Here is a 57,671-nt window from a genome sequence, read left to right on the forward strand (position 1 = left end):
ATGTCGCTCAGATATCTCATTGCAGTTCTATTAAAATTTTTGTCCCTTTAGGCATATAACTTCCACCAATGGCCGACTGTTTTGCTACTACTCCACTACCACGTACACTCACTTTATAACCCGCATTACCCAAAACATACAAGGCATCGCTCAGGCCCATCCCGGTTACTTCGGGCACGTATCCTTTTTTGTATTTTACATCGTCCATAGCTATACCATTACTGGTATCAACCCCTGCTGTTGCAGCGTTGGCCGATGCATAAAGCGGCTTAATGCCCAACTTGCTATACACTTCGGCAGCAGCCTTGCGATCGCCGATTTTTGGCTTAGGCATTTGCGTATTACCTACCAGGCGGAGCACAGCGTTCTGGTTAACGTCCAGATCGCGGGCAAAAACCCTGTCGGCCAGCTCCCTGAAAACCGGGCCGGCAACCTCGGCACCATAATAAGCCCCTAACGGTTTGTTAACCACCACAATAAGGCTGTATTTAGGATGTTCTGCCGGGAAATACCCGCAGAATGACGACTGATAAACCTTGTTTTTATAACCCAGTTTACCGTCGGCAACCTGCGCAGTACCGGTTTTACCGGCCACTTTGTACATGGTGCTGCGCACGGTTGTTTTACCGCTACCCAGTTCAACCACGTTCTCCAGCATAATCTTTACCTTGCTCAGCGTTACATCCGAGCATATTTTAGGATTGATCACCCGTGCCTGAAAATGTTCGACCGTGTTACCCAGGTGCCTTATTTCTTTTACAAACAGCGGTGCTATCATTTTACCGTTATTGGCAACCCCGTTATAAAATGTGAGGGTTTGCAATGGCGTCAGTTTCGATTCGTAACCATAGGCTATCTGCGGAAGCGAAAGCGGCGACCAGCTTTTACTTTTTGGCGTTTTGATGAGCGGCTGACCTTCGCCCGGTATTTGCAGGCCAAGTTTTTCATTTAAATGATACGAGTACAGCTTATCGGTAAACTGCGACGGGGTATCTTTATAAGCCTGATAGATCAGTTTTGCCGCGGCAACGTTTGATGATTTTTCAAAAGCCGTCATCACTGTGATCACGTTATTACCCAGGTGCGAGTCGCGGATAATTTTGTTATACAGTTTAGTTTGCCCGCCTTCGCAATCAACCCGCGTATTGGTGTCAATTTTATGCTGATCGATAGCAGCCATGTACGATGCCAGCTTGAAAGTAGAGCCGGGTTCGGCAGCTTCGCTGATGGCGTAATTCAATTTTTCGGCATATTCACCATCGGCAACCTTGGTATAGTTGGCAATAGCACGGATCTCGCCGGTGGCAACTTCCATCAGTATCACACAACCGTGGTCGGCCTGGCTTTTGATCAATTGTTTTTTTAATGCGCGCTCGGCAACATCCTGGAAATTCACATCGATGGTTGAGATGATATCCGAACCATCTTTGGCAGTGATCTCTTCCTCATCATCATTATTAACCGGGATCCACACATTACCTGCAATACGCTGCATTAAACGCTTGCCGTTTTCGCCGTTGATATAGTTAGAGTAAGCCCCCTCTAAACCAACCGGGTTTTTAATATTTTCGTTTTTATAACCGATGGTACGCGCAGCCAGGGCACGAAAAGGCAGGATACGCTTGTTTTTTTGTACTACAATAAGGCCGCCTTTGTATTTACCCATATTGAAAATAGGGAACTTGCGGATCTCTTTTAACTCCTCGTAAGTTACCTTGCGATGGATCAGCTCATAGCGCGAGCTATCATTACGGGCATCGCGCAGCAACCGTGAATAGTCCGTTGCCGATTTATCGCCATAAAACCTCGACAACTTTAAAGCCAGCGAATCAACCTTTTGATAAAACACTTTATCATCGGCAATGCCACCGGCCAGCATATCCATATGCAACTCATACTCGGGCACCGATGTTGCCAGCAAGCTGCCGTCAACCGAGAAGATATTACCACGCACAGCCTCTACGTTTACATACCTTGTTGACATGCTATCGGCCATAGCCTTCCATTTTTTACCCTGCACAAACTGCACACGGCACAGCTGCACAATAACCGCCAACGCAAAAAGCAGGATCAACCCAAATGCCAGGTATACCCGCAGCAATATGTTAGTTCTGATACTCATTTGTCGTCATCCTCCTCAACCGTTAGTTTTTGTGGTGGTTCAAGCGATTCTTTTATACCCAAAGTATCCACCCGCTTAGCTACTTCGGTTAATGTTGTTTTATAAGCCAGGTCGGCTTTTGTTGATTTAAAATCGAAATTCAGTTCTTTTACTTCCTTACCCAGCTTGTCTATCAGGCGTATGTTTTTTTCGGCCAGGTGCTTGTTAGCGATGTAAACCATGGCCAGAAACGCCAGGTACAATACAAAAGGCAAAGCGCGGGTAGCCGAGTCGGTTGAAACAAAACCGTTTTTAAAAAACTGCGTAAAAAAGTTGTCAGGTATCTCGCGCGGAGTTCTTTCCTCCACAACCAGATCCTTCTCCAGTTCTTCCTCTTCCCTGATCTCTTCGCGTAAACGGTTTGTCATCTCTTTACTGCTATGCGTAATTTTGCACTGCGTGCCCTGTTATTTGTTTTTATCTCTTCATCCGTGGCAGTTATTGCTTTACGCGATACCGCATCATACGGACGATCATCATTACCATAAATATCTTTTTCCAGTTCGCCGCTAAATTTGCCTTTGGCGATGAAATTTTTTACCAGGCGATCCTCAAGCGAGTGATACGACATCACTACTAACCGGCCGCCCTGCCTTAACACATCTACCGATTGTATCAAAAACTCCTGCAAGGCTTCCAGTTCCTGGTTTACCTCAATGCGCAAGGCCTGGAAAACCTGCGCCAGGTATTTATTTTCTTTACCGCGAGGTATTAAACCAGCGATCGCGTTTTTCAGATCAGCAATCGTCTCGATTTGCTTATTTAAGCGAGCCGTAGCAATTACGCGCGCCAGCGATTTAGCGTTCTGTATTTCGCCATACATCCCGAAAATGCGATGCAGATCAGCCTCAGCGTAAGTGTTTACCACTTCTTTGGCAGTGAGATTTGCCGATTGATCCATGCGCATATCCAGTTCGGCATCAAAGCGGGTTGAAAAACCACGTTCCGGAACATCAAACTGATGCGATGAAACACCCAGATCAGCCAGGATCCCGTCGGCAGGCACAGCACCATGCAAGCGGCAAAAATTCTTCAGATATCTGAAGTTTTGATCAACCAGCTCAAAACGATCATCAGCAATTACATTGGCCTGCGCATCAACGTCCTGATCAAAGGCAACCAACTTACCATCAGTGCCCAGGTGCTTTAATATCTCGCGCGAGTGGCCGCCGCCACCAAACGTTACATCAACATAAGTACCCGACGGCTTGATAGCCAAACCCTCAATACACTCAGCCAGCATAACGGGGTTATGATACTCAGTCATCGCTCCTCCTTCCTGCGCCACCCATTACCTCTTCGGCCAGGTTTGCAAAGTTTTCAGGCTCGTTATCCATTTGCGCTTCGTAAGCATCGGTAGCCCAAACTTCAATTTTGTTAAACTGGCAAGCCAGGGTTACATCGGCACCAATGCCAGCATATTCAGTCAGCGCCTTTGGCAATAACACCCGACCGGCACTATCCAACGATAATTCAGAAGCGCCACGGGTAAAATACCTGATAAATTCGCGTGTCTTTTTTTCGTACTGGTTAAGCTTGCTCAAATCGTCGACTATCTTATCCCACTCTTTCCGGGTGTAGATCACCAGGTGCTTTTCAAAGCCACGATTGATCACAAGGCCCTCGTTTTCAGCTCCGGGGAGCTGTTTTTTGAGGCCCACAGGGATCATCATCCGCCCTTTGGCATCCAGTTTACAATCAAATTCACCTAAAAAATGGGACATGGGTACAAGTCGGCATTATTTGTTATGTAAAAGTAAATACATTCTCCACTTATTACCACATTTTCCCACTAAAAGTTTTCAACATCTTGAAAATTAATTTTTTGTCCCACTTTGAAACATTTTTGGCGGTTTTGGGTAATAAAAAACCCCGGCTCAAAAATGAGCCAAGGTTAAGTTTTAACAGATTTTGTATAAAACTCCCAATTTGGTGGGAAGAAGTGGAAGTATTGAACTTCTAAATAGTATAAATCATCGTCAATGTAAGGTTATCAGCGCAGGTGCAGAGTGTTGGCTTTCGTTCTTTAGCCTGTCGATAGCTGTAACTACATAAATATAGGTATTGCCTTTCTGCGCGGTTTTATCCACGTAAGCAACTTCGGTGTTGTATTGGATGTGCAGGATATATTTAGGGTTATCAGTATTCAATGTATCCTTAGCTCCGTAGCGATAAATCACATAACCATAAACAGGCTCGCCATCCCTGGCCGGCAGCGGTGTTTTCCAGGTTAGTTTAACTCCATTGGTATCTGCTTTAGCGACAAGTTCACGTGGAGTTTTGGGAGCGATGGAATCGCGCCAGAGCATAACCGGCGGCAGAGCCGGGTAACGATAGTAATTGGTTTTGAGTGAATCGGTAAAACCAAGCGGGTTAGCCAGTAACGATTTTGAACTAAAATACACACTGCCCTGCACGCGTGGGTTGGCACGCAGGTACCTGATCTGGTACGGGAACTGGGTAGGCTCGCGGAAACCGGCCAGCTTGTTTTCGATAATGCGGTACGGCCCCATACCGATGTACAGGTGGCGATTGTAGGTGTGATCCGTCCACCAATCCATTACCTTATCAAAAGCAACATCGTCGGCGCCCAGCACACGGTAGATCTGTGGGTTGATATAATCCACCCAATCCTCCTGCACCCACTTTTTCGAATCGGCGTAAAGCGAATAATAGGAATCGCCGCCACGGGTATCAGACCCTTCGGGGTTCTGGCTTTTGTTTGCCCACACACCCGACGGGCTCAAACCAAATTTAATCCGCGGTTTATGCGCGTGGATGCTGTCGTTGAGCATTTTGATGAGTTTGTTGACGTTATCACGACGCCAGTCGCCGATATCGGTAAAGCCCGCGCCATATTTAGCAAAGGTGGCCGAATCTTTAAGCGTTTGGCCGGATACGTGGTAGGGGTAAAAATAATCGTCCATGTGGATGCCGTCTACATCATAATTGTCAACCACATCTAAGATCACTTTTACGATGTATTCGCGTACTTCGGGTATACCCGGATCAAACAGTTTTTGATTACCGTAGATAAAAAACCACTCTGGATGCAGCCGGGTAATATGGTTAGCAGCCAGGCTATTGGTATCCAGATTTTTAGTTGCCCGATACGGGTTAAACCAGGCATGCAGCTCCATCCCTCGTTTATGGGCCTCGTTGATAGCAAACTCAAGCGGATCGTAAAACGGATCGGGGGCCTTACCCTGTACTCCGTTCAAGTATTTAGACCATGGCTCGCGCCCTTTGGCGTAAAAGGCATCGGCTGTAGGGCGAACCTGGAACATAATCGCATTGATGCCCTCCTTTTGATGTTCATCCAGAATCGAAACCAGTTCCTGCCGTTGCTGCTGCGATGTTTCATTTTGCTTTTTGGGCCAGTCGATATTTTCAACCGTAGCTATCCATACACCGCGAAACTCTCGCTTGGGTTGTATGGGGTTTTCGGGTGGGATAACTACCTGGGCAGTAGTGTTGCAAGAGCTTAGTACACTTAATAAGAATATGACAATGAGCAGTTTGTGCATGGATTTAGATTAGACAGCCTTCACAGGCAAATTTATTATTAAAATGCTGCGTGGTTCAATTACCTGTAAAGGGCTGTTTGCTTCTCAAATACTTTTCAGAAAAATCTCCAATTCTCACATTGCGTTTCAAATCGTAAATCGACCAATCTTCAATTGCACTTTCGGGTATTACTACAGCATCTCCAGGTTTGATATTTTTAATTTGATAAGCTGAATCGATAAATACTCCTTCAAATTTACCATTATGATATTGATTCACTTGCGACCACATGTGTTCGTGCGTATTGTTTTCTACAAAATCAGATTTAACAGCAAAACGAAACTTTTTGTTTGTCCCATGTATCCTGATACTATCAATAAATACATTAAGATAACTTTGAGCAGTATCTTTCAAAGCCAAAAACGTCGAATCATTTTTTTCAAGGCCGACAACAAATTTATTTTTATCATCTGTTTTTTTACTTTGACATGAAAGCAAGATACAGAGGCCTAAAAACATAATAGAAGAGGTTATTGTCCGAATCATATTACAACACCCTCACCTTAATAAAGCTCGGATTTACACCCGATGTGTATACTCGTTGCGTAGCTTTAATAAAGTCCGAATCCTTAGCTTTCATGATATTCAAAAACTGCTGCGGGTTACGGTCGATGAGCGGGAACCAGGTGCTTTGTACTTGCACCATAATGCGGTGGCCTTTTTTAAAGGTGTGCAGCACATCCTGCAGTTCCCAATTTACCGGAGTTACCTTGCCGGGAACAAACGGTTCGGGTTTGCTAATGTTGTTACGATACTTGCCCCGGATAGGCTCGCTGCGCACCATTTGCTGATAACCGGCCATTTTTATATCCTTACCGGTAAATTTATTGTTCGAAGCGGTATCGGGATATACATCCAAAACCTTCACTACAAAATCGGCATCGGTACCGGTGGTTGATACCTTAAGGTTTGCCCAGATGTTGCCGGCAATGGTTACATCTTCGGTCAGCACATCGGTTTGATAGCTCAACACATCTTTACGGCCGACTAAAAAACGCTGATCAGCGGTCATGTATTCGCGCTGCATATCCATGGTTTCTTTCCTGTCGGCTATAAAAGGCACCGGGTTGGCCGGATCGGATATGTACTCATCGTAGCTGTCTTTCCCTTTTTTATCCGGGGCTGTAAAAGATAGCTTACCACCAGGCAGCAGGTATAAATTCTTTTCGGCAAAACCCGCCGGCGGCCAGGTGTTATAGGTTTTCCAGGCGTTGGTGCCCGTTACAAAAGTATTTACCGGGGCCAGATCGAGCGGGGTTTCTTTTAAATAATGACTGAAGAATTTAAACTCGATATCATCGCGGTAATGCGGGCCGGTTGGGCCGCCAAAATCAACATCACCTAAATGGTCGCCTGCACCACGCGACCAGCCGCCATGCACCCAGGGGCCCATAGTGAAATAGATCGGCGTATGCGGATTGTTCTTAACCAGTGTTTTATATGTATTGATGGCGCCATACAAGTCTTCAGCATCGTACCAGCCGCCGGTAACCAGTACCGCGGTTTTAATATCGTGCAGATGGTAAAGTACGTTGCGGGCTTTCCAATGTTCATCGTAATCGGGATGATCCATCATTTCATTCCACAAACGGATGGTATCTTTATAATACTTGTCATTGGTGTTTTTCATCGGGCCCATCTTCATAAAAAAATCGTAACCATCATCGGTGCCGGGATTAAACCTGCCACCGGGGCGTTGCGTAGGCTTATCATCCTGGCGATTGGTAAAGCCCGGGTAAAAGCCAAAATTAGCCACTAAAAAGAAAGCGCCGTTGTGCCAGCCGTCATCGCGCCATAAATCGGCAATGGGCGCCTGCGGTGATGCTGCCACCAAAGCGGGGTGGCGGCTCAATAAAGCGGTTGTAGTGTAAAAACCGGGGTACGATATTCCCCATACGCCTACCTTACCATTGTTATTAGGAATATTTTTAAGCAGCCAGTCGATCGTATCATAGGTATCGGTGCCTTCGTCAACATCTTTATTGGTTTTATGATCCTCTAGTTCGGGCGTCATTTCCTCATAAATACCCTCGCTCATCCAGCGGCCGCGCACATCCTGGTATACAAAAATATAGCCATCGTGCACAAAAGCTGATGACGGGCCAAGCGCACCTTTATAACCCGCACCATAAGGCGCAACGCTGTAACACGTGCGATCCATCATAAAAGGGTATTTCTTCGACTGATCTTTTGGTACATATACCGACGTGAACAGCTTTTTACCATCGCGCATGGGTATTTGGTATTCGGTTTTGGTGTAGTTGTCTTTAATGTACTGTGCATCGGGGCCGAGGGGGCGTTGTGCATAAACGCCGGTGCTTATCATGACCAGGATAAAAACGAAGAGTTTTTTCATAAATGTTTTAAAATGGAAGTCAGTATAAAGCATAAAAATAAGAAAACAATGGACAATAAAAAGATGCTAATACCTATATAAAGCATGTGACCTTAACGGATGCCCTTCAGTTAGTTGCGGGTGATCGAAAACGCCCTCGTACTGCATCCCTATCTTTTGCATTACCCGCTGAGAGCGCTGGTTTAGTACGGCGGTGAACGAGTAAATTGTGCCCAACTTTAAAACATCGCTATTGTATTTAAGGCACGCGGTTGCGGCTTCGGTTGCAAAACCCTGCCCCCAATCGGCAAAGCTGTACCGCCAGCCAATTTCGATACAGGGCGTAAAATGACTATCGAAACGGGTGGGATTAAAACCGGTGAAACCAATAAAACGGCCATCATCTTTACGCTGCACCGCATACAGGCCGTAACCATGTTCATTTATTTGTGTGGTTATCCTGCCTACGCTGGCCATGGTTTCTGCTTCGGTTAAAACCGATGGAAAAAACTCCATCACACGTACATCTTTATTCATATTGATGAAAGACTGGTAATCGCTTTCTATCCAATCGCGCAATATCAACCTTGATGTTTCAATAAATATTCGCGGCATCATAACAGGATCTATCTATACACAAAAGAGGCAAACTATTGCAGCCTGCCTCTTTAAACCTTTGATGATATATTAGTTATTATTCGTTTATCGCTTTAACGCCCGGCAATTCTTTACCTTCCATGTATTCGAGCAGCGCACCGCCGCCGGTAGATACATAGCTCACCTCATCGGTTAAACCAAACTTAGAAACCGCTGCTGCAGAGTCGCCGCCGCCTATTAGCGAGAATGCACCTGCTTCGGTAGCTTTTACTACGGCATCGGCAATGGCTTTGGTACCCACTAAAAAGCTTTCCATTTCAAAAACACCCATCGGGCCGTTCCACAAAATAGTTTTCGAGCTTTCAACAACCTTGCTGAATGCTTTTACAGTTTCGGGGCCGATATCCAGACCCATCCAATCGTCTTTAATAGCTTTGGTTGGCGATACCTCTTTATTGGCATCGTTGGCAAAGGCATCGGCAATAACGGTATCGGTCGGCAGGTATAATTTAACACCTTTATCTTTTGCCTTTTGTACGATAGAGGTAGCCAGATCAAGCTTATCGGCCTCAACCAGCGATTTGCCGATGGTACCGCCATCCGCTTTAGCGAAAGTGTAAGCCATACCGCCGCCAATGATGAGGTTATCTACCTTATCAAGCAGCTTTTCGATCAGTAATATTTTATCCGAAACCTTTGAACCGCCCATAATGGCGGTAAACGGCCTGGCTGCGCCGTTCAATATCTTTTCGGCATTGGCCAGCTCGCCGGCCATTAAATAGCCAAAGTATTTGGCGTTAGGAAAAAACTGCGCAATAACCGCTGTTGAAGCATGCGCACGGTGCGCGGTACCAAAGGCATCGTTCACATACACATCGCCAAGTTTCGACAGTTTTTCGGCGAAAGCTACGTCGCCTTTTTCTTCTTCTTTATAAAAGCGCAGGTTCTCGAGCAATAAAACCTCGCCCGGCTGCAGTGCTTTTGCTTTTTGTACGGCTTCTTCCCCAATACAATCGTTGGCAAACTCAACCTGCTGGCCTAACAGATCGGACAGATGAGCCACCACGTGTTTTAACGAATATTTATCGGTAGGGCCATCTTTTGGCCTGCCCAGGTGCGACATCAGGATAACCGAGCCGCCATCCTTTAATATTTTATTGATCGTTGGCAAAGCAGCCGTGATACGGTTATCGTCGGTTATTTTAAAATCGTCGTCGAGCGGCACGTTAAAGTCGACCCTGATCAATGCTTTTTTACCTGAAAATTTTATCTGATCTATTGTTTTCATAAATATGGATTGCAATTAAAGTTGAATGAGCGCCAAATTCCGAAATTATTACCAAAACGGATAATAAAACGCTAAAAAAATCGCCGTGAATGCCTATTTATTGATGAAGAGGTAACCTCCAGTTAACTTATGGTATCAGGATCACGGATTTTAAGATACATCACATAATGCGGACCAATGCCCGCTACTTCGAATTCGGGCGAAATGATCTCGAAGCCAATATTTTGATAGAACTTCGCTGCTTTTTTACGGGCATTGCACCATATATAGTTAGCCTTTTGGCCGCGCAGGTAAACTATGGCAAAGTTGAGTAACTGGTTGCCGATATTTTTTCCGCGATGCTCTTCTAACGTAGCCATTCCGCGTAATTGATAACCAACACCGGCAAACGGCTCACGCGGTTCGGGATGAAAGGAGGCTACACAAACCAGCGTATTATCAGCAAAATAGCCGAGGTGGAAAGCGCCTTCTACATCATCGGATGGGAAGTGGGGCTGGCCGGGGGGCAGTTTTCCTTCGCGCAATACAATGTTGCGGATATCGAACACATCGTCGAGACTGATAAATCTGATCATTTGAGTAAACTGATTTCTTCCACCAAATTAGCTAAACGGCTTGAATATCCCATTTCGTTATCATACCAGCCAACCACTTTAACCAAACCGCCTACTACAGATGTGAGCTGTGAATCGAATATGCAGCTGTGCGGGTTATCCAGTATATCAACCGAAACGATGGGGTCTTCGGTATATTCCAATATATCCTGCATGGCGCCTTGCGAAGCCCGCTTAAACGCAGCATTGATCTCTTCAACCGTTGGGGTTTGCTTTAGGCTGCAGGTAAAATCGGTAAGCGAACCGTTTAAAACCGGCACGCGGATACCTGCCCCGCCTAACTTGCCCTTTAAGTGCGGAAATATTGAGGTAATAGCCTTTGCCGCCCCGGTTGTTGTGGGGATGATGGATGCCGAGGCCGCCCGTGCCCGTCGCAGGTCTTTATGCGGCGCATCGTGCAGATTTTGGTCGCCCGTCATCGAGTGTACCGTGGTAATATAGCCATCAATAATTCCCCAGTTATCATCCAACACCTTAACCATGGTGGCTACATTATTGGTAGTACACGATGCATTTGACAGCACCGCCGAATGCAGATCGACCTGGCCGTCATTTACACCCAAAACTACCGTTGGTACATCCCTATCGCCCGAAGGAGCGGAAATAATAACCTGTTTGGCTCCGGCCGTTAAATGCTGTGCTGCTGCCTGCCGCGATGTAAATTTACCTGTCGACTCTACAACCAGGTCGATACCCAATTCGCCCCAGGGCAATTGCAAAGGGTCTTTTTCGGCAATTACACTGATATGTTTACCATTAATGATCAGCGTACCGGCATCAAAACCAACCTCACCTTTAAACCCACGGTGTACCGAATCGTACTTAAATAAATGTGCCAGGGTTTCGGTATCGGTCAGATCGTTAATGGCAACCACCTCGATATTGGGGTGCTGCAATATCTGCCGTAAAAATATCCGGCCTATCCTGCCAAAACCATTGATAGCTATTCTCATCTTAGAAATATTCAGGCGGCAAAGGTATGAAGTTTAAAACGTTGGAGGATTGAAATGTTTTAAAGTTGCAAAGTTGTGATGGTGTTGCGGATATGCTTATTGTGAATAGTTTACAGAAGAGTAGATTTTTTTTGTAGAGAGTGGCTTATTGTAATTAGATAATTAGGTTTTATAAGGGCAGTAAAGTATTATACGTAATTTAGATTTGGGCGTTGCCTTCGGCCCAGGCTGTACGCTCATACTGCACAGGCCTTAGCCACGGGGCCGGTATCCGCTCCCATCCTTAACGCAAGTCTTCGCGGCTCGTAATTATCTTGATTCTTGCATCTTGGCTCTTGATTCTTATTCCCCTTTGGTAAAAGCAATATTGGCACTCAGCCACGAGCCTTTAGGCCTGAACTTATGCGGGTTGGCGGCATTGTTTAAAAACGGAACTTTATAATCTTCCAGGTTCATAGGGACATCTTCTTCTATACGTGTGCCATCGTCCCAAACCTGGTATTTGTATTCGTATTTGGCTATTTTTTCACGTTCGCCGTTTTCGAGGATACTGTGTGTGTGGTTACAGTAAGCCAGGGTATTTTCGTTCAATTCAGCCTGCCAGGCTATCCAGTATACACCGGGTTCGGTGTCAAGGCCGGTATCTTTACCATAATTATAAATCTTGATGATCACATCGAAAAAGAAACCTTCTGGCAGTACGTCGGGCACGTTTTCGAGGTATTTAAGCAAGTCGAGGCCATTTTCGACCGAGCTTTTGCTCATCTCGGGGCGCACCATTGCTATTTTGATAAAATGAGTTAAAAAACCACGACTGGCTTTTAGCTTTGTGGCCAGTAGGCGCCGCTCGTTAACTGTTAACTTAACCATTTGCTTAGTTTACAATACAACCCGCCAAATGAGAATAAGTTTGAAGCACCACATGTAAACTTGTTTCGGTGGCTTACGGACGGCCGGGCGCATAGCAATTACGAGAGATCACGAAACAAGTTCGGGATGACGCTGTATCTTATTATCTACTTTACCACCATTTGCACGGTATTGCGGCTCAGTTGCTCAAGCAATACAACCTTGCCCGTAGTTAATTCTTTAAGCAACTCCTGTTTATAGTGGCGCACAGTGATCAGCATAAGCTGACTATTGTATTTGATGCGAAAATTATGCTGAAACGATTGCAATAGTTTTTCAAAACGTTCGGCATCATGATCAAAACAAACCGAAAAACTCCTGGCCGAATTTTGCATGGTGTTTACCTTAACATGGCTTTGCGCAAATGTGTGGAAGATTTCGCTCAGGTGGTTCTCGGATATAAAAGAGTAGTCTTTGGTGGATATCGACAACAAAACCTGGTTGGGCTTTACGATGATCACCGGGGTATCGTATTTTATAAATTCGCTTTCGCGGATGATGGTACCGGCTTCATCAGGATGCATAAACGGCTTTACCAGCAAAGGTATTTTGGCATTTTGCAGTGGTTTAATGGTTTTGGGATGGATAACACTGGCGCCGTAATAGGTCATCTCGATGGCTTCGGCGTAGGATAATTCATCGTACTTTACCGTATCGGGGAACAGCTTCGGGTCGGCATTTAAAACACCGGGTACATCTTTCCAGATGGTAACCGATTCGGCCTTCAGGCATGCCGCAAAAATAGACGCGGTATAGTCCGACCCTTCGCGCCCCAGCGTAGTGGTAAAGTTTTCGGATGTGCCCCCAACAAAACCCGGGGTAATTACCACGCCTTTCTCCAGCAGTTTGGGTACATCCTGTTCAATACTTTTGCAGGTTTTGCTCCAATCAACAATTCCTTCACGATAAGTGTTATCGGTGTGGATATAACCGCGCGCATCCAGCCAATGGCTTTTTATACCGGCTTTATTGAGGTAAGCATTAACAATGCGGGTTGATACCATTTCGCCGATGGATACGATCTGATCATAAATAAAATCAAAATCATCATGCGGCTCCTCTTCTATTGCCCACTCAATTTCCACGAAAGTGTTATTCACTTCGTTAAAAACCGCGTGGTTTGCCGGAAATAGCTCAACTAAAATATCGTGGTGATATTGCTTGATCTCGTCAAAAACGCTATGCATCTCGTCGCTTTGCTCTACATAAGCGCGGGTTAGTTTTTCGAGCGCGTTAGTGGTTTTGCCCATGGCCGATACGACGATAAGCAATTGCTTATCCCGGTTTTTGCGGACTATCTCGGTTAAGTTGATGATACCGGCAGCATTCTTTACCGATGCGCCTCCAAATTTATATACCTGCATTATTTAATGTATTGGCTAACCACGGTATGCGGTTTGAGCAATGTTTTGATTTGTGTGTACGGGATGAACAGATCGGTTACACCGGCGGCATAGGGTTTAATTTCGTACTGGTTATATAAAAAGCGTATCCCCCAGGGCATGATCAGAAAGTTATGGTTGAGCGAGAAGATATTGCCTTTAAAAAAATAATCGCGCGCCAGTGACGAAGTATCCTTGAGGTTTTCGTTTTTACGGAAGATGGCTTCGGCAATTTTGGTGAGTTTAGGCAAATAACCATCCACAAAAATATCGCTTAACGCGATCTGCTTTTGGGTAGCCGTGTTCCAGTTCGTGAATAAGGTTAACTGGATAGGATGCGCATTCCCCGAAAAGGTTGAACCGCCGGTTTCGATGGTGACGAGGCTTGAATCCTGGCGCACCACGTTAGCATACAGAGCGAGGTTGAAGGACAGCAATGTTTTCTTTTTTGCCTTTTTAAATGATTCGTATTCGGTAATGAAATGTTTGGCGCGGGTTTGCAGATCCTTATCGGGATGAGCATCAAACAGGTTGAGTATCTTTTGGGATACGGAATCATTCAACAGATCCTGACCGGCAAATACCGGGTACTTTATTTTGGCCACAGCACAGCCACTATCAGGTTTATTGCCGCAATCCGGGGCCCGCTCTTTGATAACCTGGTAGGTGTAGTGCAGGGTATCGGTAGTGATATCGGGTTTTGTACCCTGTTGCCCAGAATGGAAACACGACGAAAAGATCATCGCGATAAGCGGAACAACCAAAACCCGTTTTATGTTCATGCTTTGTGTACCTGTTGTTTTGATAAAGATGCGTTGAGCCAGCCGGCTTCGATGCCTGCCTCATACTTTTTATAAAAATCGATGGCGGGCTGGTTCCAATCGAGCACCTGCCAAACCATGCCGCTAAAGCCCAGTTCTTTGGTTTCCTGTACTATGCGATCAAACAATAACTTACCAAAGCCTTTACCGCGCATGCTTTCGGTAATGATGAGGTCCTCGAGGTATACACGTCTGCCTTTCCAGGTAGAGTAGCGCACATAATATAATGCGAACCCAACAATGTATTGATCAGCCTCGACCACAAAGGCTTTCCAAACCGGTTTGGCGCCAAAGCCTGCATCTTCAAATTCTTCCAGGCTTACCTCCACTTCATCGGGTGCTTTTTCGAATACGGCCAGTTCGTGTACCAGTTCCAGCAACCTTGGGCAATCTTCTCTTCTCGCTTCCCGTAAATTTATCTGCATATTGTTTCCTTTGTTGTGTCGAGACACACCCCTGCCCCCTCTCAAGAGGGGAACCAGTTGCGCATCTCCCAGTATTAATTATTTTTCCAGTGTTTAATAACCCTTTGCCCGAATATGGTGCTGCCAAGCCTTACCATAGTGCTGCCCTGCTCAATGGCCAGTTTATAGTCGGACGACATGCCCATCGATACTTCTTTAAAAAAGTCGTCCTTGCGGAAAAAGCTTAGCTTAATGCCATCAAACAAGGTTTTGAGTTCGTAAAACTCATCTTTGATCTGCTTTTCGTTATCGGTGTTGGTGGCAATGCCCATCAGGCCAATAATACGCACATTTTGCATAGCCCGGTACTCATCCGAACGTAACAATTCGATCAGTTCATCATATCCCAGGCCAAACTTGGTGTCCTCGTCGGCAATATAAATCTGCAGCAGGCAGTTAATTACCCGCTCGTTTTTAGCGGCCTGTTTATTAATTTCCTGCAAAAGTTTTAAACTATCAACAGACTCGATCAAACTGATGAAGGGCGCAATATATTTTACCTTGTTGGTTTGCAGGTGGCCTATCAGGTGCCATTGGATATCTTTTGGCAGCTTTTCGTACTTTTCAACCAGTTCCTGCACCTGGTTTTCGCCAAAAATGCGCTGGCCGGCGGCATAGGCTTCCTCAATGTCTTCAACCGGTTTTGTTTTTGATACCGCCACCAGTTTTACCTTTAAACGGCTGGTTTCGGCATTTAAATTTTTTATATTATCTGCAATACTCATTAATCCGTAATTTTACCCATTAAATGGTGCTAAATTACAGAATGCGTTTTTATATCATCTTGTTTTTTTGTTCGGTATGTTTTTTTTGTAGCTGCAGTTCGGATGATACGCCGAAAGGGCTGCTTAAAATGCACGATATGGCTGAGTTGCTTACCGATATACATATTGTGAACGGAAGCCTGTACCAGGTTCCTAATCAGCCCGATAGCATTGCAAAGCATGGCATGGGGCTTTACCTGGCTGTTTTTAAGATCCACCATACGGATAGTGTAACATTCAGGAAAAGCCTGAAATATTATTCGCTGCACCCTGATGAACTCAGTTTAATATATGAGGGTGTAAGCCGAAGGCTAACCAAAAAGGCAGACTCGTTAAAGAAAATAAAGGACCATATTGATGCTGTGAAACGTAAGGCTCCTAACTTTAAAGCCGATTCGATCAAAGCTAAAAACAAGGCCGACTCGATAGCTAACGTGTATCGTAAACATATTGAAGACTCGATGAAAACCGCTAACAAAAAAAACGAGGCTGAGTTTAAAAGGATAAAGCAGTTTCACAACACCATTAAATTTAAGAACAGAAAACTCACTCCCGCTCAATAAATGCTTTACCCCAATAACAGTGTTGATAAACTTGGTTTTACCGAAGTAAAGGAACTGATCAAAACGCGTTGCCTGAGCACAATGGGCCAGCAAATGGTTGACCGCATACAGGTAATGAGCAATTACGACCAGATACGTAAGTTTTTGAGCCAGGCGCAGGAGTTTAAAAATATACTGGAGAACGATTCGCCGCTGCCTATCCACCACTTTTTTGATATCAAGAGTCTGGCTAACAAAGCCCGGTTGGAAGGCGCTTTTTTAAGCGAAGAGGAATTTTACCAGGTACAGGCATCGCTTACTACGGTTTTTGCCGTGATCAGCTACTTTAACGAGCGCGAAGGGCAGTACCCTGACCTGGAAGCTTTGTTTGAGCATTTGCCGATAGAGAAGATCATATTAAAACACATTGACCGGGTTATTGACCCAAAGGGTAAGATACGGCCCAATGCTTCTCAGCAACTGATGGAAATAACATCGGGTATAGCCAAAGCAGAACAGGAAGCCCGCCGAAAGATAGACCATATTTTTAAAACAGCCACAGGCAGCGGCTGGACAGCTGACGGCAGTTTAACTGTACGCGATGGGCGCCTGTGTATCCCGCTGTTAGCGGAAAACAAACGCAAACTGAAGGGTTTTATACACGACGAATCGGCATCCGGGCAAACCGTGTATATGGAACCTGAAGAGGTTTTTACTTTAAACAACCGCATACGCGACCTTGAATTTGAGCGCCGCCGCGAGATAGTTAAAATACTGACCGCGCTGACCGACGAACTGCGGCCTTATACCCCGCTCCTGCTATCGTACCATAGCCTGTTAACCAAGCTTGACTTTGTGCGGGCAAAGGCGCTTTTCGCGATAGATATTGAGGCCAGCATGCCGGTTTTACACCAGGATGCACGCATAAAGCTGGTTAATGCACGGCACCCATTGCTATTTTTAAGCTTTAAAAAAGAGCATAAAACCGTGGTGCCGCTTAATGTACAGATTGACGAACAGAACCGCATTGTTGTAGTATCGGGCCCTAATGCCGGTGGTAAATCGGTTTGTATGAAAACCGTTGGTTTATTGCAGATGATGGTGCAGGCAGGCTTGCTGATACCTGCTGCCGAAGCCAGCGAGGTGGGCGTGTTTAAGCAGATATTTGTAGATATTGGCGATGACCAATCGATAGAAAGTGACCTGAGTACCTACAGTGCGCACCTGAGCAAAATGAAGAATTTTGTGGAGCAGGCCAACGGTAAAACGCTGATATTGATCGATGAGTTTGGTACCGGTACCGACCCGCAGTTTGGCGGCCCTATTGCCGAAGCAGTGCTCGAATCGCTTAACCTTAAAAAGGTAAAGGGTATGGTAACCACGCACTATAGTAATTTAAAGATCTTCGCGAGTAATACCGCCGGGCTGGAAAATGCTTCGATGCTGTTTGATAATAAGGAAATGCGGCCCTTGTATATGCTCGAAGTTGGTAAACCGGGTAGTAGCTACGCATTTGAGATAGCACAAAAAATAGGTTTGCCGCAGCAGGTGCTTAACCTGGCTAAAAATAAGATCGGCGACAGCCAGAAAAAGGTGGATACCTTGCTTGTTGACCTGGAGCGCGAAAAGAACGAACTGTACCTATCAAAAGTGCAGCTCGAAAAGCAACAGCGCCGCGTGAGCGAGTTGATGCAGGAGAACGAGAAGTTAAAAGCCTACTACGACGAAAACAAACGCACGCTGGTGAGTGAGGCCAAACAGGAAGCCAAAAACATCATCCTAAACGCCAATAAGCTGGTTGAGAATACGATATCTGAAATTAAGAGCAGTAACGCCGATAAGGAAAAAACCCGCGAGCTTCGCGAAAAGCTGAACAGCGAGGTTAAGAAAAATACAGTTAAGCCTATTGCACCAAAGCCTGTGGCCGAAGAGTTGAAGGTTGGCGATTGGGTAAAACTAAACGACAGCGATACAACCGGCGTAATTATGGAGATTGCCCGCGATAACCTGATCATTGCCATTGGCGACCTGCGCACCGTAGCCAAAAAGAACCGGGTGCAAAAGGTATCGAAAAAGGAAGTACCGAAGGAAGTTCGCCGTTCGTACAACAGTAATACGGACAGTCTGGCCAATTTTAGTCCGGAGATCGATGTGCGCGGCAAACGCGGCGAAGAGGCCCTTTACGAAATTGAAAAATACCTGGATAAGGCTATTATGATGGGTTTCGGTAACCTCAAGATCATTCACGGTAAAGGCGATGGGATTTTACGCAAGCTGATACGCGAGTACCTGCGCAAATACAGTGAGGTTGACCGCATGGAAGATGAGCATGCCGATAGAGGTGGTGATGGGATTACGTACGTGTATTTGAAGTGATTTCGAATTTTCTCTCCTCACGTCTTTGCGAGGTATGAAGCAATCCCCAATAGGCAAGTCGGACTATGCAAAACGACTCTGTAAATCGGGGACTGCTTCATGCCTCGCAGTGACGCTTTAAAACCTACCTCACATTCCAATTAAACCCAACCGCTACCCCTGCCGATTGCAAACCAACCTGACCGAAACCTATCTGCGTTAATGGCAGCTTTAAATAGGGTTGCACAACCAACCCAAGCTTATTGTTGAGCTGGTGCTGATAATTGACATTCATATTCAATATGCCCAACAGGTGTTGATTTTGATTGCTGATGTCGACATCAACGCCATCTTTAGCTGGATCGGGGAAGTTGAAGCGGTAATCCTCTTTTAGCATAATGTATGATGATAAGCCCGTGCCCACGGTAAAGCTATTGCGGCCCTTGTTATACAGTTGATAATTGATATTGAGTGGGACATCGAGCACATAACAGTTGGCATTAACCGTGTTGGGTTTGGCGTTGCTTGTCCACAGGCCGGCACTCCAGCCGGGGCTGTTTGTTCTGTAATTGCTCAAACCGGTTTGGTAGGGTTTTATCGCATAGGCGGCACCTGTAGTGATGCTTAATTTGGGGGATAGTTTTAATGAGAACCCTACCGCCAGGTTAAGCCCCGTTTGCTCATTATGAAACGAACTAACCCCGTTTACATCGGGCGCAGCCAACACAGTAAGCGCAAATCGGGGTGCGCTTGTCGTAACGGATGTTGCCGGCTTTTGATGATCAGCAAGTGTGGTTAAGCCTGTTGCCGGATCGATAATTGCAGGCACAATGGCCAATGCCGGGGTAAGGCTTTCGTTAATATGCAAATTGCTGTTTTGAACCGCGAGGCTAAGTGTTTGCAGGGTTGTATAGATCTTCTCCGCACTATCAGCAAGCTCCACATTAACCGGCGTATTTTTGGTGTGGATATGATAACCCGCTTCTTTTGCAACACCATACAAAATATGCGAAGCGCTGTTTGGGTGCGATGTTATCTTATTTGTTTTTGTAACTATGCCGGCGTTCTCTCTATCCGGACGGGCAACAGTATATCCGGTTTTAGCTGAACTACCGCCCATCGGTTTGCCGGGGTTATGTTGTATAAAATGCACACTTAAATATAAAAGCAGCGATGCAGCCATACCACCAGATACACGGTACAGCCAGATCATCCCCCTCTTTTTTTTGCGGGGTTGGGGCGATAGGATACTCTCCATACTCTCCCATTCTTCTTCCACGAAAACCGGGCTGTGCCTCTCAGTAGTTAGCTTGCTTTTGAACAGAAAATCCAATTCGTTATCACTATTCGGTTTCATATGTTATCTATTAAAGCGTCACTTTTAAATTAAGTACATCAATGGCGTTGGTGGCGTAATAAGTATCGGTACCCGAAGTGCCCGGAAGCTGCGCCGCCGCTATGATCATTTTTTTAAGTTTTTCCCTGGCCTTAAACAGGTTGGATTTCGAGGTCCCACCGGATATGCCTAACAATTCACCGATCTCTTCGTGTGTGTAACCTTCAATGGCATATAAGTTGAATACGGTGCGGTATGCCTGCGGCAGTTTCTGTATCATAGCCAGCAGGTCGTCGTATTCTAATTTATGATCGGGCAGATCGTAATTACCGGCATATTCTACATTGTCCAGGCTTTCGGTATAGGCCATTTTTAAATTGCTGTGGTAGTAATTAATGGCTGTGTTGATCATTACCCGGCCCAGCCAGGCTTTGAAAGGTTTTACCCGGTCGTACTGAGCGAGTTTGGTAAAAACTTTATAAAAGCCCTGATTCATTACCTCCGATGCTTCGTACCGGTTAACAGCATAACGAAGGCATATCGCCATGGCAAACCCATAAAATGTTTTGTAGAGCTCTTTTTGATGCTTCCGATCGTTTTTGAGGCAGCCCGCCAGTATTTCTTGTAATTCTTCTTCTCCCATCGGGGGTATTATTACTTCGTAATAAGTTTTGGTGTAACGTGGTCAACACAGCAAAACCTGGGTAATGGTTGCCTCCACACTGATTTTTTTTTCGATAAGATCTAAATCATAATTATTTGAAACACAAGGCAACTAATCAGGCATCGGGTTTGTAATGCGCATACAAAACCAGTAAAAACATAATTCCATGAAAATGAAAACAAAAAAATTCAGCTATTTGATGGTAGCCGCTTCTATGGCCTTTGCGCTGTTAAGCACTTCTTGCAAAAAGAGTTCAAACCCTGATACTGCTCCGGCGCCGGTTGTGGTAACCGGGGTGCAGATAACCTATAACTCCGCTTTGGGAAACATCATTACCGACAATGCAGGCCGTGCGCTTTACTTTTTTTCTAAAGATGCCGCTGCAACAGGCTCGTCGTGCTCGGGCACCTGCCTGGTAACCTGGCTGCCGTTTTACCAGGCCAACCCTACTATGGGTACAGGATTACTGGCTGCCGATTTTGGTGTGATTACCCGCGCTGACGGAAACATGCAAACCACCTATAAAGGCTGGCCCTTATACTATAACGCAACCGATGCTGCTGCAGGCGACGTAAAAGGCGATGGTGCAGGCGGCGGTGTTTGGGTTGTAGCCAAGGCCGGTTATACCGTAATGTTTGCCAATGCTCAACTTGTTAGTTTGGAAGGAGTATTCTACTCAAGCCTGGGTGTTGCAGGCACCGGTCCATCGCAGTACTTAACCGATAGTAAGGGCCGTACACTGTACATTAATACTAACGATACCTTTAATCAAAACCACTTTACCAATACCGACGCTCAGCATAATGGTACCTGGCCGGTTGTACCAACTACCGGGGTTGACGATATCCCAACCGGGTTTGATAAAGCCCAGTTTGGTGCGATTGCAACCGTAACCGGAGGCCAGCAATTAACCTATAAAGGCCGCCCGCTGTACTATTTTGGACCGGACAACTTAACCAAAGGCAATACCAAAGGCATTAGCTACCCTACACCGGGTGCAGCTATATGGCGGGTTGCAAATGCAGCTACTACTCCATTACAATAAAAACCACCTTGTATAATAACCCCAAAAACGGGCAGAGGCTTTGATGGCTTTTGTCCGTTTTTTTATGCAGCTACATGGGTCTGCGTAAGCGGTGATGCCGGTACTTGCGCTCCCACACTTTATACCAGTTTTTATTTTTGGGATAGCTGCGGTGCGAGGTAGCATTATTACAGATCAACGCGATGAACAATAAGATCAATACCCCCGAAAGTACCGGACTCAGTACATAAAAAAATCCCAGTGCCTGTATTTTTACCGAACCAATATTGGCTATGAGCGCGGTTGCGCCTGCGGGCGGATGCAATGTTTTGGTGATCTGCATGGCTACAATGGCCAGCGAAACCGAGAGCGCCGAACTTAACCATACCTCTCCGGGTATCAGCTTATGCATGGTTACGCCAATAAGGGCACCTATTACATGGCCGCCAATTAAATTACGGGGCTGTGCCAGCGGACTGTTGATGGCTCCGTAAATGAGCACCGACGACGCGCCGAATGAGCCGATGAGAAACATATTATCGTAAACATCCAAATACCTGCTGTTAATAAAACCAAGGATACCAATACCTAAAAATGACCCGATAAATGTCCACAGGTGCTCTTTAAAATCGATCAGTGTTTCTTCGTAAATGATATATTTTGCCCGCCTGACATGGCGTTTGATCTTTCGCCTCATAATTGCCGCGAAATTAGTGATATGGTTTTGAAAATTACAGTTGATGAGTGCATTTAAGCGGACCGCAAATCAGTACTCAGCCTAAGGTCGGTGTTATCACCGCACCTTCACGTTCTAAGTGGTGCGGTGATAACACCGACCACAAGCTAACAGTAAATCCGGACTAACGGTTTACATATTACCAATACTTACTATCCTATATATTTTGATATAGTTAGATAAAATAATACACTGATATGCAAACCCATTACAGTATACACACTTTATATCCGGGTATATTTGATATATAAACCATTAAAAAACCTGTATGAAAAAGACAAAATTATTACTGCTGGCAATGGTATTTGCCGCTTTGTTGTTTGGCTTTAATAAAGCCCGGGCCGATAATACGGTACATGTTGTTTTAAAGTCGTGGTCCAATAATATTGCCTACTGGGAAACCTCAACCAGTTGGACCGTTACGCTGCACAACAACACTACATCCGAAGATTATACTTTTTATACCAGCTGGTATAACCTGTACGATGATGGCTATCATTTGGGCTCTGTTAGCCCCGGTACTTATACTGTAACGGTTAATTATTATAATAGCCAGGTGTATTCTTATCCGTTTGACTGGTATATTAATGATGAAAGTAACAGCAGGACCATGGACGGCGGCACTGATTATACCTTAACGTCAACTGTATACGCTACCAACGATCTTGATTACATTAATCCCAACAACATCGGGCTTAATATATACCTGTTTGCCGGATAATTAACGGTTACAACAGATCTGCAAACCGCCTCATGATATACTTATGAGGCGGTTTTTGTTTATTAGTGAATTGCAAATCCGGACTAACGCGAGTATAAAAGGACACACCCCTCCGCCCCTCTCAAGAGGGGAATCGCACGATGCCTCCGCTTTTTTATCTTCCTGACACCTGTGGCGATAACACCACCTTAAGCTAAAGAACAGGAAAGTTAATAGCCGTTTTTCTTGGCATTTTACCAAAAAATCAGTATATTGTATGCTTGGCGCGAGGCCTTTTGTTTAGCAGATACCTGACTTGTTAAGCAGGTGGGTATACCTACATCGTACCCACCTGAAACCCACCAATACCCACCTTCTTTTGGGGATGCAAAACAGCAAAAAGGCCTTTTGAATTACTTAAATAAGGATTTTACATAAAAAGAAGTAAAAAATACCGACAAATACCCCCCTTGAAAAGATTCAAGAGACAAGAATCAGGAATCAAGATAGAAAACACCCATGTGTGTTTAGTAAGAGATCATAGCTATAAAACATTCAAACTTTAAAACCTTTCAACATTCCAACAACCAGAATTACACATTATACCTATATTAGGAGCATAATACCACAACATGCGTTTCTTAAAACTCACCATACTTTTACTATTGTTTGCCATCAGCGCAAGCGCACAAAAAATTGTAGATAACCAGGACCCGCACATCCGTTACCAGGGGCGTATTGGGCGTAAGGATGGGGCGGCGCAGTTGTACTGGTCGGGCACGTCGATGGAGATCAACTTTACCGGCAGTACCGTAAAGGCTTTATTGAAGGATGAACGCGGCGAAAATTACTTCAACATTATTATCGACGGTAAAATAACCGTACTGCATCCCGATACGGCCAAACGCCTGTATACCCTGGCAAGCAACCTGCCCGATGGCAACCATACCCTGCTGCTGTACAAGCGTACCGAGTTTAGCGATGGCTACAGCATATTTTACAATTTTCAGCTGGATGGCAAAGGTGAGATACTAACCGCATCGCCGCAAAAAAACCGCACCATTGAGTTTTACGGTAACTCAATAACGGCAGGCTATGCTGTGGAAGATTTTTCGGGGGCCGACTCGTATCTGGGCCGTTATAAAAACAACTACATCAGCTACGGTGCGTTGGTGGCCAGGCATTTTAACGCGCAATATTCGTTCATCGCCAAAAGCGGCATCGGGGTAATGTTTGGCTATTATAATGAGAACATGGGCCAGATATTTGACCGCCTTAACCCGATGGACCCTAACAGTAAATGGGATTTTAAAAAGTACACGCCCGAGGTGATCGTGATCAACCTTTTCCAGAACGATGCCTCGCTGATGCGCCAGCCTACCCGGCCGGAGTTTATAGCCAAGTTTCCGAACGGGCCGCCGGAGGCTCCGTACATTATCAACGCTTATAAAGAGTTACTAAAAAGCATCAGGGCCAAAAACCCGGCCGCTCAAATTATATGCGCGTTGGGTAATATGGATGCCAGCAGAGATGGTTCGCCCTGGCCGGGATATATCCAAAGTGCGGTTGACCAGCTGAATGATAAAATGGTTTTTGTGCATATGTTTACCTACAAAAACACGCCCGGGCACCCTACCATTAAAGAACACCAGGCTATGGCCGATGACCTGATCAGGTTTATTGATGCCAATATTAAATGGTAGTTTTTTGATTTCGGATGTCGGATGTTCGATTTCGGACTTTTTGAGTTACAAAAACACTTCAAATCCGAAATCGAAAATTCGAAATCCGAAATTCTCTTTACTCGGCCACGTCGCCGGGGCCGGCATGGTCGTGATGGTCGCTAAAGTTATCCTTGGCGTCTAAAGGTGACACCTGCTGGTAGTTGGGTTCGCCCTCCTGGCCGGGAGCTTTAAAGTTGTTATAATCGGTATATTCTTCCGATGGCTCGGTTTTGGCCAGGTAGGCATTGGTATAACCGGCGTTTTGCGATGGGTTGTTTTTATCGTCGCCTGTAGGCGGATGAACCTCTTCGCCAAACTTATGGCCACCCATAGCCTTACCCTCTTTAACAGGCTCGGTATGTGCACCAAAGTTAAAAGAACGCTTCAGGCTCTTTTCGCCGGGGTTTTTATCGTCATCCACACGGTGTGCTTCGGGTTTAGGCTGGTTGTGCAGGTCATCTGGTTCCATAACTTTAAATGTTTTAAACACTATATAGAATAATAGTTAAAAAAATTAATTGTTTTAACCGCAATGAAATTTAGGCTATCCATTGCAGATAAGTTATAATTTAGCAGTACCAATTATAAAGTTATGAATAAAGTTGTTGCCGGTGCCGATGAAGCCATAAAAGATATTACCGATGGCATGACGCTGATGATAGGCGGCTTTGGCATGTGTGGCCTGCCCGAAAAATGTATAGCCGCACTGGTAAAAAAAGGTGTTAAAAATTTAACCTGCATATCAAACAACGCCGGACTTGATGATTTTGGCATTGGCCTGATGCTGAATAACCGGCAGGTAAAAAAAATGATCTCGAGCTACGTGGGTGAAAACGCCGAATTTGAGCGCCAGCTTTTGAGCGGTGAACTGGATGTGGAGCTCATCCCGCAAGGTACACTGGCTACCCGATGCATGGCTGCCGGTTATGGTATGCCCGCCATATTTACCCCGGCCGGTATTGGTACCGAAGTTGCCATTGGTAAAGAGGTACGCAACTTTAACGGTAAAGATTATTTGATGGAGATGGCTTTTGATGCCGATTTTGCCATTGTAAAAGCCTGGAAAGGTGATACCATGGGTAACCTGATATACCGCTCAACAGCACGCAACTTTAACCCCGTGATGGCTATGGCCGGTAAAATTACCATTGCCGAGGTTGAAGAACTGGTTGAACCCGGCGAGCTTGACCCCGACCAGATACACACCCCGGGCATTTATGTGCACCGCATTTTTAAAGGCGAAAACTACGAGAAGCGCATTGAGCAGCGCACGGTACGTGCAAGAGAGGCGAAAGGATGAAAGGAAAAAAGGCGAAAGGTATAATCAACGATGTAAGAGAGGTGCAGGATCAAGGGGAAAAACGCAAAAGGTAAACCGATGATTATACAACTAAAACCTTTAACCACTCAGCCTTTAACTTTTATCCTTAAAAATTTTCTTAATTCGAAATATTTAAAAACATTGACGAAATAGTTTGTTTACTCTATATAGCCATTAATTAAAAATTACGATCATGGAAAATATAAAAGAAGTATCCTGGAAAAACGAGGATGGGCAATTGAATAATGATGTATTGAGGCGTCACCGCGACGAGGATATTCGCGACGACGATGCAATAACAAGCGATCGCGTGGCCGACTCGAAACTGCCGGGAAGTAATGCCGATGAAGACGACGCCAATTTGCGCGATAACGACATTACGGGCCGCGATTTGGATGTAGAGAACCGCGACGAATGGGATGCCGGAAATGTTGGCGATGACCTGGACAGGGCCGACCTGGACGATGATGATGAAATAAATGCCGATAAGCACCGTGTTAAAAAGGATCAGTTTGGCAGTTTAGCCCAGACCATTAAGAACGAGGGCAGTCCGGACCCGGACGAAATGCCGGAGGAACACGAAATTGGTAACGGCGAGGTTGAACAGCCAAATCAAGGTGGTGTAGAGCATGGTGAAAACAATGAGGCTGACTACGAGCATACCAAAGAGGTAACGCCGCCACAGCCGGAACATCACCGCGATGCTACACTTACCGACCTGGATCCTACAAACGTTGGTGTTGAGCACACCCGGACCACCGAACGTATGGTTGACCATGAACCGGGTGTAGCCGGTGATCGCAGAGCGCCTAACCTATAGTTAATACGTAGCGTATTTATTACAAAAGGGTTGCCATAAACAAGCAACCCTTTGTTGTTTGTATAGGTATTATTTGCGTACCTTGATGCTAAATTATAAACCTTATGAAACGTAGTCAGTTTTTATACAGCGCCGGCTTATCGGTAGCTTCACTTGCTTTGTTACGCAATAAAAGTTTTGCTTTGATGCAGGATCCGGCTTACAAAATAAAAACCCTGCGCAATAACGTTGGTATTTTTACAGAAAAGGGTGGCACCATTGCCTGGATGATCAATAAAGAAGGCATTGTGGTGGTGGATGCCGAATTCCCGGAACAGGCCACGCACCTGATAACCGAACTGAAGACCCGCAGCGATAAGCCGTTCCAATGGCTCATCAATACCCATCACCATGGCGACCATACGAGCGGTAATATCTCGTTTAAAGGCATTGTAAAAAATGTAGCCGCGCATAAAAATTCGCTCATTAACCAAACTAATGTGGCCGTTGCACAGCATAAAGAAGATCAGCAATTGTACCCTGATACTACTTTTACCGATACCTGGAAGATCAAGGTGGGCGATGAGAGCATCAAGGCACATTACTTTGGTCCCGGCCATACCAACGGCGATGCGATGATCCATTTTGAAAATGCCAACATTGTGCATACCGGCGACCTGGTGTTTAACCGCCGTTACCCTGTGGTTGATCCGAAGGCGGGCGCGTCGATCAGGCATTGGTCGGTAGCCTTACAGCAGGCGCAAAAACAGTTTAATAAGGATACCCAGTTTGTATTCGGCCATGCCTTCGATCCCGAAAAGGTAACCGGCAATATGGACGACATCAAAGCCATGCAAAACTATATGGATAGGTTGGTTGACCTGGTAACCACCCAAATCAAAGCCGGTAAAACCAAGGATGAGGTGCTGACCATAACTGCTATCCCTGGTGTGGATGATTGGCAGGGACAAGGCATTAAAGCCAGTTTGGGCGCAGCTTATGATGAGATAAGTGCGGGGTAGAGCCCCCCAGCCCCCTAAAGGGGAGCTATTAGTCCTAAAAAATATTAGCTTTGTGCTCAAAATAACATTCCCCCTTCAGGGGGTTAGGGGGCTAAATGATAGAAATTTTTACAGACGGTGCATCAAGTGGCAACCCCGGACCGGGTGGTTATGGTGTGATACTCCGTTCGGGGCAGCATTATAAAGAACTTTCGGAAGGGTTTCGTAAAACCACCAATAACCGTATGGAGTTGTTGGCGGTAATTAAGGCTTTGGAAGCCCTGAAAAGCCCCGGCCAGCAGGTAATGATCTACTCCGACTCCAAATACGTAATAGATGCTATCGAAAAGCGCTGGGTAAATGGCTGGCTGGCTAAGGGCTTTAAGGATAAAAAGAACAAAGACCTTTGGCTGCGTTACCTTGAATTAGCCAAACTTCATAACATCAAATTTACCTGGGTACGCGGGCATAACGGTCATCCCGAAAACGAGCGTTGTGATGTATTGGCTGTAGCAGCGGGTAAACAGCCTAAGCTGCTGATCGATTCGGTTTTTGAAGCGGAAAGCGCAAAAGGTGGACTGCTGTAAATGAAATCAGTCAAAAACACTATGTCATTGCGAGCGATAGCGTGGCAATCTCTAAGGACATGTCGCCGACTTTTCTCAGGGATTGCCACGTTCATCGCTGTTTTCAACGCGCTCTTCCTCGCAATGACATAAGGCAAAAATCCGAAATTGAAAATTCGAAATTCGAAATTCCTCCTACTGTACCTGCGTCACTCCTTCAAACGAGGTTTTAGTGATCTGTGGCGAAAAGCAGGCCATCATTTCTTCGGCGCGCTTAACCATGTTGCACGAACCTATGAAGATAGCCGAGCGCTGGTGCAGTTCGGTTACATCTAATGTGAGGATACGCTGGTAACCGTTTGATGCAAAACCACCTGCCTGCTCAATAATAAAGGCCATGGGATTACATTCATAAACCAAACGCAGCTTACCGTTAGGTGCCTGGGCTGTAATAGGGTAAATAAATATACCGCCTTTGATCATGTTACGATGCAGATCGGCAACCATTGAGCCGGTATAGCGGGATGTATACGGGCGGTTGGTCGCTTCGTCTTCAACCTGGCAGTATTTGATATATTTTTTTACTCCATCCGGGAAGTGGGTATAGTAGCCTTCGTTTATCGAGTAAATATGTCCGTCTTTAGGAATGGTCATGTTGGGGTGCGATAAGCAAAACTCGCCTATCGATGGATCCAGGGTAAAGCCGTTAACGCCTTTACCGGTAGTATACACCAGCATGGTTGACGAGCCATAGATGATATAACCGGCTGCTACCTGATCGACGCCTTTTTGCAAAACGTCCTCTAAAGTGGCTTTGCCTTCGGTTGATTTGCGGCGGAAGATGGAGAAAATAGTACCCACGCTTACGTTCACATCAATATTTGATGAACCGTCGAGCGGATCCATCGCTACGATATATTTAGCGTTCTTTGAAATTTCCGAATCGATGTACAGGTACTCGTCGTTCTCTTCAGATACCACGATGCAGCATTCGCCGCCGCTGCGCAGGGCCGATATAAACTGGTCGTTGGCAAATACATCGAGCTTTTTTTGCGATTCGCCCTGCACATTGGTGCTGCCTGCATCGCCCAAAATATCCATCAGGCCGGCCTTGTTAACTTCGCGGTTCACTATTTTAGCGGCAATCCCTATATCCCGCAGCAATCGCGACAACTCTCCCTTGGCATACGGAAAGTCGGCTTGTTTCTCAATGATGAATTGTCCTAAAGTAGTAATTGCTGTCATATATACTTAGTGTATTTTATACGTTATGTTTTAACCAGTTCGATCACCTCTAAGGTATGAATTTTTTCTTCGGAAATACAAAACCGAACCAATGTTTGCATCCTGTGCCATCCTTGTTTACCGGCTGCACCGGGGTTTATGTGCAAACAATTGATCTTTTTATCAAACATCACCTTCAGGATATGCGAGTGCCCCGTGATAAATAAATTAGGGGGCTTAGTGTAAATAGTACGCTTTACCTGCGGACTGTATTTATCCGGGTAACCGCCAATATGCGTCATCCAAACATCTACCTTCTCGCAGTTGAAACGCAGGTTTTCCGGGTATTGCAACCGGATATCCGCGCCATCAATATTACCGTACACGCCACGCAGCGGTTTAAAGGCCGCGAGCTGGTCTGCAAGTTCAATAGTGCCAAAGTCGCCTGCGTGCCATATCTCATCCACATCTTTAAAATGCTTAAAAACAGCATCGTCAAGATAGCTGTGCGTATCAGATAGTAAACCAATCCGTGTCATAATCAGGTGTAAGATACCTGTTATCAACCTTTAATATGGGCTTTAGATTTAAAATATGGTAAAAAATCCACGCAAACGTTCCCGATATTCTTCGCTGTAAACTTTGATATCCTTGTAAATAATAAACCGTTCGCCGGCTTTTTTTGTTTGCAGTGGCGATAAGATCAATATTTCGCGGTGAGCTTCCACATCGGCAAAAGAGTGGATAGAGATGACTTTTTGCAGATTTAAGCCATATTGCTGTAACAGATCCTTAACCAGCGCGGCTGTTGGCAATGGTAATATCAGCCAGCATTGGCCGGTATCGGTTAGGTGTTGGGCAACGTTTTTGATGAGATCTTCAAAAAAACCAGCACCGGCGTGCTTAGCCAGGTTCATTTGTTTGGCCGATGCTTCGAGTGAGTTGATATAGAACGGCGGGTTGGATACGATCAGATCGTACTTGCTATCGGGATACGCTTCAAAATATTGTTGAAAGCTACCATTGTACAGCTGTGGCTTATTTTTAAACGGGGAGTTTTCAAAGTTCCTTGCGGCTGTAGCCGATGCAGACGAATCGAGTTCTATCGCATCAATATGAGCTTCGGCAAACTGCTGTGCCAGCATTAATGCAATAACGCCGGTGCCGGTGCCGATATCCAATATGCTGTCCGGCTGTTCGGTATCAACAAAAGCGCCCAATAGCACGCCATCAGTATTGATCTTCATGGCGCAGCCGCTTTGGTCGACGGTGAATTGTTTGAATTGGAATAGCATAAAAAATATAAACCAATGTCATGCTGAACTTGTTTCAGCACCCCACATGCTGAGCTCATCGTGCGGTATTCGTCCTAAGTATCATGGATCAAGGTCAGCAGTCGAACCATAGTAGGACTGGCCTCACCCGCTATCCTTCGACAAGCTCAGGATGACAGCCACGCAATAATAGGCTTATTTTTCGTAAAACTCCACCGGCAAACCATCCGGATCTGCAAAAAATGTAAAGCGTTTACCGGTAAATTCGTCTATGCGGATAGGCTCGGCAACGATGTTATGCTCTGCTATATGCTTAACTGCAGCGTCAAGGTCATCAACCTCAAATGCCAAATGACGTAAACCCGTTGCTTCGGGTCGGGTTTGCCTTGCGGGAGGATTGGGGAACGAGAACAGTTCTATTTGATAAAGTCCGTTAACTTCCAGATCGAGCTTGTACGAATCTCGCTCCTTGCGGTACACCTCGCGTACAATGGTAAACCCCAACACCTCCGTATAAAACTGTTTCGACCTTTGATAATCCGAACAGATAATGGCGATATGGTGTACCTGATTTATTTTGAGCATTAATCTCCTAAAATATTATGCAATACGTTATCGTAAACGTTTTTAGCTGCGGCTGTACTACCGAATGACTCGCCGTCAACCAACAGATCGCCGTTGTTTACGGTACCCAGCAGACTAAAGTCAATTTCCGATGTCGAAAGCAGTTCAATAAAGGCTTCCTGCTGTTCCGGTTTAACCGATACCACTACCCTGCCCTGCGCTTCCCCGAAAAGGAAAGCATCTTTACGGATAGCTTCATCTGTATCAACAGTAAAGCCTAAACCGTTTGGCATGGCCGATTCTAATAATGCGATATATAAACCACCATCGGCAACATCATGTGCAGATTGAATGAGTTTCTGTTTGATGAGTTGTTTAATAACCTGGTGCGTAGCATACTCTTTATCCAGATCGAAATACGGGGCAGGTGCCGCCAGCACTTTATGGTACGATGCCAGGTATTGGCTCGATGCGATATCATTTTGCGATTCGCCCACCAGGTAAATCAGGTCGCCGGCCTGTTTAAAGTCGGCAGTCATGATATTGCCGATGTCGTCCATCACACCTAACATACCGATGGTTGGTGTCGGGAATACCGGGCCGTCGTCGGTCGACTGGTTATAAAAGCTCACGTTACCACCGGTTACCGGGGTTTCAAATTTAGTACAAGCTTCGCCCATGCCTTTGATGGCGCCTACAAACTGCCAGTAAACTTCGGGCACGTAAGGGTTACCAAAGTTTAAACAATTGGTTATAGCTACCGGCTCGCCACCTGCGCAGGTAATGTTACGCGCAGCTTCGGCAACGGCAATAGCGGTACCTTTTTGCGGATCGGCATATACGTAGCGCGAGTTACAATCAACGGTGATCACGATGGCTTTATCCGTGCCTTTTACAGCTACTACTGCAGCATCGCAAGGGCGGTTGGTGGTCATGGTGGATACACCTACCATGCTATCGTACTGGTTTGTTACCCAGCGTTTCGATGCGATATTCGGATGTGCTACCAAATGATCGGCAACAGCTTTCAGATCTTCCGGCTGTTTAACATCATCTATTTTAAACGCCTGATTTTTTGCAAAGTAAGCAGGCTCTTTATAATCGCGTTTGTAAACAGGTGCACCGCCGCCTAATACCAGGTCATCAGCAGGTACATCGGCAACCAGTTCGCCTTTCATATAATAATGCAGGCGTTTGGTATCGGTAACCTCGCCTATAATGGCGCAGTTCAGGTCCCATTTATCAAAAACGGCTTCCACATCCTTCTCGCGGCCTTTATGTACCACGATCAGCATCCGCTCCTGCGATTCGGACAGTAATATTTCAAAAGGCTGCATATTGGCCTGGCGGGTTGGTACTTTATCCAGATCGATACGCATACCATGCTCGCCCTTGGCCGACATTTCGGAGTTTGAGCAAATGATACCCGCCGCGCCCATATCCTGCATGCCTACAACAGCGCCGGTTTTGATCACCTCGAGGGTAGCCTCCAGCAATAGTTTTTCCTGGAAAGGGTCGCCAACCTGTACGGCAGGCAAATCGTTCACCGAATCTTCGGTGATATTTTTTGATGCGAAAGCCGCACCATGTATCCCATCTTTACCCGTTGCCGAGCCCACAATGTATACCGGATTGCCCACACCATATGATGTTGCCGAAACAGTTTCGCCGGCCTTAACGATGCCTGCCGAAAACGCGTTAACCAGCGGGTTGATATTATAACATTCGTCGAAGAACAGCTCACCGCCGACGGTCGGGATTCCGAACGCATTACCATAATCGCCGATACCTTTTACTACGCCCTTAACCAGCCATTTGGTTTTATCGAGCTTTAAATCGCCAAAACGTAATGAGTTTAACTGTGCGATAGGCCTTGCACCCATCGTAAATATATCGCGGTTAATACCGCCCACGCCTGTCGCGGCACCCTGGTAAGGTTCTAAAGCCGATGGGTGGTTATGGCTCTCTATTTTAAAAGCGCAGCCAATACCGTCGCCCAGATCAACCAAACCGGCGTTTTCTTCGCCTGCTTTGGCCAGCATGCGCGGGCCGTCTTTAGGTAAAGTTTTTAACCAGGTTATCGAGTTTTTGTACGAGCAATGCTCGCTCCACATTACCGAGAAGATGGACAGTTCGGTAAAGTTGGGGGTACGCCCCAAAATCTCTTTTATCCTGTCAAATTCTTCGGGAAGTAAGCCTAAATTTTTAGCGGTATCTACGGTGGTTAATTGCTGCTGCTCCAATGGTTGTGGTTTTTTTTAACGATGCCGCAAAATTAGGAAAATGGTTGTAAAGTAGGGTTAAAATGTAACAATGTTTTAAACGTTAGGCAGATATTAATTAACATTTGGAAATTGGATGCTGTTAATCCTGGTAACCTTGGTAAGGCTGGTAACCAATATCAAAGTAGTTACCAAGGGTTACCAAACCTTACTCTACTAAGTCATTGCGAGCGATAGCGTGGCAATCTCTGCGGACAAGCGAACATGCTAATCACACTGACTACTTTTCTCAGAGATTGCTTCGTACCTCGCAATGACATGTTGGTGAAGTTAACCTTTGGTAATCTTGGTAACCAATATAAAAGTAGTTACCACACTTACCAGAGTTACCAGCCTTACCAAAACTCTTAAAGCGACTCTGTAAGTTGGGGATTGCTTCGTACTTCGCAATGACGCGTGGAGAGTTATACTCTGGTAATCCTGGTAACTTTGGTAATCTTGGTAACCCATATAAAAGTAGTTACCAGAGTTACCAGCCTTACCAAAATCCCAAAAAGTACTAATAAATTAATGAACCATCTGGAAAGTAATAGGCAACCGGTACCTGATGCGGATAGGTTCACCATCTTTAATACCTGCCTGCCATAACGGCGATGCTTTTAGCACCCGCACGGCTTCTTCGTCAAAACCATGGCCTGCAGGCTGGTCAATGGTAATATCAGATATGCTGCCGTCCTTTTCTACAATAAAGCTTAGTTCCACCTTGCCTGATATCTTTTCGTGCCTTGCGGCTTCGGGATAAACCAGGTTTTTCTGCAGGTAGCTTGCCCAGCCTTGCGCACCGCCTACCGGCAGGGGCTTGATATCGGCTTTATTAATCGGGTAAACTTCTTTGTTTTCAACAACGGTTATGTGGCTTGTAGCTTCATCGGGAATACTGGCCTGGGACACAGCAGCAGTTGTTGTTACAGTTGTGGAGGGCTGCGTGGTGGTTTGCCTTACCGCTACCTCGGGCGCGCTTGAATAGGTTTGCCCGGTTCGGGTATGGTGATGTGTGTGGCGAGGCCTTACAACGGGCCTATTGGTTATATTAACAGATTGTAAAACTGTATTCACCTCGTGTGTTATGGGATGTGCAGCAATTGGCGCCGGTTTAAACAGTAAAAAAGCACAGTAAGCCACTACGGCAATCGATCCGAAGGTTACCGCCAGGGCCTTTAATACTGTTGATGCGTAATGTTTACGTAGCTCGTAAGCGCCGTAGCTTTTATTGCGGTTTTCAAATACAAGTTCGATCCATTCGTCCCCGTAGATATTTACATTATGGATGGCCATAACAGTTAGGTTTATATTACTAATATACGTATATAGTTTACAATTGTTATGTAATAAAGTTGAAAGGTTTGAAAGTTGTAAAATTGAAATGTTTTTGGCTTTTTCTTGCCTCTTGATTCTCGCTTCCTGATTCTTACTTAAATCACCACTTCTCGGTAACGATCACTTTTTTGCCATTGCTGGTTTTAACAGGCGCGCTTTCCATTTGCTTTTTTAGCCGGGCACCAAACTTAATTGAAAATGTTCCGCATTCATCAAGGTAATGGCCGGCATCTTTGTTGTTGATCTTTTTAGTGATGTTTTCCATCGGTATTTCAACACCAGGCTGCGGCACCAGGTTATTGTAACGATCCTTATAATAAGGTATAAAAACAAAATCGGTTAGCCAGTAACGGTATTTTTGCTCTTTAATTTCGATGTGCAATTTAAAGGTTATCTTACCGTCATCATGCTTTGCCAGCGACAGCGAGCTCGATACCGTAAAAAAACCGGTGCCATCTATCGTATGCGTATTGGCATCCTTATCTGTAACTTTAAAATTGGCTTTGTTGCCGGGCATGTCAAAAAAATCGAGCGCGCGTACCAGCAATATATCGGCGTTATCTTTATTCAGATTTACCACATGATAATAGATATACTTGCCGTGCTCATTTGTAGCCAATGAATCCTTTTGGGCCATGGCCGGTTTAGCAAATCCGATACAAAGCAGTAAAAACAGTATTCTCTTTTTCATACTCATACAATAAAGCCGCCCCGGTGCATACCGGGGCGGCTTCTAATTTAGAATAAATTTTGTTTAGAAAGCATAAACGGCAGCCAGGCCAATTTGCTGAGCAGCTTGTGTTGGATTGCCACTGCTGTTCAGGAACATGTTTTTCGAACCGTTATCAACCCTGAACTCAGGAATAAAAGTTAACGGACCCGATTTAACGGCAGCAGTAACAGTTAAAGCAGTTACCGACTCGCCCGGAGCTACGCCGGTATAAGTACCGCCGGTAGTACCTTTTTTAGCAGAAAAATACTCGCCTCTTAAACCTAAAGTTACTGCTTTAGATACTGCAAGCTGAGGGTATAATGCTACACCGGTAAAGCCACCATTACCAAAAGCTGGTGATCTTTCTAAGCTTGGTTGTGAGAAAGTAGCAAAGTTTAAGCCTAATTTAAAGGCATCGGTAATTTGATAGTTGGTAGTTACATCAAACTCAGTACCCGAGTAATAGCCCGTGATAAAGTTAAGATAAGCCGTCCAGTTTTTAACCGGTACAACCATTAATTGGGCACCAAAGGTTGATACATCACCGGTTGATTGATAAGTATTCCACGAATCGTTAAAGATACCGGCCATTAAGCTTACTTTATCGCTAAAAGCATAAGTTAACTTAACACCTGCATTTTGGAACGGGCCGTTGGTGAACAGGTATGATGTTGAATAGTTAAAGTTGCCGGTAGGCGCAATAACTTCGTAACCAATAAATGTTGCCATATAACCACCGGTAACGTTCAATTTATCGGTAAGATCATAGCTTACATACAGGTTTTGGATGTGGTAGCTATTGGTAGTTTCGTCATATACGCCGGCTGCGTTAGGAAGAGACTGAGACTGGCCGCGCGGGCCAAATGAAAGCTCACCAACAAATGCTGCTTTGCCAACTTTCTTTTTAACGCCAAGATCTATCATACCGATAGAGATGGAGTTTGCTTCGTTGTTAAAGCTTGTGGGAATGTTAGCGGTTTTTTTTCCGGCAAAGTCGTATTTATAATACGCGTCAACAGACCCGGTTATCACCAACGGAGCATCAGAGGTAACCTTAATCGAGTCCTGCGCCTTCGCGGCAAGTCCGGTTACGGCAAGAGCACAAATGAGTAATAGTTTTTGTTTCATGATTTCTGTTTAGTTGAATTGAGTGATTTGATTAAATTTTAAAAATTGTTTTAAGGTCAGTTGAAACGTTTTTTATGCCAATATTTATCCAGATACATAATTGACTATGCTTCAATTACATATATTTTTCTAAATAAATGCCAGTTGGATTATAAACTTATCATATCGATATGCGCTATCAATATGATAGTTGTTATCAGGGTTAAAACAACAGCGCCAATGCTTTGGCATCAGCGCTGTTATAGTTTATTTATTTAGCCAGTTCAGGCGCGGCCATTTTAGCCAGATCAATGTCGGCAATATCCACATCAGGATATGCGCCGGTACCGTGTTCAAATGCATCCAAACCACCAGGGCCTATTTCTGCTTCAACAGGTACACGTAAGCTCCATGGGTGAGGCAATTTCATAATGATGAACATCATTACCAAACACACAATAAAGGTTGCTGATGTGATCAGGAAACTACCTATTGCCTGTGCTTCCAACACCTGGAAACCACCGCCATAAAACAAACCGGCTACCGGTGCAGAGTTATCGGCACCTGTTGGGCCTGTTGCGCCATATTGACCGCAGGCAAATAAACCCAATGATAAGGTACCCCATATACCGTTTATACCGTGTACGGTTACAGCACCAACCGGATCGTCAATGCGGAACCACTCGATCAGGTTCATACCTACATAAGTTAATAAACCGGCAACGCCACCTAAAAGGATAGCACCACCAGGGCTTACCCAGTAGCAAGGGCAGGTAATAGCAACCAAACCTGCTAAAAAGCCGTTGATAGTATAACCTAAGTCAAATTTACCTTTGGTTGGGCCAAACCATAATGCAATAAACATAGCAACCATACCGCCACCGCAAGCTGCAAGTGTAGTGTTAGCTGCAATACGGCCAATGCCTTGTCCGTCCATTGCTGATAAGGTAGAACCAGGGTTAAAGCCATACCAGCCAAACCATAACAAGAAACCACCAACAGCAGCTATTGTTAAGTTATGAGCAGGCGGCATACCACCTTTTTCTTTATCATCGCGGGCAAAAATACGGCCGAAACGAGGGCCCAATACAATTGCACCAGCCAATGAAGCGATACCACCTATGGTGTGTACTACGGTTGATCCGGCGAAATCGCGGAAACCAGTACCTAATGATTCGAAGAAACCACCTTTGCTGCCCATCAGCGCCAGGAAACCGTCAGGTCCCCATGCCCAGTGGCCAATAATTGGATAGATAAAGCCGGTGATACCGATTGAGTAAAGGATATCGCCACGGAAGCTTGTACGGCCAATCATCGCGCCTGATACGATAGTAGAGCAGGTATCAGCGAAAGCGTATTGGAATATCCAATGTGCCAGGATCGGGATACCTGTAGCAGCATAAGTGTCCGGAATGTTTGACAGGAAGAACCATGCGCCGCTGATCTTTCCGGCAGGATCGCCATGCCAGCCTATAAAGCCATTACCCCAACCGAACATAAAGGCATAACCTACAGCCCAGAACAGGATACCGCAAAGGCAGGTGTCAAAAATACACTCCATTAATACGTTAACTGTTTCTTTGGTGCGGGCAAAACCGGCTTCGAGCATTACGAAACCTGCCTGCATACCAAAAACCAAAAACGCTGCTACCAATGTCCATACTGTGTTAACAGTGTTCATCATGGTAGTTTCGTGAGCGGTGTAAACCTCGGCAGCGTGTGCCTTTGTGTTTAACATGCCTGGCAAGGTGATCATTGCTGCGAGTACCAGCAATAAACCTAAAATTTTACCAGAAAACATGGTGATACCAAACTTCCATTGCTCCGGAGTAATGGACGACCATTTACCCGCGGGCTTTCCTTCCCCGCTGCCTTTAAAGAAAGGCAGCCTACTTTTCATAGTTGTTACGTTCATTTGTTTGTTTATTTAGTTTGATTGATAAGTGAGTTACGCTTTTTGATTGTTTTTTGTAAAATTTTTATCACATATTTTTAATAAAAGAACAAAATTGATAGAATTTATAGATTTTTTATTCATTTTTTATCGTTTTTTCTAGTATTTATCCAAGATTCATGTGATTATTTGAATGATTTGATGAAATTATGAGTAATATTTTAAAAAAACAAGAGAATACATGAAAAAAATTAAAAAAAATTGAAATTTTTGGTCAAAAGTTATCAGAACTGCATTTTTTATATTTTCGGCTTAAAAAATGCATACATTATGCAGAGTTTTCTATTTTTGAGGTATAATACTCACCAGTTAACCTAAAAAAATGTCAAACATCCGATTTCAGGCTTTACAAGCTGTACTTACACGTACAATTCCAGAGGTAAAAGTTCCCGGAACCAAAATTTCTGATTTTTTTGCTTCAAATGTTTTCGATAAAAAGAAAATGATGGACTATTTATCCAAAGAAGCATACCAAAGTATTGTAAGCGCCATCGAAATTGGCGAACCTATACCCCGCGATATGGCCGAACAGGTTGCCTCGGCTATGAAAGCCTGGGCAATGGGTAAAGGCGCCACACATTATACACACTGGTTCCAGCCGTTAACCGGAACCACCGCCGAAAAGCATGATGCCTTTTTTGAACCGGGACCAGATGGTTCGGCTATCGAGCGTTTTTCGGGCGATGCCCTGGCTCAACAGGAACCTGATGCATCGAGCTTTCCGAGCGGCGGCATCCGCAATACTTTTGAGGCACGTGGTTATACCGCCTGGGACCCATCGTCGCCTGCCTTTATTATAGAAAGCAATAGCGGTAAAACTTTATGTATCCCAACCGTATTCGTATCATACACCGGCGAAGCATTAGATTATAAGGCTCCTTTATTAAAGGCGTTAACCGCTTTGGATAAAGCAGCTGTGGATGTTTGCCATTACTTTGATAAAGGCATTGAAAAAGTAAACGCCAGCTTAGGTATTGAGCAGGAGTATTTTTTGGTGGACCTGGCCTTATTTAATGCACGTCCGGACCTGTTCCTGACCGGCCGTACTTTATTCGGGCACGAATCGGCAAAAGGCCAACAGTTAGAAGATCACTATTTTGGTTCGATACCCGAGCGCGTATATGCTTACATGCTGGATATGGAAACCGAAGCTTTAAAATTAGGTATTCCATTAAAAACACGCCATAACGAGGTTGCGCCATCGCAGTTTGAGTGCGCACCTATATACGAAGAGATCAATCTGGCTATCGATCACAACCAGTTACTGATGGATGTGATGGATAAAGTTGCCAAACGCCATAACTTTAAAGTATTGCTGCACGAAAAACCTTATGCCGGTATTAACGGCTCGGGTAAGCACAATAACTGGAGCATGATCACCAATACGGGTAAAAACCTGTTGTCGCCGGGCAAAACGCCTAAAAACAACCTGATGTTTTTAACTTTTTTTGTGAATACCATTAAAGCGGTGCATGAGTATGCCGATCTGCTGCGTGCCTCAATCGCATCAGTAAGTAACGACCACCGTTTGGGCGCCAACGAAGCGCCGCCTGCAATCATATCTATATTTTTGGGAAGCCAGTTGACCGAGGTTTTGGACGAGATAGAAACATCGCGCATCAGCAAAAAAATAAAAGATGATGCCATGTTATGGCAGGGCATACCAAAAATCCCACAGATTTTACGCGATAATACCGACCGTAACCGCACTTCGCCCTTTGCCTTTACAGGGAATAAGTTTGAATTGCGCGCTGTAGGTTCATCGGCCAATTCATCAAGCCCGATGACCACGCTTAACCTGATTGTGGCCCACCAGCTGCGCAAGTTTAAAATTGAGGTTGATAAACTGATCAAAAAAGGCGAGAAAAAGGATATCGCTTTGTTAACGGTGATCAAAAAGTATATCAAGGAGTCGAAATCTATCCGTTTTGAGGGTAATGGCTACAGCGATGAGTGGGAAAAAGAAGCCGAAGCACGCGGTTTATCAAACATTAAAACCACACCAAAGGCCCTGGATGTATTGCTGACCGAAAAAGTTGAAGACCTTTTTGAAGAAACCGGTGTATACAGTCGCCGCGAATCGCAGGCAAGGCATGAGATATTACTGGATGCCTTTTATAAGAAGCTTCAGATAGAAGCCCGTTTAATTGGTGAACTGGTAACCAATGTGATTATTCCAACGGCGTTAACTTATCAGTCAAAACTGATTGACAACGTAAAAGGCCTAAAAGATATAGGCATGGCCGAAGATACTTTTGCACCGCAGCTTGATCTGATCAAACGCATATCGACACACGTTGCCTTTATTAAAAACAATGTGGACGAAATGGTTGCCGAGCGTAAAAAAGCAAACGCCATTGATGATGTACGCGAAAAATCAATTGCGTATGATGAAAAGGTAAAAAGCTATTTCGACCCTATTCGCTACCACGTTGATAAACTGGAGTTATTGATAGAAGATTCGATGTGGCCACTGCCGAAATTCAGGGAGTTGCTGTTTATTAAGTAACAGAAAGTTATTTGTTATTGAGTTAATGGTTATTGGGGTATATTCCTGATAGCCATTTTTTATTTTATTGCTAACCCTATAACTTAATAACAATTAACTTAATAACCACTCACCATTTTATTCCTTCACCCCAAATATATCCGAATCCCGATGTTGCTGCACCATTACTTCGCGGTAACGCACAAACAGGCGCGATTTGGATACAAAGCCTTTAAATTGTCCATCAGCAACAACGGGCAAGTACCATACATCGTACACATCAAATAAGTTCATCACTTTGGTTACAGGGTCGGTAATATTAATTATCACAGGTGGAATGATCATCACATCGGCAATAGTGAGGTTTTTATTCCGCTCGTCGTCAAACATATACTGGCGTACATCATCAAGTATAACAACACCTTCCAACTCACCGGCTGTATTTAGTACCGGGAAGATATTGGCGGTACTGGTTGCCATTAGCTTAAAGAAATCGGTAAGCGGCATAGTAAGTTTAAGGGGTGTATAGTCCTTATTCATTACGCTACTTAAGCTAATGGCATTAAGCATGGTGTGATCGGCACCGGGGTGGATATCCTTTTCGGCAACCAGATGGTGCCAGTACATATTGTGCGGGTTGTAAGCCATCGATATCATATAAGATATAGCCGAAACGATCATCAGCGGAATGAATAAAACATAGCCGCCTGTAATTTCGGCTATCAAAAATATGGCGGTGAGCGGCGCATGCAACACGCCGCTTATTGCCCCGGCCATACCTACAGCAATAAAATTACTGGTGTTTAAATGCATTAAACCGGTTTGGTTTACCGTAAACGCCACAAACAAACCTAAAAACGCGCCGGTAAACATGCTTGGGGCAAAGGTACCCCCATTGCCGCCCGAGCCTAAAGTAATGCCCGTCGCTATAATTTTTAACAATACCAGTCCCGCTATAAAAGCGATCATGGCTGTAGGGTGCGACAGCCAGTCGGGGAAAAGCGACTGCTCTTTTAAAGCATCAACATTACCGTTTAAAACCTGTTGTATATAATGGTAGCCCTCGCCCAGCAATGGTGGAAAAGCTAAAATGATCAATCCGAGCATTAAACCGCCAATAATGGCTCTTATATACCGGTTTTGTTTTTTAAGAATGCCTTTTTCAAGGCTACCGCCAAATTTTACGATATACACCGACACCAAACCGCTCATTAAACCAAGCAGCACATAAAAAGGCAGAGCGTTCATTACCCAGCCTTCGGTAACCAGGTGAAACAACTGCTGCGAGTACAACACCTTAGCCACTACTACCCCGGTGGCCGACGCTATTAATAAAGGTATAAAAGTGGGTATGCTGATCTCGCCGATCAATATCTCTATCGCGAAAAGCACTCCGGCTATCGGGCTGTTAAATACCGCTGCTATGCCCGCCGCCGCGCCCGAAGCCAGCAAAACCGTTTTTTCGAACGGGCTCAACCTGAAAAACTTGCCATTGTTTGATCCTATGGCCGCCCCCATGCAAATAATTGGTGCCTCCAAACCGGCTGCGCCACCAAAACCCACCGTAAGCGAACTGGTAATTAATTGTGAGTAGATGTTATTGAACGCAATATTTGATTTATTACGTTTGATATTGAACAATACGCTGCCGATGCCTTTTTCTATCTTATCGCGATTAATGAGGTGCTGGTAAATTACGGTAAGTAAGATACCCACAGCGGGCAGAAATATATAGAGGATATGAAACAGGTGCGATGCCATGTTGTGACTCACATCTTCCATTAAGTGTACCAGGTATTTTAATAAAACTGCAGCTAAGCCTGCAAACAGGCCAACAACAGCGCTGGCATACAGCAAAAAGTTGCGTTGACCGTTGCGCCTGATGCGCCAGTTATTACCGGCATTAAAAATGGCCGTAAACGTTGATCTAAACATAGGATGGAGCGATGGCTCGCAATTTAGGGATTTTGAAACCAAAAACCGGCTCCTCCGCCTATTTACATAGTTAATAAAGGCCTTAATGTGTATAAAAGCCGCCGAATTTTAATCGGTAGGTTTATCGGATAGCGAAAATTTAGGTAAATTTGCGCATGTTTTCTTCGCAAAGATACGATCAGCGGGGTGTTTCGGCCTCGAAAGACGATGTACACGCAGCCATCCAAAAAATAGATAAGGGAATTTTTCCGAAAGCGTTTTGTAAAATAGTGCCGGATATTTTGGGTAACGACCCTGAGTATTGCAACATTATGCATGCCGACGGCGCGGGTACCAAATCATCACTGGCGTATACTTACTGGAAGGAAACAGGTGATATTTCGGTTTGGAGGGGCATTGCCCAGGATGCCATCATCATGAACCTGGACGACCTACTTTGCGTGGGCGCTACCGACGGTATCATTTTATCATCAACCATTGGTCGTAATAAAAACCTGATAACCGGCGAAGTGATCGCTGCTATTATTAATGGTACTGAAGAAATTTTAGAAGAACTGCGCAGCCAGGGCATTGGCATTTACTCAACCGGCGGCGAAACTGCCGACGTTGGCGACCTGGTACGTACCATTATTGTAGATAGTACGGTTACCTGCCGCATGAAACGTGCCGACGTAATATCAAACCACAACATTAAAGCCGGCGACGTAATTGTGGGATTGGCATCATACGGCCAGGCTACTTACGAGCACGAGTACAACGGCGGTATGGGCTCAAACGGATTAACCTCTGCCCGCCATGATGTTTTTGATAAAACAATTGCCACTAAATACCCCGAAAGTTATGATCCGGCCGTACCGGAAAACCTGGTATTTTCGGGTTCGAATAAGTTAACCAGCCTGGTTGACCTGGATAACGACGAAACCATAACTGCAGGTAAACTGGTACTATCGCCAACCCGCACCTATGCACCGGTAATTAAAAAAATGCTGGATAGCTACCGCAGCCAGATCCATGGCATGGTACATTGCAGCGGCGGTGCGCAAACCAAAGTACTGCACTTTATTGATAACCTGCATGTTATTAAAAACAGATTGTTCCCGGTGCCACCGCTGTTTAAACTGATACAGCAAGAAAGCGGCACCAGCTGGCAGGAAATGTACAAGGTATTTAACATGGGGCACCGCATGGAGCTTTACGTACCCCAGGCCATAGCTGCCGACCTGATCAAAATATCCGAAAGCTTCAATATTCCGGCGCAGATCATTGGCCGCGTTGAGGCTGCACAGCAAAAGCAGGTGACCATTAACTCCGAATTTGGCGATTTTGTGTATAATTGATTGCAATTATAAAATGATGTGAGCCTGCTTACCTACCTGTTAAAATGTCCGGCTTATCTACTGTGGATCATTTTCCTTTTGGAGAATACAACCATAACTATCTTAACGCTTGCCATCGGTCGTGTCATCTTAAAAAGTCAGGGCACACCAACACATCCCATTACTAAAAAGCAGTGGTTTATTTGCATCATTACCAATATTATTAATACCATTATTACTTATTGGGGTTTCCGGCTATGGGCAAATGGCTATATTAACATCAACACATCTTTTTCGGCAATGATAGTACCCGATACTTTGCTGTTGTTCTTTGCGATGGACCTGTTAATGTTTATTTTTCATTATTTCATACATCATTCGTTCGTGTATAAATCGGTGCACTATTTTCATCATTTATCTGTCGACCCAACACCTATAGACCTGTTCATTCTACATCCGGTAGAAACTTTCGCATTCGGCGGGCTGTGGCTAACCGTTCTATTTTGCTACTCCTTTAACATATATGCTATCGTCATTTATCTGGTGATCAATGTTATTTTCGGAATGATCGGGCACCTCGGCAGCTCAAAAGCTCCGTCACCGAAAATTCGGTTATTAAAATACCTGGGCACTGCACGCTTCCATCACAATCACCACAAGCACACCGATCGTAACTATGGTTTTTATACCAGCATTTGGGACCGGATGTTGGGTACTTATTCGGAAAGTTAAGCAATGATGTTGACCTGTTATTTCGCGTAGCATAAATTTCCGTCTTTTCGCGTTAAGATTTTTTTCCTATTTAGGCGTTCCCCTGCGGGTCGCGTCATCCGCTTATACTGCACCGGCATTAGCCACAGGCCGGTATCCGCTGCTACCGCTAACGCAAATATTGACTTACCCTCTCTTCAACAACCTTCTGGTAAACCCGCCGATACTTAAACCCTGTACCAATATGGAGAATACCACGATAATATAGGTAATGAGCACAAACTCATCGCGGTGCATTTCGGGACTTAATGATAAGGCAAGTGCAACAGATAAACCACCTCGCAAGCCGCCCCAGGTGAGTATAGCAACGGCGTGTTTTTCAAAATTGAGTTTATAGCGCAGCAGCAGTATAGGGAAATATACCGAAACCCATCGCGCAAGCAAAACTATAACGATGGCTATAAACCCGATCAATAATACGGTAACATTGATCTTGATGATGAGCATTTCCAGTCCGACAAGCAAAAACAAGATGGCATTCAAAATCTCGTCTATCAGTTCCCAAAACTTACCCAGGTAATCGCGGCTCGTGTCGGACAATACTTCGTCTTTTACCTTATTGCCTGTTATAAGGCCGGCAACCACCATAGCCAAAGGGCCGGATACATGCAGGTTATCGGCAACAAAATAACCGCCCATTACAATGGCGATGGTAACCAAAACTTCAACTTTATAATCATCTATCGAGCGTAAAGCATAATAACCGGCGTAGCCCAATGCGGCACCGAAAAGCAAACCGCCTACTGCCTCCTGTAAAAAAAGTTTGCCCACACCCCAAAAGTCAACAGCCGAAATACCGGCATGGGCCGCATTGAGCAAGGTTACAAATACCACTACCGCTACTCCGTCGTTAAACAGCGATTCGCCCGAGATCTTAATCTCGAGCGATGAGGGTATCTTGGCTTCTTTTAAAATGGCCAAAACGGCAATCGGGTCGGTTGGCGATATCAGTGCACCAAAAAGCAAACAATAAATTAACGGAACAGGTAAATGAAACAATTGAAACAGGCCCCAAACCATACCCCCAACCAGGGTAGTTGAAATGAGTATGCCCAGTGTTGACAGGATCATTACCGGCCAGCGCTCTTTTTTCAGCTTGGCAGCGTCGATATGTATCGATCCGGCAAAGAGCAAAAAACTGAGCATAAAATTCATCAGCACATCTCTAAAATCGATAGAGTTTGCCAGTTGCATAGCTTTATCCGACAGTAACGGGAAGAATTTTCCGGCTCCGGCAAAAACTATCGAACAGCTTAACGACAGGATCATGATGCCGATAGTTGGCGGCCATTTGATAAACCGGTGATTGATGTAAGCGAACACCGCGGTAAGTACAAGAGTAATAGTTAAGATCTCGCTGATGTTCATGGTGGTTCAAATTACTAAAATATCACCGTTTATTCATAATAATTAAAGCAATTGGCTATAAACCTTAATTAAGTTAACTTCGGGCTGTTATTACCAGTACTGCCAATGGGTTATCAAAGTTTACGCGAATGCATTACCGATCTTGAAAAACATGGTCACCTGATCCGGATAACCGAGGAGGTTGATCCATACCTCGAAATGGCGGCTATTCACCTTCGCGTATTTGAGCATGGGGGCCCGGCTTTGTATTTCGAGAATGTAAAAGGGAGTAAATTCCCGGCGGTATCAAATTTATTTGGCACGATTGATCGCTCGAAATTTATGTTTCGCGATACGCTGGATAAGATCAAAACCCTGGTTGAGCTGAAGAACGATCCGCTTAAAGCATTAAAACGTCCGTTTCAATATGCCGGCGTAGGCTTAACCGCACTATCGGCATTGCCGATGAAGGTGAGTAAAAATGCGCCCATCAACTTTGGCAGAACAACAATAGCCGAACTGCCGCAGATAGTGAACTGGCCCATGGATGGCGGTCCGTTTGTAACCATGCCACAGGTTTACACCGAAGATATGGACAAGCCCGGTATTATGAATGCCAACCTGGGCATGTACCGCATACAATTGGGGGGTAACGATTATATCCAAAATGAAGAGATCGGGCTGCATTACCAGTTGCACCGGGGCATAGGCATCCATCAAAGTAAGGCCAATGCCAAAGGGCAACCGTTAAAAGTGAGCATATTTGTAGGCGGGCCGCCATCGCACCCATTAGCTGCTGTGATGCCTCTGCCCGAGGGATTATCCGAAATGACCTTTGCCGGTGCGCTGGGTAACCGCCGTTTCCGTTATTATTATGATGATGAGGGTTTCTGCATTTCGGCCGATGCCGATTTTGTGATAACCGGTACCGTAATGCCGCAGCAAAATAAACCCGAAGGGCCGTTTGGCGATCATCTGGGGTATTATAGTTTAACGCACCCCTTCCCGCTGATGAAGGTAAGCCGGGTTTATCACCGTAAAAACCCCGTGTGGAGCTTTACCGTTGTGGGCCGGCCACCGCAGGAAGACACCAGTTTTGGTGCCTTGATCCATGAAATATCGGGGACAGCCATACCGAAAGAAATACCCGGTTTACATGAGGTACATGCTGTTGATGCTGCGGGCGTACACCCGTTATTGTTCGCTATTGGTAGTGAGCGTTATACACCTTATTTAAATGAACGCAAACCACAGGAAATACTTACCCTGGCCAATCATATTTTAGGCAGTAACCAGCTTAGCCTGGCCAAGTACCTGTTTATTTGTGCTAAAGAGGATGATCCGGGGCTTGACGCACACAACATACCGCAATTTATGCAGCATATTTTGCAGCGTATCGACCTAACCCGCGACCTGCATTTTTATACTAAAACCACCATTGATACCTTAGATTACAGTGGTACCGACCTAAACTCGGGGAGTAAAGTGGCTGTGGCAGTGGCGGGAGCGGTTAAGCGCGAATTATGGAAAGAGCTACCTTCGGGCTTTAGCTTACCGCGACCATTTGATAACTTTAAAATGGTAATGCCGGGTATTTTAGCTATTGAAGCGCCGAAATACATCAGCGGAAGCGAAACGGAAAAAGAGATTGCCATTTTGAACGGGCATCTTAAAAATGAAGAGCTGGATAGTTTGCCATTGCTGATATTATGCGATGACGCCGGTTTTACTGCCGAAACCATCAATAATTTTGTTTGGGTAACTTTTACACGTAGTAACCCGAGCCATGATATACATGGCATTAACGCCTTTACCGAGCATAAGCACTGGGGCTGCCGCGGGCCGCTCATTATTGATGCCCGTATTAAACCGCACCATGCGCCACCGTTGATTAAAGACCCTGCTGTTGAAAAACGGGTTGATAAACTGGGCGAAAAAGGCGGGTCGCTGTACGGTAAGATTTGAGTATTGAGATGTGAGATTCTGCTTTATTTCGGATTTATAAATCTTAAATCAAAATAGGTAAATCCGAAATCGAACATCCGACATCCGAAATAATTAATAATTCAGGCTATATGTTTTACCCGGAAGCGAGCGGATGTAACCCATCATCTCGAGGTTGAGCAGGTTCATGGCCAGCTGGCTTAAAGGTAAGTTGGTGCGGATGGTGAGATCATCAATACCCAATGCACCGGCATTTTGTTGTATGGTTTCAAATATCAGCCTTTCGGCTGCGGGCAGATCGATAGGCAGGGTTAGTTGTGGTTTTGCCGGTTTGGTGTTATCGGTTTTTTCCCAACCTAAAATATAGGCCAGATCGGCGCCCGAGGTTAATAAAGCGGCTTTATTATTGCGGATGAGGAAATTACACCCTTCCGAAAACTCGTCATTTATCCTTCCGGGATAGGCAAAAACATCGCGGTTATAGCTGTTGGCAATTTCGGCGGTAATTAATGCCCCGCCTTTAATGCTTGCTTCAACAACAATGGTGGCATCACTTATGCCGGCCACTATCCTGTTCCTTTTCGGGAAGTTTTCCCTGTCGGGGACGGTGCCCGAAGGAAAATCTGTTAGCCAGCCGCCGTTGTTCAGCATCTTTTCGGCAACAGCTCTGTTTACTGCCGGATAGATCCTGTCCAATCCGTGGCCAAAAACACCAATGGTGGGTATGCCCTGCTGTACGCATTCGCGGTGTGCAGCTACATCAACACCATGCGCCAGGCCGCTTATCACTACAACATCATAAGCCTTTAAATCCTCAATTAAGTTGTGGCAAAGCTGCCTGCCGTAATCTGTAATATTGCGTGTGCCTACAATGCTGATTACACGCGTAGGGTTTAGATCTGCAGTACCTTTATAATAAAGCAAAGCAGGCGAATCATCACAGTTCCTTAACCTTTTCGGGAATGCCTCATCCGTGTAAAACAATACTTTGATGTTGTTTTTTTCAATAAAGCGCAGCTCCTCTTCCGCTTTTTTAAATTCGGCTTTCAATAAGATCTGCTCTATCGTTTTCTGGCCCACTCCGGGTATCTGCGCCAGCTTTTTCGCCGGGGTTTCAAAAACAGCTTCGGCGCTGCCGCAATAACTTACTAAAACTTTTGCTAAATGATCGCCTACGTATTTGGTTTGTACTAAGGCGATCTGGTGGAGTGTTGACATAGACTGACTAAAATATTGATTTTATTTAACAGGTCAATATTTAATGATTGATATTATATAATTATCGGTAAGGCAGAGTAATTTGGGCGTTACCCTGCGGGCCGGGCTATCCGCTCATACGCCTGCAGGCCTTAGCCACAAGGCCGGTATCCGCTACTATCCCTAACGCAGAGAAATTTATCTTATTAATAAATAATCTCATTTTCAACACCTTACATTTTATTTTTAATTAAACTATAAAAATAGTTTGCAAACTACTTTTATAGTAGTAGCTTTATGTAACCAAACTATAAAAATAGTTACACATGGAGCAACTTAAAGAACTCACCAAAGCCGAAGAGCAGGTAATGCGCATACTGTGGCAGCTTAAAGAAGCCATTGTTAAAGATGTAATTGACTTAATGCCGGAACCCAAGCCGGCGTATAATACGGTATCAACCGTGATCAGGGTGCTGGAAGGTAAAGGTTTTATTGACCATAAGGCTTACGGTAATTCGTACGTTTATTTTCCGCTCATCAGCGAAGAGGTTTACAAAAACTTTGCCTTTGATAAGGTAATGAACAATTACTTCAGCAACTCGTACTCGAGCCTGGTATCGTTCCTGGTTAAAGAAAAAAACCTGAGCATTAACGAACTGGAAGAACTAACCAACCTGGCCGATAAACTTAAAAACCAAAAAAAATGAACTGGATGCACTACCTGGTAGAAGCCAACCTGTACATGGCTGCCTTTTACGCGTTGTATTTGCTTTTTTTGCGGAGCGAAACTTTATACCAGTTAAACCGCGCTTATTTATTGCTAAGCACTTTACTGGCGTTTATTATCCCCTTTTTGCAATTGGGCATATTAAAACCTGTTGAGGTTTTACAACAGCATATTAGTATTGGTGAACCTGCCAGCTATGCAATGCATGTACTGCCGGATACAGTTACCGCAACAGCGCCAAAATATACGCTAAACGATTATTTACTATTTGTTTATGCAGGTGTAGCCATTGTTTTATTAATCAACCTGGGTATACGCATATACCTATTGATCGCCCTGGCGCGTAAAGGTTCGGTAACAAAAAACGCCAGTTATAAGGTTATTGAGATGCACCGGGGTAGTGTAGCTTTTTCGTTTTTTAACAATTTGTTTATCGATGACAGGTTGGCTTCGTCGCAAACTATATTATACCACGAACAGGTTCACATTCGCCAAAAACACTCGTGGGACATTATTTACCTCGAAATTGTAAAGATCATCAACTGGTTTAACCCGATAGTTTATTTGATCATAGCCAGCATTAAAGAAGTGCATGAATTTATAGCCGACGAAGAAACAGCAAACCTGGAGAACAATAACGACAGTTATACCGATTTTTTGATCAGCAACGCATATGGCATTACCCAAAACTCATTAACCAATTCATTTTTCAATAAAAACCTGTTAAAAAGAAGAATTACCATGTTATATCAAAAAAAATCCGGTAAGGCGGCCAGGCTGAAGTACCTGTTGGCTTTACCCTTAATATTCGGGTTGCTATGCGTATCAACCCTGGCATTTACTACTAAAACTTATGCCCTGGTTATCGCGCCTAACAAAATGGCGGACCTATCCGCTAACAATATCTCAACCAACGGGCATGGGGATGCCGTATTAATTGAGGATAACGGATCGCAAAGGAACACCCAAATACTCCATATGCAAACCAAGCCAGGTGCCCCTGTTTATACAGCGGTTGAGATACAGCCGGAGTTTCCGGGAGGCGAGACAGGCTTGGGTAAGTTTCTTCAAAAAAACATTCATTACCCTGCCACAGATAAGCAAAACCACGTACAGGGGAAAGTATACATACAATTTATTGTTGAACCTAATGGAGGGTTAAGCAGTTTTAAGGTATTGCGTTCACCATCAGATGCTATGAGCAAAGAGTCGGTACGGGTAATGAAGCTATCGCCAAAATGGAAACCCGGAAAACAGAACGGCAAACCGGTACGTGTACAGTTTACCCTGCCTATTAATTTTTCGTTGGCCGATGAGTTGCCTCCACCGCCGCCACCTGCCAAGGCTGGCCAGAAGCTTGCACCGCCGCCACCACCACCGGGGGCAAAATCAGGCGACAAACTTGCACCACCGCCGCCACCTGCACAGAAGCTCGGACCGCCGCCACCACCGCCGGCGGCAAAATCAGGCGAAAAGCTTGCACCGCCGCCGCCTGCACCCGACAAAAGCCCCAACGCGGTTTATACTGCAGTAGAAATACAACCCGAATTTCCGGGTGGTGAAGCCGGGCTTACTAAATTTCTGCAAAAAAACATCCGTTACCCGCTGGAAGCCAAAGAAGGCAAAATACAAGGTAAGGTGTATGTACAATTTGTGGTTGAAAAAGATGGTGACCTGAGCGATATCAAGGTAATTCGAGAACCGGGCAGTGGTACCGGTGATGAATCTGTGAGGGTGCTGAAACTATCGCCAAAATGGACCCCGGGTAAACAAGACGGGCAACCGGTACGTGTGCAGTTTACCTTGCCAATTAATTTTTCGCTGGGTGGTGAAACGTCAACAAGATTTAACCAAATGAAAGGCTATCTAAAAACTAAGTTATATTATCCGGTGGTTGCTAAACAAAACGGAATATCGGGGCATGCGGTTGTTACTTTTACCATCGATGACAAACATTTAATACAATCGGTAGCCATATTGAAAAATCAAAATGCAGATATGGATAATATTGTGGTGGATGCACTCAAATCATACCAAAAGCCGACAGACCTTGATGCGGGTACTTATGCTGTATCGTGCAGTTTTACTATCCAGGGACAATTTGATGAAGGAAAAATCAACATTTCGATGGGTACTTATCACCCCAATAATTAAAAGTTAAACCTGTAAACTGCGGTTTACATAAACCACCTGTTTGGTTTCAAAAAACTCTTCGTCGAAGTAATCTTTTAAATGGAATTGCCGGGTCTTTAAGCCAGATTCGGCAATTTCCTGTTTCAGATCGCCACCTTTAAGATATAGTATGCCGTTTGGCATGGTGTTTTTACAAGCCCTGTTAAACTTGTTATACACCCAGGGATAAAAGTCTTTTAACTGTGTTACCGCGCGCGATACCACAAAATCAAACTTCTCGTTGATCTGTTCGGCACGGGCGTGTGATGCTTTTACGTTTTGCAATCCCAGGCCACTGGCAACTCCTTGCACTACTTTTATTTTTTTGCCGATGGAATCAACCAAATGGAACGAGGTTTCGGGGAACATAATAGCCAGCGGGATACCGGGGAAACCGCCGCCGGTGCCTACATCCAGCACATGTTCGCCAGGCAAAAATTGCATTACTTTGGCTATACCCAGCGAGTGCAGCACGTGGCGTTCAAAAAGCAGGTCGATATCCTTACGGGATACCACATTGATCTGCTCGTTCCAAAACGTATACAAGTCGAACAGCTGTTCGTACTGGCTTTGCTGCTGAGGTGTTAGTTGTGGAAAGTATCGGGTTATGATATCAGATCTCATCGCGCTTATTCACGTTTACAATGTTACCCAACAGGTAACGCGCTCTGAATAGTTGGGCCTTTACAGTACCCAGTGGCAGGTCAAGCTGCTCGGCAATCTCTTCGTACGATAGTTCATCAAAGTAGCGTAAAACAATAAGGTTGCGGTAACGCTGCGGTAAGCTGTCAATTAATACCTTTAGTGTTTGCGATTGCTCCTTTTTCATCGAAGCCTCTTCGGGGTTCAGCGTGTCAGATTTGATCTGCAGCGGGCGCTCATCGCCATCATCGTCAACCATACCGCTTATGGAAGTTGTATTGAGCTTTTTTTTCCGGATAAAGTCGATACAGTTATTGGTGCCTACCCTGAAGAGCCAGGTACTGAATGCAAACTCGGGCTGATATTTATCCAGTTTTTCGAAGGCCTTGGCAAAGGTTTCAACGGTTAGATCCATTGCATCCTCTTTATTATTCACCATTTTAAGCGCCATAAAGTAGATGGAATCTTTATAACGGTGCATCAGGTCGGCATAGGCTTTCTGGTCGCCTTCACGGGCCCGGCTAACCAACTTAAAATCGTTTTTAGCGTTATCAGAAAAATTAGCGTTTACTTCCATTGCCTGGTTTTAGTAAAGGTACCTATTAACCCAAATATGTTTAAATAAAAGTAGTAAAATACATCTAAAATCGGCAGATACCATACCACATCGGCACAGCGCAGCTTTTTAAATGAGCGGCTGTATATCCAAAACTGAAATGCCAGCCTAAAAACAAACAAGCCCAATGCTACCCAGGGCACAAAATTGAGTACGATACATACAATAAGCAGCACATAAAATAAAAAACCGCTTAAAGCATCCAGGCTTAAAAACCTGCGATGTTTGTTTTGATATAGTTTACCTACACCCATGTGGCGCCTTTTTTGACGATAATATGCGCCAAACTTATTTTTGGCATCACTCCACATATGCGCGTCGGGGTGTATCTCGATAGCGGTATTTTCGCTGGTAGCATTCTGATTTACAAAAAGGTCGTCGTCGCCCGACATGACGTGCATGTGCGAAGCAAAGCCCTTATTTTTAAAAAAAAGTGTTTTGGTATAGCTTAAATTACGCCCAATGCCCATATAGGCATCGCCACCCAAAGCTGCCGATAAATAATTGATGGCGGTTTTTAATGTTTCGAACCTAATAAACAGGTTTAAAAACCCGGGGCCTTTTTTATAGGGCGAATAACCCAGCACAATATGGGTATCGGCGGTTAAATTGCCCGTCATGCGGCTTATCCAATACGGCGACGCCGGCTGGCAATCGGCATCGGTAAACAATAAATTTTCGTTTTTTGCTGCCTTGATACCTAATGTTAAAGCGAATTTTTTACCGGTTTTAAAACGGGCATGCTCGGTTATGGTTACCACTTTAAGATTTGGATATTGCTTTTCGTATTCCTGCAAAATGATCTCGCTTTCATCAAAAGAACAATCATTCACTACCACAACCTCAAAATCGGGATGCTGCTGCGCCAAAATAACAGGCAGGTTTTCTTTTAAATTTTGGTACTCGTTACGTGCCGAAATAATAACAGAAACCGGTGCATGGCCTTGCGGAAGATCGTCGCCGGGGATATATGCCGCTAACCGGTTATGATTTACAATAAGAAAATATAACTGGGCAATAAAACAGAACAGGAAAACAATAAAAAGTAATAATGGTACGTAGACTTCCAAAATGGGCGACAAATTTTATATGGTGCAAATTTCTTAAAAACCAGCGAAATATCAGTTTTATTGATAAAATAATTCCACAACTAAATAAGGGCATTATTTTCTATTTTTGCAACTTAAATGAAATTTAAATTAACAACTACCGATCCGTTTTCAAAGGCCCGTGCGGGCGAAATAACTACGGATCACGGAACGATACAAACGCCGATATTTATGCCCGTTGGCACAGCCGGAACGGTAAAGGCGGTACATCAGCGTGAGCTAAAAGACGATATTAATGCTCAGATCATCCTGGGGAACACCTACCATTTATATTTAAGGCCAGGTTTGTATACGCTTGAAAAAGCAGGCGGGTTACATAAATTTAACGGTTGGGATAAACCCATTTTAACCGACAGCGGCGGTTACCAGGTATACAGTTTAACCGAAGTGCGCAAAATAAAGGAAGAAGGTGTTACCTTCCGCTCGCATATTGATGGCTCGAAACATTTGTTTACGCCCGAAGGTGTGATGGATATACAGCGCACCATAGGCGCTGATATTATTATGGCTTTTGACGAGTGTACGCCCTACCCCTGCGATTATGGCTATGCACGCCGTTCGCTGGATATGACGCACCGCTGGCTGAAACGCTGCTGCGACCGTTTTGACAGTACCGAACCTAAATACGGCTACAGCCAAACCCTCTTCCCTATTGTACAGGGTTCGGTTTATAAGGATCTACGCGTTAAATCGGCCGAAACTATTGCCTCTTTTGGGCGCGAAGGCAATGCCATCGGCGGCCTGTCTGTTGGTGAGCCCGCCGAAGAAATGTATGCCATGACCGAAGTTGTTTGCGATATACTGCCAACCGATAAACCCCGTTATTTAATGGGTGTGGGTACGCCGGTTAACATTTTGGAAAACATTGCTTTGGGTATTGATATGTTTGATTGTGTAATGCCTACCCGCAATGGCCGTAACGGCATGCTGTTTACCCGTAATGGCATCATTAACATCAAAAACGAGAAATGGAAGGACGATTTTTCGGCCATTGACGCCGAAAGCAATCTGTATGCCGATACATGCTATTCAAAAGCCTATCTTCGTCATCTCATCCACTCGGGCGAAATGCTTGGCGCGCAGATAGCTACGCTGCACAACCTGCATTTTTACCTGTGGCTGGTAAAACAAGCCCGCGAAAAGATCATAACCGGCGAATTTTACGAGTGGAAAAATAAAATGGTAAAAACACTGGCTCAACGCTTATAACCACATGTTTAACAGGTTTGTAAAAACTTACGATCGTTATATTATCCGCAAGTACCTGGGTACGTTTGTGTTTACCATAGCCATTTTTGTGGTGGTGATCGTGGTGTTTGATATATCGGAAAAGCTGGATAATTTTTTAAAGAACAACGTTACTTTAAACGATATCATCTTTCAATATTACGCCGGCTGTATCCCGTTCTACATCGATATGCTGTCGCCATTGATCAACTTTTTGGCGGTAATATTTTTTACGGCTAAAATGGCCAATCAAACCGAGATTGTGCCTTTTTTGAGCGGCGGCGCCAGCTTTAACCGCTTTTTAAGGCCGTATTTTATTTGTGCTTCGCTGATATTCACGGTATCGTTTTTTACCGATATTTACCTTATTCCGTACACCAACAAGCTAAAAACCACCTTCGAGAATAAGTACATTGTGCTTGAAGACCCTACCAAAAGCGATGTGCATATACAGCTTGACAAGCAAACGTTTGTATACATGCAAACCTTTGATGCCAACAACCATACAGGCAACCAGTTTGTACTGGAGAAGTTTGACGGCGATGAGCTGAAAGAGAAACTGACCGCTAACAGTATTGTGTACGATTCGGTTAAAAACAAGTGGACGATGCACGATTACGCCATCAGGTATGTAAACGGTCTTAAGGAGAAAATGATATGGCAGGGAACCACCAAAGATACCGTTTTGGACATGCACCCTGCAGATTTTGTGCTGCACGATAACATCTACACGGCCATGTCTACAGCCGAATTAAACAATAACATCAAGAAAGAAACCATACGCGGCACTGGCGTTGTAAACAACATGCTTTTTGAAAAATACAAGCGTTTTGTATTCCCCCTGGCCTCGTATGTGCTTACGTTAATAGGCGTGGCGCTGTCGTCGCGCAAGGTACGGGGCGGGGTTGGTTTATCGTTAGGGATAGGTTTCTTTTTGTGTTTTGCCTATATTATTGTAGAGCAATTCGCCTTTGTTTTTTCGGTAAAGGGCGGGTTGCCACCCATCATCGCGGTATTTATACCCAACCTTACATTCGGGTTGCTGGGCTATTACCTGTTACGTAAAGCACCTAAGTAATGACCGGAACCAACACCAAAACCGGCCTGAACAAGAACCTACTGA

54 protein-coding genes (2 of these 54 only partly in view) are annotated in these 57,671 nt (G+C 44.8%); 18 read left to right on the forward strand and 36 right to left on the reverse strand.

Translation table 11 applies throughout. The features are described 5' to 3' along the window. The 17 genes from ACFGVR_RS22850 to ACFGVR_RS22930 all read right to left on the reverse strand — a co-directional run. Window positions 1-20: the 5' end (the start) of a UDP-N-acetylmuramoyl-L-alanyl-D-glutamate--2,6-diaminopimelate ligase gene (locus ACFGVR_RS22850; RefSeq protein ID WP_448700003.1), read on the reverse strand. 1,444 nt of this gene lie to the left of the window's left edge; 20 of the gene's 1,464 nt are visible here — the first part of the coding sequence; its start codon is at window positions 18-20; its stop codon lies off the left edge, out of view. Beyond that, entirely contained in the window at window positions 17-2,122 is a 2,106-nt protein-coding gene (locus ACFGVR_RS22855) for a penicillin-binding protein (RefSeq protein WP_448700004.1), read from the reverse strand. The genes ACFGVR_RS22850 and ACFGVR_RS22855 overlap by 4 nt, the downstream gene beginning before the upstream one ends. Next, complete coding sequence (locus ACFGVR_RS22860) at window positions 2,119-2,529, reverse strand: FtsL-like putative cell division protein (RefSeq protein WP_448700005.1); 411 nt, start codon at window positions 2,527-2,529, stop codon at window positions 2,119-2,121. Before ACFGVR_RS22860 ends, ACFGVR_RS22855 begins: the two co-directional genes overlap by 4 nt. Then, entirely contained in the window at window positions 2,526-3,428 is a 903-nt protein-coding gene (gene rsmH / locus ACFGVR_RS22865) for a 16S rRNA (cytosine(1402)-N(4))-methyltransferase RsmH (protein WP_448700006.1), read from the reverse strand. Before rsmH ends, ACFGVR_RS22860 begins: the two co-directional genes overlap by 4 nt. Next, the gene (gene mraZ, locus ACFGVR_RS22870; protein WP_448700007.1) at window positions 3,421-3,885 is read right to left on the reverse strand and encodes a division/cell wall cluster transcriptional repressor MraZ; all 465 of its coding nucleotides are present in this window, start codon (window positions 3,883-3,885) and stop codon (window positions 3,421-3,423) included. The genes rsmH and mraZ overlap by 8 nt, the downstream gene beginning before the upstream one ends. Window positions 3,886-4,140: 255 nt before the next feature. After that, window positions 4,141-5,688 (reverse strand): glycoside hydrolase family 10 protein, encoded by a 1,548-nt coding sequence (locus ACFGVR_RS22875; RefSeq protein ID WP_448700008.1) that lies wholly within the window; start codon window positions 5,686-5,688, stop codon window positions 4,141-4,143. A 55-nt stretch (window positions 5,689-5,743) separates the two neighbouring features. Further along, window positions 5,744-6,187, reverse strand: coding sequence for a DUF2314 domain-containing protein (locus tag ACFGVR_RS22880; RefSeq protein WP_448700009.1), 444 nt, complete (start codon window positions 6,185-6,187; stop codon window positions 5,744-5,746). Between the two features lie 28 nt (window positions 6,188-6,215). Then, window positions 6,216-8,084, reverse strand: a complete 1,869-nt coding sequence (locus ACFGVR_RS22885; RefSeq protein ID WP_448700011.1) for a CocE/NonD family hydrolase — start codon at window positions 8,082-8,084, stop codon at window positions 6,216-6,218. Window positions 8,085-8,150: 66 nt separating this feature from the next. Continuing rightward, window positions 8,151-8,681, reverse strand: a complete 531-nt coding sequence (locus tag ACFGVR_RS22890; RefSeq protein WP_448700012.1) for a GNAT family N-acetyltransferase — start codon at window positions 8,679-8,681, stop codon at window positions 8,151-8,153. Between the two features lie 76 nt (window positions 8,682-8,757). Further along, window positions 8,758-9,948 carry a phosphoglycerate kinase gene (locus ACFGVR_RS22895; protein WP_448700013.1) on the reverse strand — a complete coding sequence of 397 codons (1,191 nt, stop codon included), beginning with the start codon at window positions 9,946-9,948 and terminating at the stop codon, window positions 8,758-8,760. Window positions 9,949-10,070: 122 nt separating this feature from the next. After that, on the reverse strand, window positions 10,071-10,523 hold the full coding sequence (locus ACFGVR_RS22900) for a GNAT family N-acetyltransferase (RefSeq protein ID WP_448700014.1): 453 nt from the start codon (window positions 10,521-10,523) through the stop codon (window positions 10,071-10,073). Next, window positions 10,520-11,515, reverse strand: a complete 996-nt coding sequence (gene gap, locus ACFGVR_RS22905; RefSeq protein ID WP_448700015.1) for a type I glyceraldehyde-3-phosphate dehydrogenase — start codon at window positions 11,513-11,515, stop codon at window positions 10,520-10,522. The genes ACFGVR_RS22900 and gap overlap by 4 nt, the downstream gene beginning before the upstream one ends. 342 nt (window positions 11,516-11,857) lie before the next feature. Beyond that, window positions 11,858-12,385: a hypothetical protein gene (locus tag ACFGVR_RS22910; RefSeq protein ID WP_448700016.1), complete on the reverse strand. Its 528-nt coding sequence runs from the start codon at window positions 12,383-12,385 to the stop codon at window positions 11,858-11,860. Between the two features lie 146 nt (window positions 12,386-12,531). Continuing rightward, window positions 12,532-13,788 carry an aspartate kinase gene (locus ACFGVR_RS22915; RefSeq protein WP_448700017.1) on the reverse strand — a complete coding sequence of 419 codons (1,257 nt, stop codon included), beginning with the start codon at window positions 13,786-13,788 and terminating at the stop codon, window positions 12,532-12,534. Next, on the reverse strand, window positions 13,788-14,588 hold the full coding sequence (locus tag ACFGVR_RS22920) for a DUF3298 domain-containing protein (RefSeq protein WP_448700018.1): 801 nt from the start codon (window positions 14,586-14,588) through the stop codon (window positions 13,788-13,790). The genes ACFGVR_RS22915 and ACFGVR_RS22920 overlap by 1 nt, the downstream gene beginning before the upstream one ends. Continuing rightward, on the reverse strand, window positions 14,585-15,052 hold the full coding sequence (locus tag ACFGVR_RS22925) for an N-acetyltransferase family protein (protein ID WP_448700019.1): 468 nt from the start codon (window positions 15,050-15,052) through the stop codon (window positions 14,585-14,587). The genes ACFGVR_RS22920 and ACFGVR_RS22925 overlap by 4 nt, the downstream gene beginning before the upstream one ends. A gap of 74 nt (window positions 15,053-15,126) precedes the next feature. After that, window positions 15,127-15,816, reverse strand: coding sequence for a YggS family pyridoxal phosphate-dependent enzyme (locus tag ACFGVR_RS22930; protein WP_448700020.1), 690 nt, complete (start codon window positions 15,814-15,816; stop codon window positions 15,127-15,129). Window positions 15,817-15,857: 41 nt separating this feature from the next. Here ACFGVR_RS22930 and ACFGVR_RS22935 point away from each other — a divergent pair, with 41 nt between their 5' ends. Both ACFGVR_RS22935 and ACFGVR_RS22940 read left to right on the forward strand, forming a co-directional pair. Next, the gene (locus tag ACFGVR_RS22935) at window positions 15,858-16,418 is read left to right on the forward strand and encodes a DUF4296 domain-containing protein (RefSeq protein ID WP_448700021.1); all 561 of its coding nucleotides are present in this window, start codon (window positions 15,858-15,860) and stop codon (window positions 16,416-16,418) included. Beyond that, a complete protein-coding gene (locus ACFGVR_RS22940) occupies window positions 16,419-18,773 on the forward strand; it encodes an endonuclease MutS2 (RefSeq protein WP_448700023.1) in 2,355 nt (784 codons plus the stop codon). Between the two features lie 124 nt (window positions 18,774-18,897). On the opposite strand, the gene ACFGVR_RS22945 is transcribed toward ACFGVR_RS22940, so the two are convergent. Beyond that, the gene (locus ACFGVR_RS22945) at window positions 18,898-20,109 is read right to left on the reverse strand and encodes a hypothetical protein (RefSeq protein WP_448700024.1); all 1,212 of its coding nucleotides are present in this window, start codon (window positions 20,107-20,109) and stop codon (window positions 18,898-18,900) included. A 10-nt stretch (window positions 20,110-20,119) separates the two neighbouring features. Further along, window positions 20,120-20,731, reverse strand: coding sequence for an RNA polymerase sigma factor (locus ACFGVR_RS22950; RefSeq protein WP_448700025.1), 612 nt, complete (start codon window positions 20,729-20,731; stop codon window positions 20,120-20,122). Window positions 20,732-20,924: 193 nt separating this feature from the next. Here ACFGVR_RS22950 and ACFGVR_RS22955 point away from each other — a divergent pair, with 193 nt between their 5' ends. Next, window positions 20,925-21,797, forward strand: coding sequence for a COG4315 family predicted lipoprotein (locus ACFGVR_RS22955; protein WP_448700026.1), 873 nt, complete (start codon window positions 20,925-20,927; stop codon window positions 21,795-21,797). Between the two features lie 70 nt (window positions 21,798-21,867). Here ACFGVR_RS22955 and ACFGVR_RS22960 read toward each other — a convergent pair whose 3' ends face one another. Next, window positions 21,868-22,473, reverse strand: a complete 606-nt coding sequence (locus tag ACFGVR_RS22960; RefSeq protein WP_448700027.1) for an HPP family protein — start codon at window positions 22,471-22,473, stop codon at window positions 21,868-21,870. A gap of 307 nt (window positions 22,474-22,780) precedes the next feature. Here ACFGVR_RS22960 and ACFGVR_RS22965 point away from each other — a divergent pair, with 307 nt between their 5' ends. Together ACFGVR_RS22965 and ACFGVR_RS22970 are read left to right on the forward strand one after the other, a co-directional pair. Further along, window positions 22,781-23,233: a hypothetical protein gene (locus ACFGVR_RS22965; RefSeq protein ID WP_448700028.1), complete on the forward strand. Its 453-nt coding sequence runs from the start codon at window positions 22,781-22,783 to the stop codon at window positions 23,231-23,233. Between the two features lie 611 nt (window positions 23,234-23,844). Then, entirely contained in the window at window positions 23,845-24,915 is a 1,071-nt protein-coding gene (locus tag ACFGVR_RS22970) for an SGNH/GDSL hydrolase family protein (protein ID WP_448700029.1), read from the forward strand. A 97-nt stretch (window positions 24,916-25,012) separates the two neighbouring features. Here the strand turns inward: ACFGVR_RS22970 and ACFGVR_RS22975 are convergent, their stop codons facing one another. Beyond that, a complete protein-coding gene (locus ACFGVR_RS22975; RefSeq protein ID WP_448700030.1) occupies window positions 25,013-25,405 on the reverse strand; it encodes a hypothetical protein in 393 nt (130 codons plus the stop codon). A gap of 123 nt (window positions 25,406-25,528) precedes the next feature. Here ACFGVR_RS22975 and ACFGVR_RS22980 point away from each other — a divergent pair, with 123 nt between their 5' ends. The 4 genes from ACFGVR_RS22980 to rnhA all read left to right on the forward strand — a co-directional run bounded on the left by ACFGVR_RS22980 (window position 25,529) and on the right by rnhA (window position 28,644). After that, window positions 25,529-26,236: a CoA transferase subunit A gene (locus tag ACFGVR_RS22980; protein ID WP_448700031.1), complete on the forward strand. Its 708-nt coding sequence runs from the start codon at window positions 25,529-25,531 to the stop codon at window positions 26,234-26,236. A 214-nt stretch (window positions 26,237-26,450) separates the two neighbouring features. Next, on the forward strand, window positions 26,451-27,077 hold the full coding sequence (locus ACFGVR_RS22985) for a hypothetical protein (protein WP_448700032.1): 627 nt from the start codon (window positions 26,451-26,453) through the stop codon (window positions 27,075-27,077). Window positions 27,078-27,181: 104 nt separating this feature from the next. Beyond that, window positions 27,182-28,078, forward strand: coding sequence for an MBL fold metallo-hydrolase (locus ACFGVR_RS22990; RefSeq protein ID WP_448700033.1), 897 nt, complete (start codon window positions 27,182-27,184; stop codon window positions 28,076-28,078). 95 nt (window positions 28,079-28,173) lie between these two features. Next, window positions 28,174-28,644 carry a ribonuclease HI gene (gene rnhA / locus ACFGVR_RS22995; RefSeq protein WP_448700034.1) on the forward strand — a complete coding sequence of 157 codons (471 nt, stop codon included), beginning with the start codon at window positions 28,174-28,176 and terminating at the stop codon, window positions 28,642-28,644. Window positions 28,645-28,818: 174 nt separating this feature from the next. Here the strand turns inward: rnhA and fbp are convergent, their stop codons facing one another. The 9 genes from fbp to ACFGVR_RS23040 form a co-directional block, all read right to left on the reverse strand. Further along, complete coding sequence (fbp, locus tag ACFGVR_RS23000) at window positions 28,819-29,868, reverse strand: class 1 fructose-bisphosphatase (protein WP_448700035.1); 1,050 nt, start codon at window positions 29,866-29,868, stop codon at window positions 28,819-28,821. 23 nt (window positions 29,869-29,891) lie between these two features. After that, complete coding sequence (locus ACFGVR_RS23005) at window positions 29,892-30,386, reverse strand: metallophosphoesterase family protein (protein WP_448700036.1); 495 nt, start codon at window positions 30,384-30,386, stop codon at window positions 29,892-29,894. Window positions 30,387-30,434: 48 nt separating this feature from the next. Next, window positions 30,435-31,142, reverse strand: a complete 708-nt coding sequence (locus ACFGVR_RS23010; RefSeq protein WP_448700037.1) for a tRNA1(Val) (adenine(37)-N6)-methyltransferase — start codon at window positions 31,140-31,142, stop codon at window positions 30,435-30,437. Between the two features lie 174 nt (window positions 31,143-31,316). Then, window positions 31,317-31,706, reverse strand: coding sequence for an SMU1112c/YaeR family gloxylase I-like metalloprotein (gene gloA2 / locus ACFGVR_RS23015; RefSeq protein WP_448700038.1), 390 nt, complete (start codon window positions 31,704-31,706; stop codon window positions 31,317-31,319). Next, entirely contained in the window at window positions 31,706-33,928 is a 2,223-nt protein-coding gene (purL, locus tag ACFGVR_RS23020) for a phosphoribosylformylglycinamidine synthase subunit PurL (RefSeq protein WP_448700039.1), read from the reverse strand. Before purL ends, gloA2 begins: the two co-directional genes overlap by 1 nt. A gap of 546 nt (window positions 33,929-34,474) precedes the next feature. Continuing rightward, a complete protein-coding gene (locus ACFGVR_RS23025) occupies window positions 34,475-35,242 on the reverse strand; it encodes an energy transducer TonB (RefSeq protein WP_448700040.1) in 768 nt (255 codons plus the stop codon). 142 nt (window positions 35,243-35,384) lie between these two features. Continuing rightward, on the reverse strand, window positions 35,385-35,975 hold the full coding sequence (locus ACFGVR_RS23030) for a DUF4468 domain-containing protein (protein ID WP_448700041.1): 591 nt from the start codon (window positions 35,973-35,975) through the stop codon (window positions 35,385-35,387). A gap of 63 nt (window positions 35,976-36,038) precedes the next feature. Then, window positions 36,039-37,124 (reverse strand): porin, encoded by a 1,086-nt coding sequence (locus ACFGVR_RS23035; protein ID WP_448700042.1) that lies wholly within the window; start codon window positions 37,122-37,124, stop codon window positions 36,039-36,041. Window positions 37,125-37,374: 250 nt separating this feature from the next. Then, window positions 37,375-39,018: an ammonium transporter gene (locus ACFGVR_RS23040; protein ID WP_448700043.1), complete on the reverse strand. Its 1,644-nt coding sequence runs from the start codon at window positions 39,016-39,018 to the stop codon at window positions 37,375-37,377. 361 nt (window positions 39,019-39,379) lie between these two features. Between ACFGVR_RS23040 and ACFGVR_RS23045 the strand changes: the two genes are divergently transcribed. Continuing rightward, on the forward strand, window positions 39,380-41,566 hold the full coding sequence (locus ACFGVR_RS23045; protein ID WP_448700044.1) for a glutamine synthetase III family protein: 2,187 nt from the start codon (window positions 39,380-39,382) through the stop codon (window positions 41,564-41,566). A gap of 117 nt (window positions 41,567-41,683) precedes the next feature. Here the strand turns inward: ACFGVR_RS23045 and ACFGVR_RS23050 are convergent, their stop codons facing one another. Further along, the gene (locus ACFGVR_RS23050) at window positions 41,684-43,480 is read right to left on the reverse strand and encodes a chloride channel protein (protein ID WP_448700045.1); all 1,797 of its coding nucleotides are present in this window, start codon (window positions 43,478-43,480) and stop codon (window positions 41,684-41,686) included. A gap of 155 nt (window positions 43,481-43,635) precedes the next feature. On the opposite strand from ACFGVR_RS23050, the gene ACFGVR_RS23055 reads away from it, so the two are divergent. Both ACFGVR_RS23055 and ACFGVR_RS23060 read left to right on the forward strand, forming a co-directional pair. Next, complete coding sequence (locus ACFGVR_RS23055; RefSeq protein ID WP_448700046.1) at window positions 43,636-44,817, forward strand: AIR synthase related protein; 1,182 nt, start codon at window positions 43,636-43,638, stop codon at window positions 44,815-44,817. Between the two features lie 18 nt (window positions 44,818-44,835). After that, entirely contained in the window at window positions 44,836-45,528 is a 693-nt protein-coding gene (locus ACFGVR_RS23060; RefSeq protein WP_448700047.1) for a sterol desaturase family protein, read from the forward strand. A gap of 165 nt (window positions 45,529-45,693) precedes the next feature. On the opposite strand, the gene ACFGVR_RS23065 is transcribed toward ACFGVR_RS23060, so the two are convergent. Then, window positions 45,694-46,935, reverse strand: coding sequence for a cation:proton antiporter (locus ACFGVR_RS23065; protein ID WP_448700048.1), 1,242 nt, complete (start codon window positions 46,933-46,935; stop codon window positions 45,694-45,696). A 105-nt stretch (window positions 46,936-47,040) separates the two neighbouring features. Between ACFGVR_RS23065 and ACFGVR_RS23070 the strand changes: the two genes are divergently transcribed. Further along, the gene (locus ACFGVR_RS23070; protein WP_448700049.1) at window positions 47,041-48,879 is read left to right on the forward strand and encodes a UbiD family decarboxylase; all 1,839 of its coding nucleotides are present in this window, start codon (window positions 47,041-47,043) and stop codon (window positions 48,877-48,879) included. A gap of 93 nt (window positions 48,880-48,972) precedes the next feature. Here the strand turns inward: ACFGVR_RS23070 and dprA are convergent, their stop codons facing one another. Next, the gene (gene dprA / locus ACFGVR_RS23075; protein WP_448700050.1) at window positions 48,973-50,076 is read right to left on the reverse strand and encodes a DNA-processing protein DprA; all 1,104 of its coding nucleotides are present in this window, start codon (window positions 50,074-50,076) and stop codon (window positions 48,973-48,975) included. Between the two features lie 305 nt (window positions 50,077-50,381). Here dprA and ACFGVR_RS23080 point away from each other — a divergent pair, with 305 nt between their 5' ends. Both ACFGVR_RS23080 and ACFGVR_RS23085 read left to right on the forward strand, forming a co-directional pair. Continuing rightward, window positions 50,382-50,762, forward strand: coding sequence for a BlaI/MecI/CopY family transcriptional regulator (locus ACFGVR_RS23080; RefSeq protein WP_448700051.1), 381 nt, complete (start codon window positions 50,382-50,384; stop codon window positions 50,760-50,762). After that, window positions 50,759-52,936: a TonB family protein gene (locus ACFGVR_RS23085; RefSeq protein ID WP_448700052.1), complete on the forward strand. Its 2,178-nt coding sequence runs from the start codon at window positions 50,759-50,761 to the stop codon at window positions 52,934-52,936. Before ACFGVR_RS23080 ends, ACFGVR_RS23085 begins: the two co-directional genes overlap by 4 nt. Window positions 52,937-52,939: 3 nt before the next feature. Here the strand turns inward: ACFGVR_RS23085 and rsmG are convergent, their stop codons facing one another. The 3 genes from rsmG to ACFGVR_RS23100 are packed head-to-tail and all read right to left on the reverse strand — an operon-like array spanning window position 52,940 to window position 55,282. Next, window positions 52,940-53,578 carry a 16S rRNA (guanine(527)-N(7))-methyltransferase RsmG gene (rsmG, locus tag ACFGVR_RS23090; RefSeq protein WP_448700053.1) on the reverse strand — a complete coding sequence of 213 codons (639 nt, stop codon included), beginning with the start codon at window positions 53,576-53,578 and terminating at the stop codon, window positions 52,940-52,942. Further along, a complete protein-coding gene (locus tag ACFGVR_RS23095) occupies window positions 53,568-54,173 on the reverse strand; it encodes an RNA polymerase sigma factor (protein WP_448700054.1) in 606 nt (201 codons plus the stop codon). Before ACFGVR_RS23095 ends, rsmG begins: the two co-directional genes overlap by 11 nt. Beyond that, entirely contained in the window at window positions 54,164-55,282 is a 1,119-nt protein-coding gene (locus ACFGVR_RS23100) for a glycosyltransferase (protein ID WP_448700055.1), read from the reverse strand. Before ACFGVR_RS23100 ends, ACFGVR_RS23095 begins: the two co-directional genes overlap by 10 nt. Window positions 55,283-55,399: 117 nt before the next feature. On the opposite strand from ACFGVR_RS23100, the gene tgt reads away from it, so the two are divergent. The 3 genes in view from tgt to ACFGVR_RS23115 are tightly spaced (at most 4 nt apart) and all read left to right on the forward strand, a layout consistent with a single transcriptional unit that may run on beyond the window. Next, window positions 55,400-56,530 carry a tRNA guanosine(34) transglycosylase Tgt gene (gene tgt / locus ACFGVR_RS23105; RefSeq protein WP_448700056.1) on the forward strand — a complete coding sequence of 377 codons (1,131 nt, stop codon included), beginning with the start codon at window positions 55,400-55,402 and terminating at the stop codon, window positions 56,528-56,530. A gap of 4 nt (window positions 56,531-56,534) precedes the next feature. After that, on the forward strand, window positions 56,535-57,626 hold the full coding sequence (locus tag ACFGVR_RS23110; protein ID WP_448700057.1) for an LptF/LptG family permease: 1,092 nt from the start codon (window positions 56,535-56,537) through the stop codon (window positions 57,624-57,626). Continuing rightward, a protein-coding gene (locus ACFGVR_RS23115; protein ID WP_448700058.1) for a DMT family transporter crosses the window boundary here: on the forward strand, window positions 57,626-57,671 show its beginning. The gene runs 857 nt beyond the window's last position; only the first 46 of its 903 coding nucleotides appear in the window; it begins with the start codon at window positions 57,626-57,628; the stop codon falls past the right edge of the window. Before ACFGVR_RS23110 ends, ACFGVR_RS23115 begins: the two co-directional genes overlap by 1 nt.

The sequence above is a fragment of the Mucilaginibacter aureus genome (assembly GCF_053514885.1).

Excerpts from the sequence above, each read along its gene's own strand:
- ACFGVR_RS22855 (WP_448700004.1), bottom strand. The coding sequence starts at position 2,122 with ATGAGTATCAGAACTAACATATTGCTGCGGGTATACCTGGCATTTGGG.
- ACFGVR_RS22860 (WP_448700005.1), bottom strand. The coding sequence starts at position 2,529 with ATGACAAACCGTTTACGCGAAGAGATCAGGGAAGAGGAAGAACTGGAG.
- rsmH (WP_448700006.1), bottom strand. The coding sequence starts at position 3,428 with ATGACTGAGTATCATAACCCCGTTATGCTGGCTGAGTGTATTGAGGGT.
- mraZ (WP_448700007.1), bottom strand. The coding sequence starts at position 3,885 with ATGTCCCATTTTTTAGGTGAATTTGATTGTAAACTGGATGCCAAAGGG.
- ACFGVR_RS22875 (WP_448700008.1), bottom strand. The coding sequence starts at position 5,688 with ATGCACAAACTGCTCATTGTCATATTCTTATTAAGTGTACTAAGCTCT.
- ACFGVR_RS22880 (WP_448700009.1), bottom strand. The coding sequence starts at position 6,187 with ATGTTTTTAGGCCTCTGTATCTTGCTTTCATGTCAAAGTAAAAAAACA.
- ACFGVR_RS22885 (WP_448700011.1), bottom strand. The coding sequence starts at position 8,084 with ATGAAAAAACTCTTCGTTTTTATCCTGGTCATGATAAGCACCGGCGTT.
- ACFGVR_RS22890 (WP_448700012.1), bottom strand. The coding sequence starts at position 8,681 with ATGATGCCGCGAATATTTATTGAAACATCAAGGTTGATATTGCGCGAT.
- ACFGVR_RS22895 (WP_448700013.1), bottom strand. The coding sequence starts at position 9,948 with ATGAAAACAATAGATCAGATAAAATTTTCAGGTAAAAAAGCATTGATC.
- ACFGVR_RS22900 (WP_448700014.1), bottom strand. The coding sequence starts at position 10,523 with ATGATCAGATTTATCAGTCTCGACGATGTGTTCGATATCCGCAACATT.
- gap (WP_448700015.1), bottom strand. The coding sequence starts at position 11,515 with ATGAGAATAGCTATCAATGGTTTTGGCAGGATAGGCCGGATATTTTTA.
- ACFGVR_RS22910 (WP_448700016.1), bottom strand. The coding sequence starts at position 12,385 with ATGGTTAAGTTAACAGTTAACGAGCGGCGCCTACTGGCCACAAAGCTA.
- ACFGVR_RS22915 (WP_448700017.1), bottom strand. The coding sequence starts at position 13,788 with ATGCAGGTATATAAATTTGGAGGCGCATCGGTAAAGAATGCTGCCGGT.
- ACFGVR_RS22920 (WP_448700018.1), bottom strand. The coding sequence starts at position 14,588 with ATGAACATAAAACGGGTTTTGGTTGTTCCGCTTATCGCGATGATCTTT.
- ACFGVR_RS22925 (WP_448700019.1), bottom strand. The coding sequence starts at position 15,052 with ATGCAGATAAATTTACGGGAAGCGAGAAGAGAAGATTGCCCAAGGTTG.
- ACFGVR_RS22930 (WP_448700020.1), bottom strand. The coding sequence starts at position 15,816 with ATGAGTATTGCAGATAATATAAAAAATTTAAATGCCGAAACCAGCCGT.
- ACFGVR_RS22935 (WP_448700021.1), top strand. The coding sequence starts at position 15,858 with ATGCGTTTTTATATCATCTTGTTTTTTTGTTCGGTATGTTTTTTTTGT.
- ACFGVR_RS22940 (WP_448700023.1), top strand. The coding sequence starts at position 16,419 with ATGCTTTACCCCAATAACAGTGTTGATAAACTTGGTTTTACCGAAGTA.
- ACFGVR_RS22945 (WP_448700024.1), bottom strand. The coding sequence starts at position 20,109 with ATGAAACCGAATAGTGATAACGAATTGGATTTTCTGTTCAAAAGCAAG.
- ACFGVR_RS22950 (WP_448700025.1), bottom strand. The coding sequence starts at position 20,731 with ATGGGAGAAGAAGAATTACAAGAAATACTGGCGGGCTGCCTCAAAAAC.
- ACFGVR_RS22955 (WP_448700026.1), top strand. The coding sequence starts at position 20,925 with ATGAAAACAAAAAAATTCAGCTATTTGATGGTAGCCGCTTCTATGGCC.
- ACFGVR_RS22960 (WP_448700027.1), bottom strand. The coding sequence starts at position 22,473 with ATGAGGCGAAAGATCAAACGCCATGTCAGGCGGGCAAAATATATCATT.
- ACFGVR_RS22965 (WP_448700028.1), top strand. The coding sequence starts at position 22,781 with ATGAAAAAGACAAAATTATTACTGCTGGCAATGGTATTTGCCGCTTTG.
- ACFGVR_RS22970 (WP_448700029.1), top strand. The coding sequence starts at position 23,845 with ATGCGTTTCTTAAAACTCACCATACTTTTACTATTGTTTGCCATCAGC.
- ACFGVR_RS22975 (WP_448700030.1), bottom strand. The coding sequence starts at position 25,405 with ATGGAACCAGATGACCTGCACAACCAGCCTAAACCCGAAGCACACCGT.
- ACFGVR_RS22980 (WP_448700031.1), top strand. The coding sequence starts at position 25,529 with ATGAATAAAGTTGTTGCCGGTGCCGATGAAGCCATAAAAGATATTACC.
- ACFGVR_RS22985 (WP_448700032.1), top strand. The coding sequence starts at position 26,451 with ATGGAAAATATAAAAGAAGTATCCTGGAAAAACGAGGATGGGCAATTG.
- ACFGVR_RS22990 (WP_448700033.1), top strand. The coding sequence starts at position 27,182 with ATGAAACGTAGTCAGTTTTTATACAGCGCCGGCTTATCGGTAGCTTCA.
- rnhA (WP_448700034.1), top strand. The coding sequence starts at position 28,174 with ATGATAGAAATTTTTACAGACGGTGCATCAAGTGGCAACCCCGGACCG.
- fbp (WP_448700035.1), bottom strand. The coding sequence starts at position 29,868 with ATGACAGCAATTACTACTTTAGGACAATTCATCATTGAGAAACAAGCC.
- ACFGVR_RS23005 (WP_448700036.1), bottom strand. The coding sequence starts at position 30,386 with ATGACACGGATTGGTTTACTATCTGATACGCACAGCTATCTTGACGAT.
- ACFGVR_RS23010 (WP_448700037.1), bottom strand. The coding sequence starts at position 31,142 with ATGCTATTCCAATTCAAACAATTCACCGTCGACCAAAGCGGCTGCGCC.
- gloA2 (WP_448700038.1), bottom strand. The coding sequence starts at position 31,706 with ATGCTCAAAATAAATCAGGTACACCATATCGCCATTATCTGTTCGGAT.
- ACFGVR_RS23025 (WP_448700040.1), bottom strand. The coding sequence starts at position 35,242 with ATGGCCATCCATAATGTAAATATCTACGGGGACGAATGGATCGAACTT.
- ACFGVR_RS23030 (WP_448700041.1), bottom strand. The coding sequence starts at position 35,975 with ATGAAAAAGAGAATACTGTTTTTACTGCTTTGTATCGGATTTGCTAAA.
- ACFGVR_RS23035 (WP_448700042.1), bottom strand. The coding sequence starts at position 37,124 with ATGAAACAAAAACTATTACTCATTTGTGCTCTTGCCGTAACCGGACTT.
- ACFGVR_RS23040 (WP_448700043.1), bottom strand. The coding sequence starts at position 39,018 with ATGAACGTAACAACTATGAAAAGTAGGCTGCCTTTCTTTAAAGGCAGC.
- ACFGVR_RS23045 (WP_448700044.1), top strand. The coding sequence starts at position 39,380 with ATGTCAAACATCCGATTTCAGGCTTTACAAGCTGTACTTACACGTACA.
- ACFGVR_RS23050 (WP_448700045.1), bottom strand. The coding sequence starts at position 43,480 with ATGTTTAGATCAACGTTTACGGCCATTTTTAATGCCGGTAATAACTGG.
- ACFGVR_RS23055 (WP_448700046.1), top strand. The coding sequence starts at position 43,636 with ATGTTTTCTTCGCAAAGATACGATCAGCGGGGTGTTTCGGCCTCGAAA.
- ACFGVR_RS23065 (WP_448700048.1), bottom strand. The coding sequence starts at position 46,935 with ATGAACATCAGCGAGATCTTAACTATTACTCTTGTACTTACCGCGGTG.
- ACFGVR_RS23070 (WP_448700049.1), top strand. The coding sequence starts at position 47,041 with ATGGGTTATCAAAGTTTACGCGAATGCATTACCGATCTTGAAAAACAT.
- dprA (WP_448700050.1), bottom strand. The coding sequence starts at position 50,076 with ATGTCAACACTCCACCAGATCGCCTTAGTACAAACCAAATACGTAGGC.
- ACFGVR_RS23080 (WP_448700051.1), top strand. The coding sequence starts at position 50,382 with ATGGAGCAACTTAAAGAACTCACCAAAGCCGAAGAGCAGGTAATGCGC.
- ACFGVR_RS23085 (WP_448700052.1), top strand. The coding sequence starts at position 50,759 with ATGAACTGGATGCACTACCTGGTAGAAGCCAACCTGTACATGGCTGCC.
- rsmG (WP_448700053.1), bottom strand. The coding sequence starts at position 53,578 with ATGAGATCTGATATCATAACCCGATACTTTCCACAACTAACACCTCAG.
- ACFGVR_RS23095 (WP_448700054.1), bottom strand. The coding sequence starts at position 54,173 with ATGGAAGTAAACGCTAATTTTTCTGATAACGCTAAAAACGATTTTAAG.
- tgt (WP_448700056.1), top strand. The coding sequence starts at position 55,400 with ATGAAATTTAAATTAACAACTACCGATCCGTTTTCAAAGGCCCGTGCG.
- ACFGVR_RS23110 (WP_448700057.1), top strand. The coding sequence starts at position 56,535 with ATGTTTAACAGGTTTGTAAAAACTTACGATCGTTATATTATCCGCAAG.